The organism is Eubacteriaceae bacterium ES3, from assembly GCA_030586155.1.
Classification (GTDB): domain Bacteria; phylum Bacillota; class Clostridia; order Eubacteriales; family Eubacteriaceae; genus Acetobacterium.
The window spans coordinates 2362624-2420294 of sequence record CP130741.1 but is presented as its reverse complement, the minus strand read 5'-3'; the positions used below and the strand labels follow the sequence as shown (position 1 = coordinate 2420294).

Sequence of the window (57671 nt, the reverse complement as noted above, 5' to 3'; positions counted from 1 at the left end):
CTGGACGGGATTCAAAAATAACGCCAATGACACCGATGGGACAGGTGACTTTGTATAGATCAAGCCCCTTGTCAAGTTCGGTTGCCAGTCGGGTGGCTCCCAGTGGATCTGTCAGTTCAATCAGGCTGTGGATACCGTCAATGACATCATTTATTTTACTTTCATTAAAAACAAGGCGTTTTAAAAGCGGAGCCGCCAGGTTTTCAGCTTCACTGCGTTTAAGATCGGCTTCATTGGCAGCCAGAATCTCATCTTTATGAGCTTCTAAGCCTTTTGCAATTTCCAAAAGCGCATCATTTCTGGTTTTGGTGTCGGTAGCAGCCAGTTTAATACCGGCTTCCCGGGCAATTTTTCCGCGTTCTATCATGGGTCTCTCCTTTAAATTTTAAATTTATTCAAGCAGGTTGTCTCTGATTTTTTCAAAGTCTGTCTGGGTCATATCGGTCTGATCCAGCAGGTAGGCTTCTACATGACCATAGTTACCATTGATATAATCCATTGAGATTTTCAGCCAGTCCGGTTTGACTCCGTAGAATTCCCAGAGATGATGATTATCAACGCCCAACTCTTCAGACATAATATTTCCTAAAACCTGATAGCTTTCGTCAAAGGTCAAGTTGGTCAGGGTATAATCAGAAAGAATCGTTTCATCGTTAACGCCAAGAATCCCCAAAAGCAGATAGGTCATAAAACCGGTTCGGTCTTTACCGTTGGTGCAGTGGTATAATAGTGGGGTTTCGGTAGGAATGGTCAGATATTTTAAGACGTCGGCAAAGCGTTGAGCGCGTTGCTCGGTTTGTTCATGATAGACACCGCGCATAAAACTGTCTACAGCACCGGGTTGAGTAAAATCGATGCTTGAAGTCCTAGCCCCAAGACTGTCAAAAATCGGATTTAGATGATACTGGGTCGAGCTTGGCAGACGATCAACCTGTTTTCGGGCCTTTGATTCGTTTCTGAAATCAAAAACATGTTTTAGTCTTAAGTCATGGAAAAATTCCACATCTTTATCAGATAAGTGGGCCAGTTCTTCACTTCTGATGACTTTGCGCCATTTGACTTTACCACCCTGGTAGCCGGTATAACCACCAATATCACGAATATTGATGGAATTTTCCAGTTGAATCAGGCGTTTAGATAATTGCGTTTCCTCGCAGAAAATTAGATTGTGTTCATCCTTAAAATCGTAAAGAGGTTGGCCGGTCGGTGAAACCGGACCGCTGGTATAGATAGGAGATTCTTTTTCCGGAAGTTCAAAAGGGGTTGTAGCTTGAAAAGCAGTTGAGCCTGGTGTGCTTGTTGCGGTAGGATCTTGTCCACTTGCTTGTTTAGTTTTTCTTTTTTTCATAAACAGAAAAGCCGAAAAACCGGCAAAAGCTCCAGTCATTACTGCCAGCGTGAATTTTTTGTTCATGTAAGGGTTCCTTTCTGGTGATGAATGCTATAATGGATATTATAGCATAAATATTGGGACAATAGTCCTTAAAAAAGTGGAGAAAAAATGCAAGCAAAATGTCAGGAAGAAAAATTAGGAATATACTGTCATATTCCGTTTTGCATAAAAAAATGTGATTACTGCGATTTTAATTCGGAAGCCTGCTTTGATCAGCAGCAGATTGATAATTACTTTAAAGCTTTAACAAAAGAAGTCTGTTTGACAGCAAGCAAAGATAAAAGTGTAGATACCCTTTATATCGGTGGCGGAACTCCGTCTAGTGTAGAAGGTGATAGAATTTATGATTTAATCCAAAGATTAAAAGCGTCATTTTGTTTTACTGAAAAAAATGAGATAACCATCGAAGTCAATCCCGGAACAGTGACAAAAGAAAAGCTTTCCATATATAAGCAAGCAGGAATTAATCGTGTCAGTGTGGGCCTGCAGGCCTGGCAGGATGATCTTTTGCAAAAATTGGGTCGGATTCATGCTCAGAGGCAGTTTGTTGAGACCATGGAGGGACTCAAAATGACTGGATTTAAAAATATCAGCGTGGATTTGATGTATGGATTGCCGGGGCAGACGCTTTCAATGATGTTTGAAACAATCGATGAAGTGCTAAAATTTGAGCCGACCCATTTTTCCTGTTACAGTCTGATTCTTGAAGAGGGGACAATGATGACAGATAGGGTGGAAAAAGGGGAGATTTCTTGTCCCGATGAGGAAACTGAGCGAAAAATGCACTGGATGATCGATGAGACTTTAAAAAAGCATGGCTTTCATCATTATGAGATATCAAGTTATGCAAAGGCCGGATATGAAAGCCGTCACAATTTAAAATACTGGGAATTAAAAGAAACCCTGGGTTTGGGAGCGGGTGCCCACAGTTTTTATGGGGGCGTTCGTTTTGCCAATCTTGCGAAAAGAACTGATTATGTGGAAGCGCTAACAAGGGGTGAGCTGCCAAGAACTGAGATGCATCAGCTCTCTAAAAAAGAGGAGATGGATGAATGGATGTTCCTGGGTTTAAGAAAACTTGACGGTTTGAGCCGTACGAATTTTTATGCTCATTTTGCCTGCGACTATATGACTCTATATAAGGAAGAAATTAAAAAACTGCTCAGTGAAAAGCTACTGGAACAAGAGGGTGATTACCTTAAACTCACGAAAAAAGGACAGGATTTTGCCAATCAGGTATTCATGGCTTTTATATAAGAAGATTAGGTTAAAAAACTTAAACCTTCTTTAAAAATTGATCATGATCTTATAGAATCTTATTGACAAAGTAAGAACCAGGTGCTATATTTATATCAGATGTTAGCACTCAATTCTTGTGAGTGCTAATAACGAGGTGAATCATGGAACTAAGTGAACGAAAAAAGAAAATTCTGGAAGTTATTATTAGGGACTATATTAATTCAGCTGAACCGGTAGGATCAAGAACTTTGTCCAAGCGGTGTAATCTGGGGATTAGCCCGGCAACGATCCGGAATGAAATGGCAGATCTTGAGGAAATGGGTTTTTTAATTCAACCCCATACCTCTTCTGGTCGGATCCCAACGCAACAGGCTTATCGCTTTTATGTGGATGAGATTATGGAGATCAGAAAACTTGAGAAAATAATCAGAACTGATATTCATCGGGGGTTTTTGGATTATAACAATGAGTTGGGAACAACCATTTCACATACGGCACAGGTTTTGTCTAAATTGACCAATTATACTTCGGTGGTTTTAGCACCTCGGATTACAAATTATAATTGTAAACACGTACAGATTATTCCCTTAATCAAAAATCGTGTGCTGATGGTGGCGGTAACCTATGAAGGGATTGCCAAAAATGTGGAGATGTCGCTTTCAGCTGAAGTCAGTGAAATGATGGCGCTTAAACTTTCCAATGTGATCAACGGATTTTTGAAGAATTCATTTTTAAAAGATATGAATGCCAGTTTTTTCGATCAGATTCAGGAGCTGTCGCAACTTGAGAGCAGGCTGGTTCGAGAAATCATTCCCCATCTTAAAAAAGCATTGCTTGAAGATGCCTCGGAAGTCCATTCAACCGGCTTGACCAATCTGTTTAATTATCCGGAATTCAGTGATGTGGAAAAAATTAAACAGGTCGTCAATATTGTTCAGGAAAAACATGTCTTGTCAGAAATCCTTACTGGAAATGAGAGTGGGAAAGTGGTCCATATCAGGATCGGAAATGAGAATGACAATGAAAATTTAAAAGATTTTAGCATTATTACATCAACTTATGAACTGGATGGTGAGATGATGGGGGCTTTTGGTGTAATTGGTCCCACGAGGATGAATTATGACAATGTCTCATCGGTTTTAAATTATATCAGAAATGAGTTGAACTTGCATATCTCAAATTTATTAATGAAATAGGTGGTTAAATGGCTAGCGAAGAACAGAAAAATGAAGAAGTAATGGAAGAAGAAATTGTCAGTGAAAAGTCGGAGGAAGAAATTTCACCGGAAGAAGCGGTAGAAGAAGAAATTGAAACCGTCAAGGAGGTGGCAGAAGAAGCCAAAAAAGAAGATGAAGATGTGATTAATCGTCTCCTTCGCCTTCAGGCTGACTTTGAAAATTACAAAAAAAGAACGCAAAAGGAAAAAACAGAAATATCTCAATTTGCCGCAGAACGGTTTGCGACAAAGCTTCTACCGGTACTTGATAATCTGGAACGGGCCCAGGCCTCGTTTAAGGATTCTACCGATGAAGCTAAAACTTATGCAGACGGTGTTCAGATGGTCTTTAAACAGCTGATGGCGGTTTTAACCGAAGAAGGTTTGGAAGAAGTAGATTGTGACTGTTCTTTTGATCCTAATTGTCATCATGGAGTAGCCACTGAGGATCATCCCGATAGGGAGGATCAGGATATTCTAGAGGTATTCCAGAAGGGATACACCTTTAAAGGAAAACTGATTCGACCGGCAATGGTTAAAATATGCAGCAAATAAAAAATAACAGAAATTTGGATAAAAAAGAAATTAAACCCTTAGGAGGAATTAGATATGAGTAAAGAAAAAATTATCGGTATTGACTTAGGAACAACCAATTCATGTGTGGCCGTACTTGAAGGCGGTGAAGCAGTTGTAATCCCAAATGCGGAAGGAAATCGAACAACTCCATCGGTTGTCGCTTTTTCAAAAGATGGCGAACGACTGGTAGGACAGGTCGCAAAACGTCAGGCAGTAACCAATCCGGACCGTACCATTTCATCTATTAAACGTGAAATGGGAACGGATCATAAAGTATCCGTTGATGATAAAAGTTATACCCCTCAGGAAATTTCAGCAATGGTTTTACAAAAACTAAAAGCAGATGCTGAAGCTTATCTGGGAGAAACTGTCAGCAAAGCGGTTATTACAGTCCCTGCATATTTCAGTGATGCACAGCGTCAGGCAACTAAAGATGCTGGTCGAATTGCCGGTCTTGAAGTCTTGAGAATTATCAATGAGCCAACAGCTGCAGCTTTAGCATATGGCTTGGATAAAGGCGATAATCAAAAAATTATGGTATACGACCTTGGTGGTGGTACATTTGACGTATCGATCCTGGAACTGGGCGATGGCGTGTTTGAAGTAAAATCAACCAATGGGAACAATCATCTGGGTGGAGATGACTTTGACCAGAAGATTATCGATTGGATGGCAGACGAATTTAAAAAATCTCACGGGATTGATTTAAGAAACGATAAAATGGCACTGCAGCGACTTAAAGAAGCAGCTGAAAAAGCAAAAATTGAATTATCAACGGTTATGAAATCAGATATTAACCTGCCTTTCATTACCGCAACAGCAGATGGCCCACAGCATCTGGAACTGTCTTTAACCCGAGCTAAATTTGATGAACTTACGGCTGCTTTAGTAAAAAGTACAGTCGGACCAGTTGAAAAAGCTATGGCAGATGCCGGACTTAAGAAACATGAACTGGACAAGGTTATTCTGGTTGGTGGTTCAACTCGTATTCCTGCTGTTCAGGAAGCCGTTAAAAACTTAACTGGTGAAGAAGCTTACAAAGGTATTAATCCTGATGAATGTGTAGCTATTGGTGCTTCAATTCAGGCTGGGGTACTGGCAGGCGAAGTCAACGATGTCCTGCTTCTGGATGTTACACCGCTGTCATTGGGAATTGAAACTTTGGGTGGTGTGTTCACTCGATTAATTGATAGAAATACAACCATTCCGACCAAGAAAAGTCAGGTATTCTCAACTGCAGCTGACAATCAGACCGCTGTTGATATCCACGTCCTCCAGGGTGAACGTGAAATGTCTAAAGACAATAAAACCCTTGGTCGCTTCCAGTTAACTGGAATTCCTGCAGCTCGACGCGGTATTCCACAAATTGAAGTAACCTTCGATATTGATGCCAATGGGATTGTTAATGTATCTGCTAAAGATATGGGTACAGGAACAACTCAGAATGTGGTTATTAAATCAAGCACTAACATGAATGAAGAAGAAATTGAAAAAGCTGTAAAAGAAGCGGAACTTCATGCTGAAGAAGATAAAAAACAAAAAGCACTGATCGAAGCGAAAAACACAGCCGACTCAACAGCTTACCAGATGGAACAGTCACTGGAAGAAGCCAAAGATAAAATTTCCGATGATGAAAAGGAAAAAGTTCAGGCAGCCATTGAAAAACTTAAAACAACGGCTGAAGGCGATGACGTTGAAGCAATCACTAAAGCAACTGAAGAACTAAATGAAGCTTTCTATCCAATTGCCCAGAAGATGTATGAAGAAGCAGCTGCACAGCAGGGAGCAGAAGCTCAGGGTGCGGAAGGATCTGATGACGATGATGAAGTCATGGATGCTGAATACGAAGAAGTAAATGACTAAGCAATAGGGTAAGACAAAAAAATAATTGGCAGCGAAAGCTGCCTTTATTTTCGTTGAAGGTGTAGAAAACATAATACAGGCATCGTCAACCTTGTGAAACCGACTGCTGAATTGAGGATTAGCTTTAAAATACTTGCGAATCGCAGAGGATTGAAGGTATAATAAAGCGTTGTCTCTGGCAGAGAACGAGTATAAAAGAGGTGAGTTGAATCAATGAGCGAGAAACGTGATTATTATGAGGTGCTGGGCGTTGATAAATCGGCCAGTGCAGATGAAATAAAAAAAGCCTATCGAAAAAAGGCAATGCAGTATCATCCGGATAAAAATCCAGGTGACAAAGAAGCTGAAGAAAAATTTAAAGAAGCAAATGAAGCCTACGAAGTTTTAAGTGATGAAGAAAAGAAGTCTGTTTATGATCAGTATGGTCATGCCGGCATGGATGGAATGGCTGGCGGCGGTGCAGGCTATGGCGGCGGAGGCGGCTTTGGCGGTTTTGAAGATATTTTCAGTGATATTTTTGGTGCTTTTGGCGGCGGAGGCGGAGGCTTTGGTGGCTTTGGCGGAAGCTCTCGGGGACGAAGACGGTCTAATCGCGGCAGCGATATGAAGATCAGTATTAACCTGACCTTTAAGGAAGCCGTTTTTGGAACTGAGAAAAAGATCAAAATCAAACGCAAGGAATCCTGTGAACATTGCGGCGGCAGTGGTGCTCAGGCTGGGTCAGAGTCTAAAACCTGTGATCAGTGCGGCGGCACCGGTCAGGTTGTCATGAGACAGCAGACTCCGTTTGGTACCGTTCAACAGGTTCATACCTGTGAAAAGTGCGGCGGCGAAGGAACCATAATCGAAAAACCATGTACCTATTGTAATGGGTCAGGCGTGGAATTAAAGGAACGTACCATCAGTATTAAGATTCCTGCCGGTGTGGATGATGAATCCGTTCTGCCACTACGTGGAGAAGGAAACACCGGTCCTAAAAACGGACCTAAAGGTGATCTTTACGTTTATATCTCGGTGGAAGAGGATGAACTCTTCAAACGGGAAGGCGATGACGTTCATTATGAACTGCCTCTAACCTTTGTTCAGGCAGCTCTGGGTGACAGTCTTGTAGTTCCAACTCTGGATGGTAAAATCAAATTAAAGATTCCTGAAGGAACTCAAAACGGAAAGGTTTTCCGTCTGAAAAACAAAGGAATTCCTAATGTTAATGGACGAGGACGGGGCGATCTGTTTATTCTGGTCAATATAGAAGTACCTAAAAAGCTTAACAAGGAACAGAAAAAAGTTCTGGAAGAATTTGCCAAATTAACCGGTGAAGAAGTGCATCCGGTCGGAAAGCATTTCTGGAACCGCTTTTCAAAATAAGGAAAGAAAAGCCGATTTGATCGGCTTTTTTTCTTTCTTTAAGGAATTCTTTGGAAAAACGAAAAGGCTTGCAGGGGCGATTTCAAATAGCATATAATTAGAACAATATCTGTCTTATATAAAAACGAGGAAAATATGAAAAAAATGAAATCAATTGTGAGTGTTGCACTGGTTTTTCTAATAATGGCCAGCTGGTTTCCAGTCAACAGTTTTGCAACAGAGCTCACCGTTCAAAGTACAGTAAACAGTGACATAAGTGAAGAACAGACAAATTTGAATGAAACTGCTTCAATAAGTGAAGAAAATAGTGCTGAATCTGGTTTGCAAATTGATTCGCCCGAAGAGTCTTTACTGACAACGCTTGAAGCGCAACCGGAGCCTGAGTATGATGAATCCATAGAAAATCAGATTGTTGTTATTTATAAGAATGCCAATGAATCCGTTGAAACTCTGGACCTGCAATCTGGTGAGGTGGTAGCAGGTGAATCTGTTTCTGATTGGGTAGATGTCATTGAATTGAAAGATGAAGAAACAGCTGAACAGGCAATTGAGTTACTTTCGCAAAACCCCAATGTGTTATCGGTCGAAAAAAATGCAGTGATTCAGGCCAGCTCCTTACCCAATGATCCCTATATTCTGGATGGGTCGGCCTGGCAGTTTGAAAAAATCGGTGCCGATAAAATATGGGAAGATCTTAACAGCGCTGACGAAATTGTCGTAGCTGTCATCGATACTGGTCTTAATACCAGCCATCCAGATCTGGCGGGACGGATTACCAGCGGATATGATTATGTAGAAGGTAGTTCAGCGGTTACAGATCTATCTGGTCACGGAACGATGGTTAGTGGTTGTGTAGCTGCATCTGTCAACAATGGCATAGGTGTGTCAGGGAGTGCTGTTTCGGCCAATGTAAAAATAGCACCATACCGTACAGGTGGCCAGTATGTTGGGGACAAGACACTTTATATTTCCCATATAGTGGCGGCGATTATGGCGGCTGCCGATCGCTCAGATGTTTCAGTCATCAATATGAGCTTTGGAACCGATACATCGTATCCTACAATTCAGTCGAGTGTTGCCTACGCTGTGTCAAAAGGTAAGGTGCTGGTGGCTTCGGCAGGGAATGGAGGAGCTTCAGCCAACGCTGGTTCTTATATTTATCCGGCTTCCTTTGATGGAGTTATTTCTGTAGCAGCAACCGACAGCAGCGACGGCCATCCCAGTTTTTCACAGTATAATGATAAAGTAGATATTTCGGCACCTGGAAGTTCTGTTTACACGACAACCAGAAATGGTTTATATGGAACGGCCACTGGGACTTCTTTTTCTGCTCCTATTGTAGCCGGTGCCGCGGCCCTTCTAATGTCGCTTGATGAGACGATGACGGCGACGGATGTGGAGACTGTTTTAAAAGAGACTGCTCTGGATCTTGGAACGGTCGGTAAAGATAATTATTTCGGATATGGAAGGATTCAATTGGATCAGGCTGTAGCGGCAGTAACCTCAGAGAAACCACTGTCAGGCATCAGTCTTTCACAGACCAGTATGACTTTATTGGCGGGGAATTCAAAAGGCCTTGAGCTTGCTTACAGTCCGGTCAATACGACGGATAATAAGACTGTATCATGGACCAGCTCTGACGAGGCGGTTGCAAGTGTTGATACTGATGGTAAGGTGACGGCTATATCAGCTGGTACGGCAACCATTACCGCAACCGTCGGCAGCTTCTCAGCCTCTTGCATGGTGACAGTGAAACAAGATCTTTTAGAAATTGGGGTAACCTACCAGACCCATGTTCAAAATGAGGGCTGGCAAGACTGGGTAGCAGATGGAGCCCTTTCCGGTACAACTGGAAAGAGTCTGAGGCTGGAAGGAATTCATATCACAGTTGATGATAATGGGGCTGACCTGGGTGTTTCCTATAAAACCCATGTGGAGAATTACGGCTGGATGAACTGGGCAGCAGACGGAGCTTTATCGGGAACGACTGGTCAGTCCTTAAGGCTGGAAGGGATTCAAATAGAATTAACCGGTGCAGATGCGGACCTCTATGATATTTATTATCAGGTTCATGCCCAAAATATTGGCTGGCTGGACTGGGCTAAGAACGGTGAATCTTCAGGAACCGCTGGCTATGGCTATCGCCTTGAGGGGATTAAGATTGTCGTTGTGCCAGTAGGAGATCCGGCACCGGGAGCGACAGCTAGGCCGTTTATTGAAAAATGATTTAAATGAATATAATTATAAAAAAACAGCTCTTTCTGAATCAATCATTCAGATGGAGCTGTTTTTATGTGGCAAGCAATTAGAAAAAGGCGGCTATAAAAGCTATTAATAGCCAAAGTAAGTAAATAGAAAAAATGATAATAATAATTTATTATTACGATGAGATTTATGTTGACATCTAACTATAACCATGTTATTATAACGACACAAGAAAATAGAAGAACGAAATAACAAAGGCGTTATTGATTTTAATCAATGCGCCTTTTATTTTTTTGTCACATACCAAAGCATTTAAAAGGTTTGATTGAAACAATTAGTGAAAAAAGATTGAACCATACTCAGGAGGCATCAATGAAACTGCAAACAAATATAATAAAACCCCTCTTATCCATTGTATTTGCGCTGATATTCGGAGCACTCATCATCGCTCTGATTCAGCAGAATCCGGTGGAAGTTTATCAGGTCATGTGGCAGGGGGCCTTTGGTTCAAAAATGGCCATTGCGGCAACACTGGTCAAAGCAACAACGCTGATTTTTGTCGGTCTGGCCTATGGATTTGCCTATAAGTGCGGCCTGGTCAATATCGGGATCGAAGGCCAGCTTTACATGGGAGCTTTGTTTTCCACATATGTCGCGGTCTATATGGATCTGCCGATGGTGCTGCATGTGCCGCTGGCACTCCTGGCAGGTTTTATCGGAGGCGCCTTCTGGGGAGGAATCGTCGGATTTTTAAAGAACCGTTTTAATGCCAGCGAAATGATCACCACAGTAATGATGAACTATGTGGCAGTGTATATCGTATCAGCCCTGGTCAACGGACCGATGATGGAAGAAAAGGCGACCTATCCCCAGTCGGACATCATCATGGACAGTGCCAAGCTGATTAAGCTGATTCCCAACAGCCAGCTGACGATTGGATTATTCATTGCTCTGGCGGCCCTGGTGGTCTATTATATCTACTGGAAATATACCCCCCAGGGATTCAGAATGGCAACAGTGGGAACCAACAAAGACGCCGCTGAATATGTGGGGATTCCGGTAAAACGGATGGTGCTGATGGCGATGGTTATTTCGGGCGGAATCGGTGGCCTGGCGGGCAGCATGGAAGTGCTGGGCGTTCAGCATAAACTGCTGGAAGGTCTGTCGGCCGGATACGGTTTTGACGGGATTGCGGTAGCTCTTCTGGGCAACAGCAGTGCCATCGGAATTTTCTTCTCCTCGATTCTGTTCGGTGCTCTTAGAAGCGGCGGAAACGCGGTTCAGATGTTCACCCGACTGCCGATTGCCGTCATCTATATCATCCAGGGACTGGTTATCATATTTGTGGTGGTGGATCAGTTCAAGCCATTCAGCTTCAAAAAGCCTGAGGGTTTAAGAAAGCTATTGGAAAGAAAGGAAGTATCCCAGTGAATCTATTAAGTTTCCTGACAACTGTAATAAATACATCAACGCCGATTCTTCTGGCGGCAATGGGGATTCTGATCATGCACCTGGCCGGTGTGATAAATATCGGAGCGGAAGGGATGATGCTGATTGGTGCCTTTTCCGGTGTGGTCGGGTCCTATCTGTTTGGCAATGTGTGGCTGGGAATGCTCTTTGCTCTGGGTGTCAGCGCAGTGGTCGGCCTGCTTTTTGCCTGGCTGACGGTGGGAATCAAAGCCAATCAGGTGGTGGTGGGGATTGCCCTGAATATCATTGCTGAAGGCCTGACGACGACCCTCTACCGGACCCTGTTCGGGATGAAGGAAGGGTCGATGAAGGTGGCAGGATTTACAGAGATTGGCGGCGGTTTTACCCTGCCGGTGTACCTGACGATTCTGGCGGTTATCCTGCTGAGTCTGTTTCTGTACAAGACCAGACCGGGGCTGAGAGTCAGAGCAACCGGTGAATATCCGGCGGCGATTGATTCTGTGGGTCTCAGTGTTGAAAAAATCCGATACCTGAGTACCATTGGCGGCTCGATGTTTATTGGAGCGGGCGGCGCCTATCTGTCACTGGGTCTGTTGTCTTTTTTCACCGAAAATATGGTCAGCGGCCGTGGCTTTATTGCCCTGGCAGCGGTTATTTTCGGCAGATACACCCCTGTGGGTGCTTTGCTGGCGGTCCTGCTCTTTGGTGCGGGAGAGGCCATGCAGTTCAGGATTCAGTCCTTTGGCAGTGACATACCAACCCAGCTGCTTTTAATGATTCCCTATGTGCTGACCATTGTCATGGTTTCGGTCTTTGGCCAGAAATCAGGCGATCCCAGTGCCCTGGGAGTACCATTTACCAAGGGTAAATGACAGCTTTAAAATAAATCACGTCAAGTATAAAAGGAACCCGGGATTCCTTTTATCTATAAATTTAAAAAGAATGTTATAAACAGGAGGAAGAAGAAATGAAAAAAGTACTTGTGTTAATGCTTGCCCTGATGATGACGGTAACCTTATTTGCCGGATGTCAGAGCTCGAGCGATACTGAAGGTGATGCTGCAACAGGTGATACTTTAAAGGTAGCTCTGCTGCTGCCGGGAACAGCTAATGATAAGGGCTGGAACAATGAAGCCTATGACGGATTGATGGAGATTGAGGAACTGGGATGTGAAGTCGCTTATTCTGAAGCGGTAGCTGCTTCTGATTATGAAACTGTATTCCGCGGCTATGCTGATCAGGGTTACAATATCATTTTCGGACATGGTTCTGAATTTGCCGATGCAGCCAAAAATGTTGCCCCAGACTATTTGGATACAATGTTTTTAATCACCAGTTCTGACGTAGTTCAGGAACCCAATGTAGCAGGTGTGCTGAATCTGAATGATCAGCAGGGATTCATTGCCGGTGTAGTAGCGGCATTAGCGACAGAAACAGGAAAAGTTGGAGCTATCGGTGGGATGGAGATTCCATCAATCCAAAGCTATATAACAGGTTTTGAACAGGGTGTTGCCTATGTTGATAATGGAACTGTTGCTCTGACTGCTTTTACTGGCGATTTTGACGATGCAGCCAAGCTTAAAGATCAGGCAGTAGTATTCATCGAAGATGGTGCGGACATTATCGCTCATGATGCGGACCAGGCAGGTCTGGGTGTCTTTGAAGCAGTTAAAGGCCACGAAGGCGTTTACGCTATTGGAGCAGTTAAAGACCAGTATGAAGAAAATCCGGAACAGACACTCACCAGTGCGACCAACCAGATTAGTCTGGGTATGGTAGCGGCTGTTAAAGAAGCCATGAATGGACCATTAGAAGCTAAAGTTTACCACTTCGGTATTGCTGAAGGCGTTATTGGCCTGGCTCCTTACCATGACTGTGAAGATGTGCTGACAGATGATGAAAAACAGTTTGTGACTGATACAATGGATAAAATCGCAGCTGGCGAAATCGAAATCGAAAGCGCACAGGCTAACTAAGAACAGCAGGAAAAGAAGGCTCATCATAACAGATAGCCGTATAAAAGTAGATTATTACCATAACCCCGATGATGGTTTTCCAGGTATATCGGACAATCCGATATACCTGGATTAAATCAATAAAGGGCTGAATTAAGGAAGGAAAATGGCCATGGATGCCTTACTTGAACTCAAAAAAATAACAAAATCATTTAATGATTTAAAAGCAAATGATGAAATAAGCTTTTCTCTGGAGAAAGGTCAGATTCATGCTTTACTGGGGGAAAATGGTGCCGGTAAAAGTACCCTGATGAATATTATCTTCGGGATTATTAAACAGGACTCTGGTGCTATTATCATCAATGGCAGGGAAGTGGAGATCAATTCTCCTAAAGACGCAATTAAAAACGGCATAGGGATGGTCCATCAGCACTTCATGCTGATTTCGACACTGACCGTTGCTGAGAACATTATTTTATCAATGGTTGATCAGAAAGGCTTATTGCTGGACAAGGCAAATGTTATTAAGAGGATTAAAGAAATTTCCGAGAAATATCAGTTGGAAATTGATCCGAACATGCTTGTTGCAGATTTGACAGTTGGCCAGCAGCAGCGCGTTGAAATCATCAAGGCTGTCTATACCGATTGTAATTTGCTGATATTGGATGAGCCGACAGCAGTATTGACACCGAGAGAAACAGAACAGCTGTTTGAAATCATTCATCAACTTAAGTCTGAAGACAAGTCTGTAATCTTTATCAGTCACAAGCTGAATGAGGTTATGAAAATCAGTGAGAAAATTAGTGTTTTGAGAAACGGCCGGTTAGTAGCTGAACGTGATAAAGAAGCAACCAGTCAGAAAGAACTGGCGGCTTTGATGGTGGGTAAAGAGGTGGCCTTTGTGGTCAATGAGCATGATCGGGAGCCGGGGGAAGATCGGCTGGTTGTGAATGACCTGACTGTAAAAGGTAAACGCCATAATTTAGTAGTCAAGAACTTGAACCTGAAAGTCCGAGCCGGCGAGATCTATGGTATTGCTGGAGTTGATGGCAATGGTCAGACGGAACTGATCAAAGCAATCAGTGCTCTGGACAAGGCGGCATCTGGAAGTGTTAAGATTAATGGCCGGGATATGACCAATAAGAAGCCTAACGATATTCTTGAGTGTGGTGTTTCGCATATACCAGAAGATCGTCAGGCAGATGGTGTCCTGATGAGCAAGAGCATACTGGAAAACATGATTCTCCACGATATTGGAAAAAAAGAATACAAAAAAGGACCTTTTATCAACTGGCCTTTGCATCAGCAGCGGACAGAAGAACGAATTGCCAAATATAATGTCAAAACGCCGGATATCTGGGCGCCGATGGAAAGCCTTTCTGGCGGTAACCAGCAAAAGGTGGTCATTGCCAGAGAACTGGAAAAAAATCCGGACCTGCTTTTGGCAGTACACCCGACGCGGGGCGTTGATATTGGAGCGATAGAGTTTATACATAAAGAGATCATCGAGGCTAAAAACAGAGGCTGTGCGGTTTTACTGGTTTCAACAGAATTGGATGAAATCATGGCCCTTAGCGACAGGATTGGCGTCATGTATGATGGTCAGATTCTGGGAGAAATGGATAGAAAGAGCGCGACAATCGAAAGAATCGGATGCCTGATGGCAGGACTTTGTGAGAGTGAAGAGATGGAGGCATAATGTTAGATCAATTACTTATAAATGCGATTATTGTCACAGTAGACAGTGACAGAAAAATCTGGTACAAAGGGGCGATGGCTGTCGCTCAGGGGAAAATTGTCGAAGTTGGACCGTCTGAAATCCTTGAAAAAAAGTATTCAGAAGTTAAAGAGGTCATAGACTGTGATGGCAAAATTATCTTTCCCGGTTTTATCAATACCCATACCCACCTTTTTCAGACGCTTTTAAAGGGGCTCGGCGATGATATGGATCTAAAGGACTGGTTAGCGACGATGACCTTTCCGGCCGCCCGCTTTCTGACACCGGAGGACTGTTACCAGGCTGCTCTTCTGGGAAGTATGGAATCCGTCCGCAGCGGGATTACCACATCCCTTGACTATATGTACCCCCATGCATCAGAAGGTTTGAGTGACGGCGTAATCCAGGCCTTTAAAGATTTAAAAATCCGTGGTGTTTTTGGCAGGGGAACCATGAATGCCGGTTTGGATTTCGGTGTTTGCCAGGAGATTACTCAGGACGTGAAAACGGTCGAAAAAGATCTGGTACGTTTGTTTGATACCTACCATAACACCGAAGATGGCAGAATCAAGGTTTGGACAGCACCGGCTGCCCTTTGGTCAAACTCAGAAGAAATGTTTAAAATGCTCTATGAAGTGACTAATGCCTATAAGTCGGGTTTGACAGTTCATGTGTCTGAGACACCTTTTGATCGGATGGCGACAGAAGCCCTTCACGGTGTTGCGGGGGTGGATTGCCTAGAAAAACTGGGCATTACCGGATCTAATGTACTGATGGTGCACTGTGTTTATCTGACAGAAGAAGATATTCGGAAAGCAGCGGCTTATGATTTCAAGGTTTCTTATAATGCCGTCAGTAATATGTATTTGTCATCTGGGGTGGCACCAGTTCCACAGATGATTCGATCTGGCGTGACGGTTAGTCTGGGCGTTGATGGAGCGGCCAGCAATAACTCCCAGGATATGATTGAATTGATGAAGTCGGCCTCTCTGCTTCAAAAAGTCCATAACCTGGACCCAACGGCGATGACCGCTGAAAAGGTACTTGAAATGGCAACCATTGACGGCGCCAAGGCCCTGGGAATGGAAAATGAAATAGGCTCTCTGGAAGCAGGTAAAAAGGCTGACTATATTATCTTTAATCCGTATTTAAATCCCAAGGCGATACCGGTTCACAACCCTGTTTCAACTCTGGTTTATTCTTCGGGTATGGATAATATCGAAAGTGTTGCGGTTGATGGTCGGTTAATACTGCATAACAGCAAGTTTACCGGTGGTATTGATGAAGAAGCCGCTTACAGAAAAGCACAGGCAACAGCAGACGATTTGGCACTTCGCGCAGGGATTACAAACCGTAGAGAAGGCCATGAATGGAAAACAATTGAGTTAGAGGTGTAACCAATATGAATAAGCATGTTAAATATCTGGAAGAAGCAATTGAAGTTTCGAAAAAAGCCAGGGAATCTGGAAACACACCATTTGGTGCATTGCTGGCAGATAAAGATGGGAATATTCTTTTGCGTCAGGGTAATGTTGAACTGACTGAACACCGTTGCACCGGCCATGCTGAAACAGCATTGGCAGAAAAGGCTTCCCAGCTTTACAGTAAGGAATTTTTGGCAGAGTGTACCCTGTATACGACGGTTGAACCATGCGCCATGTGCACTGGGGCTATTTACTGGGCCAATATCGGTGCTATCGTGTACGGTATGGAAGAATCGGACCTGCTGAAGATGACGGGTAACAATGAAGTCAATCCAACCTTTAATATGCCTTGCCGGACCATTCTGGCTGCCGGCCAAAAAGACATTCAAGTGACTGGGCCGTTCAAGGAACTGGAGGAGTCAATCGCAGAAGTTCATAGAGGCTTTTGGGACTAAGACTATAAAGCAAGAACAGACGTCAGTTTTGCTGGATTTTAAGTGTTTGCTTACTGGCGTTTGATATTAATATTTTATTGCTTTGATAAAATAAATTGACATAATAATTGGAGGACAATTATGAAATTTTATGATGTGAGTGATTACATACCAATGGTAAATTTTCTTGCAAACGTATTGGGACCAAATACTGAAGTCGTACTGCATGATTTGAGAAATTATGAAGAATCGATTATTGCAATTGAAAACGGTCATATCAGCGGAAGAAAAATAGGCGGACCGGTTACGGATTTAGTACTGGGCATTGTTAAGAATAAAAAATATTCAGACAGCGATTATGTAGCCAATTATACCGGCAAAACAAAAGACGGTATTCGTCTTAAATCATCATCTTTTTTTATCAAGGATGAAGCTGGTTCAATTATTGGTATGCTGTGTGTTAATACAAGTATTTCTGTCTATTTAGAACTGCACAAGCAGCTTAGCGATATTATCAACTATGGTATGGATCAGGACCTGATCAGTCAGGTGAGTGAGAGTAACATTGTAGAAGAGAATTTTCGCGAATCGGTGGAAGAGATCACAATGGGTTCTGTTGAGGCCGTTTTGGCAGGCTATGATATTCCGCCGGAAAGAATGTCGTCTGATGAAAAAATGGAAATTGTCAAAAAGCTGTTTGATAAGGGGATCTTTCTTATCAAGGGAGAAGTCAGCAGAGTCGCTGAATATTTAAAAGTGTCCGATGCGACAATGTATCGATATTTAAATAAGATCAAATAGACTGCAGCAGGATATTATTTGCAAAGGAAAAAGGTCTTTCCATATATAAGCGCTAAGATAAGCACCCGTAGAGCAATCATTAGAACAGGGGGCTTTTTAGTCGTGGATTAATGGTTATTTTGTGATTTAGGAAACTAGACGCTAAATAATGAAGACAGGTGTTTCTATCAAATGGGACATATATAAGGAGACAAATGATGGTGAATAAATCGATTATGATAATTAAAAATGGGACATTGGTGGATGGTACCGGCCAGGCAGCTTTTATGGCAGATCTTATGATAAAAGAAGAGCGTATCCAGGCAATAGCGGCAGCAGGGTCTTTTGATAATGAGTCGGAGGCATTAATCATCGATGCTGCTGAAAAAATTGTGTCACCGGGATTTATCGATACCCACAGTCATTCGGACCTGGCAGTACTGATAGAACCGGAATTATTGCCTAAACTCAACCAGGGTATTACCACAGAAGTTCTGGGCCAGGATGGCATATCGATGGCGCCTTTACCCCCAAAGTATATTTCAGCCTGGCGAAAAAATCTGGCCGGTCTAGATGGAGACAGCGACCAGATTGACTGGGCATATGAAAATACCAGTAACTATCTGGCCATGATCGAAGCAGCAAAACCGGCTTTAAATGAAAGCTATCTGCTGCCTCATGGGAATGTCAGAATGGAAGCCATGGGTTTGGACGATCGCAAGCCTACTGCCGAAGAAATTGAGCAGATGTGCAAAATAACCAGACGCGAGATGGAAGCGGGATGCTTGGGCTTTTCATCAGGATTAATTTATACGCCTTGTGCTTATTCCAAAACCAGTGAAATAATTGCGATATGTAAGATTATTGCCGAGTATAATGGTGTTTTTGTGGTGCATCAAAGAAGTGAAGCGGACACGATTATTACTTCGATGAAAGAAATTTTAGAAATTGGGCGAAAAACAGGGGTAAAGATTCATTTTTCCCACTTTAAGGTCTGCGGCAAAAACAACTGGAAGTATATCCCGGAGATGTTTAAATTACTGGATGAGGCAAAAGAAGAGGGAATAGCTGTAACATTTGATCAATATCCATATGCGGCGGGTTCTACTATGCTGGGCGTTATTTTACCCCCCTGGGCCCATGATGGTGGGACGGATCAGCTTATGGATCGCTTAAGGGATCACTCGGTACGGCAAAAAATGAAAGAAGATATCGCAAGCGGCATTCCCGGCTGGGATAATTTTGTGGATTTTGCCGGTCTTGATCAGATATTTATTACCAGTGTCAATACGGAGCATAATCAGGATGTCATCGGTTTGAGTTTGGCGGAGCTGGGGAATAAAAAGGGTAAGGATGCCCTGGAGGCGACATTTGATCTGCTTCTGGCAGAAGAAAATGCAGTTGGGATGGTCGATTTCTATGGACTGGAAGAACATATCATTCAGATTATGAAACGTGATGAGATGAATGCCTGTACCGACGGACTTCTGGCAGGTACACCCCATCCCAGAGTTTACGGATCTTTTCCGCGAATAGCAGGAAAATATGTAAGAGAAGAAAAAGTAATAAGTCTTGAGGCAGCTGTAGCTAAAATGTCTGGAAAATCGGCAACCTCAATGGGAATAAAGGAAAGGGGCTTTCTCAAAGAAGGATATTATGCAGATATAGTAATATGGAATGCTGAAACGATTAGTGATCGGGGAACTTTTGTCGAGCCTAAGAAGAAGCCTGTAGGAATTGACCATGTTATTGTTAATGGTATACCATTGATACTTAACGGTGAATTTACCGGTAATCGAAGCGGAAAAGTTATCAGGAGGTAAAGATGTATACATTTTGGGTCAATGGCATAGAAATTTCAACAGCTTTGGATAAAAATCTTTTGGATTTTATTAGAGATGAGCTGGATATCACTTCCCTTAAGAATGGTTGTAAAGAAGGCTCCTGTGGTGCATGTATGGTGCTTATCGACGGGAAAAAAGGACGTGCCTGCAAAAATACGACGGCAAAAGTTAATGGCAAAAATATCATAACGGTCGAAGGACTATCAGAACGAGAAAAAGAAGTTTATGACTACTGTTTCAAAAAAGCAGGAGGAGTGCAATGCGGTTTCTGCACACCGGGAATGATTATTAGTGCTAAATCCCTTTTAGATACTGAAAAGAACCCCTCATCAAGCGATGTTAAAAAAGCCATCAAAGGCAATATCTGCCGTTGCACAGGCTATAAAAAAATCGAGGAGGCAATCCTACAGGCGGCAGATTTTTTTAGAGTGGATTTGCCTATCCCTGTAGAGAAATTTACCGGAAAAATTGGTGAGCGAACATTTCGGCCGGATGCGATGAGTAAAATTGATGGCTCGGCAAAATATGTTGAAGATATCAAAGTTGAAGGAATGATCTATGGCAGTGCCCTGCGTTCCCGATATCCCAGAGCCCTGGTAAAAGATATTGATATAACGCAAGCGATTAAACATCCCGATGCAGTAGCGATAGTATTGGCAGAAGATGTACCTGGTCAGCGATACATTGGTCACTTAACCCATGATTGGCCAGCCCTTATCGCTAAAGGAGAGATAACACGTTATCTTGGAGACAGTATCGCCCTTGTTGCGGCCAAGAACTCTGAAGCCCTGCAGGAAATTAAAGACCTGATTGATGTCCAGTACCAAGAATTAGAACCGATGTTATCGGCTGAGCAAGCGATAGAAAAAAACGCTGAGGATATTCATGAGGGCGGAAATATCTACCGGACAGAAGTGATTAAAAGAGGTCAAGTAGACAAGGCTTTGCGTGAGTCAGCCCATGTTGTGACCATGTCTTACTCAACACCTCATCAGGAACACGCTTTTCTGGAGCCTGAGACTGCTTTGGCTGTTCCTGAGCAGGAGCGTTTAACTGTCTATACTGGCGGTCAGGGGATTTATGATGAGTATCGTGAAATAAGCATGCTTTTGGGAATTCCCAAAGAAAAGCTGCGGATAAAAAGTGCAGTTGTTGGGGGCGGATTCGGCGGTAAGGAAGATATGAGTGTTCAGCATCATGCTGCTCTGCTGGCATATATTACAAAACTTCCGGTGCGTGTTAGTCTGACAAGAGAAGAAAGTTTTCTTGTTCATCCTAAACGTCATCCAATGGAGATGGAATTAACCACAGCTTGCGATAAAGATGGCAGACTGACCGCGATGAAGCTGCGATTGAACGCTGATACCGGGGCCTATGCTTCATTGGGCGGTCCGGTCCTGCAAAGAGCCTGTACCCACGCAGCTGGACCATATAATTATCAGAATATAGATATAATCGGCAAGGCAGTTTATACCAATAACGTTCCCAGCGGGGCATTTAGGGGCTTTGGAGTAACACAGACGATATTTGCCACAGAATGTAATATTAATTTGCTGGCTGAGAAAGTCGGATTAGACCCCTATGAAATACGGCATTTAAATGCTATCAGACCGGGACAGACTTTGCCCAATGGACAGATTGTCGATGAAGGTACTGGACTTTTGGAGTGTATTGAAGCAGTTAAAGATGCTTATTATGATAACTATAAACGCGCTGGCATAGCCTGTGCCATCAAGAATGCAGGTGTGGGCGTGGGGATTCCAGATACCGGTCGTGTACGTCTGGTAATTATCGATGGCAAGGTATCGTTAAGAACCAGTGCCTCCTGCATGGGCCAGGGAATTGCCGAAACAATGAGAACAATCTTATGTCAAACCACTGGTTTGAAACCAGAAGACGTGATAGTCTCAGATCCGGATACAGATATTACCCCTGATTCAGGAACCAGTACAGCTTCAAGGCAAACGGTTATTAATGGTGAAACGACCAGAAGGGCCAGCCTTAAACTCGCACAGGATCTGAATAATCATAGCCTTTCAGAACTGGAAGGAAAAGTCTACTATGAAGAATTTACTGGTATTACTGATCCGATGGGAAGTGATAAAGCAAACCCGGTCAGTCATCTGGAGTATGGATACGCCTGTCAGGTTGTTATACTGGGGGAAGATGGAAAAGTCGATAAGGTAGTGGCAGCCCATGATGTGGGCCGGGCCATTAATCCGACTAATGTAGAAGGTCAGATAGAAGGTGGTATTGTAATGGGCCTGGGCTATGCGTTGACAGAAGATCTAAAAATTAAAAATGGTTGTCCGACAGCAAGCTTTGGAAAATTGGGGCTTTTACGTTCAACTGATACACCAGATATAGAAACGATTCTGATTGAGAAGAATCATGCTGAGTTAGCTTATGGGGCGAAAGGGGTAGGAGAAATTACCCTGATCCCGACAGCGCCTGCAACACAGGCCGCTTACTATAAATGGGATGGGAACTTTAGAACATCATTGCCGCTTGAAAATACACCGTATTCTAAATAATTGGAGACATGACGATGACGAAATCCGGAAAAATATTGATAGGAAATGGAAGGCTGATTACCAGAGATCCATTAAGACCTTTTTTAAAAAATGGAGCATTAGTGATAGACGCAAATCACATCGAAGAAGTTGGAGAGACCCAGGTCCTTTTGCAGAAATATCCCGGTTCAGATTATATTGATGCACAGGGAATGTTTATAATGCCAGGCTATATCAATGCCCACCATCACATTTACAGTGCTTTTGCCAGAGGGATGAGTATACCGGATAACCATCCTCAAAATTTTCTGGAAATTCTGGAAGGAACCTGGTGGAATTTAGACCGGCATATGACACTGGAAGAAACTTATAACTCTGGAATTGCAGCTTATCTTGAATGTATCAGAAATGGTGTGACAACATTAATTGACCATCATGCAAGCTATAAAGAAGTGACTGGAAGTCTGTATGCGTTGGAAAAAGCGGCCGCGTTAACAGGTGTAAGAACCTGTCTTTCTTATGAAATATCAGATAGAGACGGAAAAGAGAAAATGCTGCAAGCGGTAGAAGAGTCTTTTGACTTCGCAGAAAGTCTTGAAAATAGCACAATGATTGAAACCCTGATCGGTTTACATGCTTCGTTTACGCTGAGTGATGAAACACTCAAAATTTGCAAAGAAAGAAATTCCCGGAAAATTGGTTATCATGTACACGTTGCTGAAGGCCTTTATGACCAGGAACATTCCTTAAAAGAATATGGATGTTCAGTGGTAGAAAGATTGAAGCGTTTTGACATATTGAACGAGAATACTTTGGCAGGCCATTGTGTCCATATTTCTAAAGAGGATATGGATATTCTGAAAGAATCAGGTGTTACCGTTATCCATAATCCCCAGTCCAATATGGCAAATGCTGTGGGCGTACCGGATGTATTGAGAATGATTGACAAAGGGATAACCGTCTGTCTTGGTACTGATGGATATACCTTTGACATGCTCGAATCGGCAAAGGCTGCCCTGGTACTGCAAAAGCACCAAAGCGGGAATCCGGATAGAGGCTTTGCAGAAACGTCAGCGATGTTATTTGAAAATAATGCCAGAATCGCTTCGAAAATATTTGGTGAGACTCTAGGTATAATAAAAGAAGGCGCAGCAGCCGATGTGATTATTGTTGACTATCGACCTTATACACCGCTTAATGAAAGTAACATTGATGGCCATCTTTTCTTTGGTATTACCGGAAATCATACAGACACCACAATTATCAATGGAAAAGTTTTGATGCGGCATAAGAAGATGATGGCTGACACCGAAAACTTATCGGCTAAATGTGTGGAAAGCGCGGCCGAATTATGGAGGAAACTATATGAGTGATGTAATGGTGCCGATTTCGTTTGAAATGCTTTTAGCAGATCTGCTTAAAGGATATAAGGAAAAAAAATGCTTTCTTGATGTCCCGGTAGACAGAAATAAAAACTGTTCAACGGGGCAAAATATAGGTCCTGCTGCTGGCCCGCATACGCAGCTTGCGGGAAATATTGTCGCCGCTTATGGGGCGGGCGCGTCCTGCTTTGAACTGAAAACTGTTCAGATACTGACGGGTGAAGCATTAGGAATTGTCAAACCCTGTATATACGCTGCCACAGAAGTTTTTAATACAGAATGGTCGACTGAGTTGTCTATCGAAGAAGCGAAAGCGGAATATATCAAAGCCTATCTTCTTCTAAAAGTGCTGATAAAGGAATTCGATCTGGGTGATCCCGATGAATTTGAATTCATTATGAGCGTTGGATATGATTTAGCAGGGATACAAAGTGAGCCTGTGGATGGGTTTATCAATCAACTTATGGATGCCTCCCAAGCTGAGGAATGGAAAAAAGATATCGCTTATCTGCTGGAAAATGTGGATTTGTTTGACAATATTTCAAGGGATTATATTAAAAATATCAGTCCTTTTATCAGCAATACCATTGCCCTCTCTACCATGCACGGCTGCAAGAAAGAGGAGATTGAAGTAATTGCCGGACATCTCCTTAAAAATAAGGTTATGAATGTTTATGTCAAGCTAAATCCAACGCTTTTAGGTAAAGAGAGCGTCAGAAGCATTCTTGATAAGCAAGGCTATCAGCATATTCTATTGGACGACCATGTTTTTGAATTGGATATCGATTTGGACAGTGCCGTAGATATGCTCAAAAGACTCATGTCAGAAGCTGAAAAAGATGGAAAAATATTCGGGGTTAAACTTACGAATACACTTCCGGTAAAAAATGCTAATCATGAACTCACCGGTGATAATATGTACTTATCAGGACCAGCCCTTTATCCTATAGCAATTGGCGTAGCCGATATTCTGGCCAGGCAGTTTGATGGTAAACTGCCCATATCTTATTCAGGCGGTGCGGATGAGCATAACATCTCTGATATCCTGGCCTGTGGCATTAAGCCGGTAACCGTTTCATCTTTACTACTGAAGTCAGGTGGTTACAAGAATTTTAATCGCCTGATTACTGCAGCTTCGGGAGTTGATTGTCCGGCGACCATTGATTTGGAAAAACTGGAAAATTTATCTTTAAGTGCTTGTGAAGAAAGCTTGTATCAATACAAGGAAAGAAAAATTTTCAAACAGGCAAAAGCCTATACGTCATTATGTTCAGCCTGTAATAATTGTGTGGATCTATGTCCTAACCGGGCTAATCGTGTGATTGAGCTGGAACAAAAAAAGGTCGTTATTCATATTGATGATCTCTGCAATGAATGTGGCTTATGCAGCTTATACTGTATAAAAGGGCATGAACCCTATCAGGCTAAGTTCACGCTATTTTCGACCAGAGAAGGGTTCGAAAACAGTAGTAATCCTGGCGTTTATAGTGATAGCGAAGATCATTTGCGTAATGATGAGCATGAAGTAAAGATGTTTTTAAAAAACGATAGCTGGTCGAATTGTTTAAGGGAGTTTCTGAAAACAGGTCATCATTAATCAGTCATTCTATTTTAAGTGTAGCAGTGTTATGCCAAAGGATTTTTATTGAAGCGCTTGATTTTTTTGGAGAACAATTATATAATAAGGCAGAATTTGTGTTGAGTTAACCACATTAAATACTCAGATCGAGTAAATAATGTGGTTTTTTTGTGCCCATAACCACTTGCTTGATCAGAAAGGATCGATCATGTCCAGTTTACTGTTGAAAAAAATTAAAACAATTTATACTTTTAATCATGATGATGAAATTTTAGAGGAGACTGATCTCTTTGTGGAAGATGGGGTCATTATGGAAATTGGCAAAAGTTTGGATGAAAAGTACACAAAAGTTAACCAGGTGGTTGACTGCAATGGACTGGTAGCTTTACCAGGCTTTGTAAATACCCACCATCACTTGTATCAGACTTTATTTCGGGGAATAAAAGAGGTTCAGGAATTACCCCTATTTCCCTGGCTCAAAGGATTATATCAATTCTGGCAGCATATGGATGAAGAAGCAATTTATTATGGTGCAATGGTTGGGATGAGTGAATTATTGAGAACCGGCTGTACCTATACGGCAGATCACCACTATGTTTTTCCACAAGGGGCTGGCAGTCAGCTGATCGATACTCAGATTAAAGCAGCAAAAGAGATTGGGATCCGCTTTCATGCAACCAGAGGGTCTATGTCACTAGGGGTAGATGATGGGGGTCTGCCGCCGATGAGTGTTGTGCAAACAGAGACGGAGATTTTAAATGATTCTCAAAGGCTGATTGACAGCTATCACGACACTGGCGATTTTGCGATGACAAGAATTGCCCTGGCACCGTGTTCGCCTTTTTCGGTTACGGATTCACTGATGAAAGAAACAGCTAAAATGGCGAGGCAAAATAAAGTGATGCTTCATACCCATCTGGCAGAAACAAAAGATGAAGAAAAATTTTGTTTAGAGAAATATGGACTTCGCCCCTTTGAATTAATGGAATCCTTAGAATGGGTCGGACAAGATGTTTGGTTTGCCCACAGCATTTACTTGAATGATCAGGAAATATCTCGCTTGAATGGTAGTGGAATTGCCCATTGTCCTTCAAGCAATATGAAATTAAACAGTGGAATCTGTAGAACCAGCGAATTGGTGAAAAGTAAAGCAAAACTCAGTCTGGCTGTTGATGGCAGTGCCAGCAATGATGGATCAAACATGTGGGAAGAAGTAAGGCGGATGTATTTATTGAATCATTTAAAATACGGAACCCAGGGATTAAACGCATATGAGTGTCTAAAAGTTGCAACAAGAGGGGGCGCTGAAGTTCTTGGTAGAAATGATATCGGTTATATTCAAGAGAATATGGGGGCAGATCTGATTCTCTTTGATCTGAACGACATTGCCTATGCGGGATGCCATGATCCATTAGTATCCCTGGTTTCTCTGGGAAATCATTCCTATACAAAGATGACGATTGTAAATGGGAAAATTGTTGCCAAGGATGGAGAATTGACTTCAATAGATACCGATGAGATGGCAAAAAAAGCAAATCAATTGGCAACGGAGATAGTGATGTATCAAAGAGAAAAGAGCTTTTAGAAAAAGTCGTGATAATAAATTATTATTGCGATGAGATTTATGTTGACATCATAGGATAACCATGTTATTATTACGGCACAAAGAAAATATTGTATCGAAATAACAAAGGCGTTATTGATTTTTAATCAATGCGCCTTTATTTTTTGCCAGAGAATATAGAATAAAGATATTGGCTCCATAAGGACTGAAAAGTTTAGAAAAATCAGGGAATTAAGATTGAACCATACTCAGGAGGCATCAATGAAACTGCAAACAAATATAATAAAACCCCTCTTATCCATTGTATTTGCGCTGATATTCGGAGCACTCATCATAGCTCTGATTCAGCAGAATCCGGTGGAAGTTTATCAGGTCATGTGGCAGGGGGCCTTTGGTTCAAAAATGGCCATTGCGGCAACACTGGTCAAAGCGACAACGCTGATTTTTGTCGGTCTGTCCTATGGATTTGCCTATAAGTGCGGCCTGGTCAATATCGGGATCGAAGGCCAGCTTTACATGGGAGCCCTGTTTTCCACATATGTCGCGGTCTATATGGAGCTGCCGATGGTGCTGCATGTGCCGCTGGCACTCCTGGCAGGTTTTATCGGAGGCGCCTTCTGGGGAGGGATTGTCGGATTTTTAAAGAACCGTTTTAATGCCAGCGAAATGATTACCACAGTAATGATGAACTATGTGGCAGTGTATATCGTATCAGCCCTGGTCAACGGACCGATGATGGAAGAAAAGGCGACCTATCCCCAGTCGGACATCATCATGGACAGTGCCAAGCTGATTAAGCTGATTCCCAACAGCCAGCTGACGATTGGATTATTCATTGCTCTGGCGGCCTTGGTGGTCTATTATATCTACTGGAAATATACCCCCCAGGGATTCAGAATGGCAACAGTGGGAACCAACAAAGACGCCGCTGAATATGTAGGGATTCCGGTAAAACGGATGGTGCTGATGGCGATGGTTATTTCGGGCGGAATCGGTGGCCTGGCGGGCAGCATGGAAGTGCTGGGCGTTCAGCATAAACTGCTGGAAGGTCTGTCGGCTGGATACGGTTTTGACGGGATTGCGGTAGCCCTTCTGGGCAACAGCAGTGCCATCGGAATTTTCTTCTCCTCGATTCTGTTCGGTGCTCTTAGAAGCGGCGGAAACGCGGTTCAGATGTTCACCCGACTGCCGATTGCCGTCATCTATATCATCCAGGGACTGGTTATCATATTTGTGGTGGTGGATCAGTTCAAGCCGTTCAGCTTCAAAAAGTCTGAGGGTTTAGGAAAGCTTCTTGAAAGAAAGCGGTTGGAAAGAAAGGAAGTATCCCAGTGAATCTATTAAGTTTCCTGACAACTGTAATAAATACATCAACGCCGATTCTTCTGGCGGCAATGGGGATTCTGATCATGCACCTGGCCGGTGTGATAAATATCGGAGCGGAAGGGATGATGCTGATTGGTGCCTTTTCCGGTGTGGTCGGGTCCTATCTGTTTGGCAATGTGTGGCTGGGAATGCTCTTTGCTCTGGGTGTCAGCGCAGTGGTCGGCCTGCTCTTTGCCTGGCTGACGGTGGGAATCAAAGCCAATCAGGTGGTGGTGGGGATTGCCCTGAATATCATTGCTGAAGGCCTGACGACGACCCTCTACCGGACCCTGTTTGGGATGAAGGAAGGGTCGATGAAGGTGGCAGGATTTACAGAGATTGGCGGCGGTTTTACCCTGCCGGTGTACCTGACGATTCTGGCGGTTATCCTGCTGAGTCTGTTTCTGTACAAGACCAGACCGGGGCTGAGAGTCAGAGCAACCGGTGAATATCCGGCGGCGATTGATTCTGTGGGTCTCAGTGTTGAAAAAATCCGATACCTGAGTACCATTGGCGGCTCGATGTTTATTGGAGCGGGCGGCGCCTATCTGTCACTGGGTCTGTTGTCTTTTTTCACCGAAAATATGGTCAGCGGCCGTGGCTTTATTGCCCTGGCGGCGGTTATTTTCGGCAGATACACCCCTGTGGGTGCTTTGCTGGCGGTCCTGCTCTTTGGTGCGGGAGAGGCCATGCAGTTCAGGATTCAGTCCTTTGGCAGTGACATACCAACCCAGCTGCTTTTAATGATTCCCTATGTGCTGACCATTGTCATGGTTTCGGTCTTTGGCCAGAAATCAGGCGATCCCTGTGCCCTGGGAGTACCATTTAGCAAGGGTAAATAAGCGCTTAAAAAAGAATAGTTAAAGACTAAACAGTTATGATAGACATTATATGATAGACGTCAGTTTGGTAACCTTTTTCAAAGGCCGCTTGCTGGCGTTTTCTATCGTTTTATCGAGATAGTTATTCAAACGTAGAAAGGTCAAGTATGTTAATCAAGAATGCTAGAATCGTTACAGAAGAAAATATTTTTAGTGGTGATCTGAGAATAATTGGAGAGCTTATTACAGAAATTGAATCTGAGCTTAAGCTTTTACCTGAAGAAAAAGTCATTGATGCAGATGGCATGGTTTTGATGCCGGGTGGTGTTGATGTCCATACGCATTTTGATATGCCCTGGTCTGGAGGAACCACCTCAGATGACTTTTATCGCGGTACCAGAGCAGCCCTTGCTGGTGGAACAACGACAGTGATTGATTTTACCGAGCCGAGTCAGGGCCAGTCTCTTCAAGCAGCTCTTGATACCTGGCATCATAAGGCCAGGGGGAAAGCCTGGTGTGATTATGGATTCCATATGACCCTCATCGAATGGCATGAGCGGATGCCAGAAGAAATGGTTAAAATGAAAGAACAAGGCGTCACTTCCTTTAAAATCTATATGACCAACCTGGAAGGCATGGGCGATACCGGGACAATTAGGGAACTCCTGAAGACATCAGGCGAATTAGGGACCCTGGTCAGTTGTCACTGTGAGCGTGGTGAGATAATTGAAGGACTTGAGGACCAGATGGCAGATAAAGGGTTGTTAACACCTGCATATTACCCGGCATCAAGACCGGAAAACGCAGAAGTAGAAGCAATTGACAGCTTTATTTCTTTGGCGGCTCAAGTTCAGGCACCAATCTATATTGTCCACCTGAGCTCGGCTGCCGGACTGGATGCGATTCTTGAAGGGCGAAAAAACTTTTCTGATATTTACGCTGAAACCTGTCCCCAGTATTTACTTTTGGATGAGAAGCGATACCAGTTGGAAGCTCAAGAAGCGGCTAAATTCATGATAAGTCCGCCTCTTCGTAAAAAGGAAGACCAGGAAAAGCTGTGGCAGGGTCTATTTGAAGGAGTAATACAGAATATTGCCACCGATCACTGCTCTTTTAATCTGCATAGTCAGAAGGATGAAGACTTGACGGATTTCAGAAATATTCCCAAAGGGATGCCATCTGTTGAAAACCGAATGGTCTTATCTATCCATCATGGTTTGGAAAGAGGGATGGATCTGATCCAATTGTCCCAGGTTTTATCGGGAAATCCGGCAAAAATCTTTGGCATGTACCCGCAAAAAGGGTGTCTTGCCGTGGGCAGTGATGCTGATCTGATCCTTGTGCGACTGGATAAGGAAACGCTCATTTCAAAGGATAGTCAACATCAGGAGGTCGATTACACACCATATGAAAACTGGAAAACAAATTGCAGCGTTGAGCACGTTTTTTTAAGGGGCAGACAGGTGGTTGAGGATGGCCTGCTATTGGATGAGATGCAGGACAAGCTAGTCATACCCGAGGGTCGGTTTATCAAAAGAAGATCTTTTAAGTGATGGAGGAAGCATAATGCGAATGATAATGGATGCCAAGTGGTTACTGGCCACAGACGGTTTGAAAAAAAATTGGAGCATTTTGATTGAAGACGGGATCATTATGGGTATAGGACCTACAAGAGACTTTGAAAAAGAGCCTTGTGATGAGCGGCTTCAATTCGAAGACAGGATGCTGATGCCAGGATTTGTTAACGGCCACAACCATATGTATGGATTTCTGTCTCATGGCATCCATGTGGCATCGATTGTTGAGGATTTTAGCGATTTTCTTGAAGATTACTGGTGGCCATATATTGAAAATCGTGTGGATCATGCTGAGGTGACTGCTACGACTAAAATGGCCTGTCTTGAGATGATTGAAAGCGGTGTTACTTCATTTGTTGATGTACTGGAAGCACCCATGGCCAAACCGGGGGTTCTGGAACTTGAAAAAAGTATCATTGAAGCCAGTGGATTGCGTGGACGCCTTTCTATTGAAGCCTGTGAAAGAATCAGTGCTGAGAATGGAATTGGCTGGCTGGAAGAAAACCTGCGATTTATTGAAAAGGCCAGTGAAACTCAAGGGCTCGTAGATGGTATTATGAGCATCCATACCCTTTTCACCTGTTCCGACGAATTTGTGATTAGGGCCAAAGAAATGGCCAAAAGTATTGGCACTACGATTCATATGCATTTGAGCGAAAGCGATTATGAACCGGAATGGTGTCTTAAAAACCGAAATGAGAAGCCGGTTGACATTTATGAGGGCCATAATTATCTGGATGAATCGGTTCTGGCCTCCCAGGTGGTACAGGTCTCAGACCAAGAGCTGGATATACTGGCCAAACGACAAGTCAGGGCTGTATCCATGCCGCTTTCCAATTGTGAAGTGGGCGGAGGGTTTGCCCCTTTAACGAAAATGCTGGAACGTGGTATGACCGTCGGTCTGGGAACCGATGGCTACATCAACAACTTCTTTGAAGTGATGCGTGGGGCCTTTCTGATGCACAAAGCCAACCAGAAGAACCCCCAGGTCATGTCTGCTGAGACTGTCTATAAGATGGCGACAGAAATGGGGGCAGAAGCGATTGGAAAACCTCAAGCCGGTAAATTGGCTCCAGGGGCTTATGCAGATATCATCAGTGTTTCACTTGATCTGCCAACGCCAATCACTGATCACAATGTTTATGAGCAGATTGTCCTCTTTATGAATCCCCAAAATGTCATGGACGTTATGGTGGATGGCAAATGGCTTAAACGCAATGGCAAACTGCTGACGATAAATGCGGTGGAAGTAAAAGAAGAAATGCGATCGGCGGCACAGGGCTTCTGGTCTGTAAATACGGAGGAATAGCAAATGTTTGATAAGAACCGATTAGAAGGTGCGGCAATCGATATTGAATTCTGTGGAAAAAGGCTGCAAAGCCCCTTTATCCTTTCATCAGGTCCGCTGTCTTATGCGGCGGAAGGGATTATCAAGGCCCATCAGGCAGGGTTTGGTGCAGTGGTCACAAAGACCATCAGGCTTGAAGCGGCTGAAAACCCGACCAACCATATGAGTCGAATTGGTAATACCAGTCTGATTAACAGCGAGAAATGGGCGGATATTGATCGGCTTCAATGGTATGAGAAGGAGATTCCTGAATCGGTAGCAGCAGGTGCGACTTTAATTGCCAGTGTGGGCCACACGCCGGAAGAAGCCAAAGCCATCGTCAGAGATGCCGAACTGGCAGGAGCCCATATGATTGAGCTGGTTTCCTATACGAAAGACACCATGCTTCCGATGCTGGAGTACACTAAAAATCATGTCGATATTCCGGTTATCTGTAAACTCAGTGGCAACTGGCCGGATGTGGTTGAGATTGGCAGTGAATGCCTTGAACGGGGTGCTGATGGTATCTGTGCCATTGACTCTATCGGCCCGGCCCTGAAGATTGATGTCACTACCGGTCGTCCAGCGATGATGACGCCTGGCGGCTACGGCTATCTCACCGGAGAAGCGATTAGGCCAATCGCACTAAGGATAAATGCTGATATTGCGAAAAAGCATCCAGAGCTAAAAAACTTGTATGCCACCGGCGGTATTATGAAAGTGGATGACGCCATCGAATACCTGATGGCCGGTGCTTACGGCTTGGGTCTTTGTACGGTTGGGATTCTTAAAGGTGTCGAAACAGTGGAACAAATGTGCTATGACCTGTCCAAACGACTAAAATCGCTGGGCTATGACTCTGTTGACAAGGCTCATCGCGTGGCTCTGGAGCACATGGTTTCTGAGGAAATCATGACTCCCTTCACATTTTCTTTCAATGCTTATTGTGAGAATGGCAAAGCCCATTGTGTCGATTGTGGAAAGTGTGTGACAGTCTGTTGCTATGATGCTCGAGAGATTGATTTTCCGGAGATGAAGTTTGACGAGCAAAAGTGTCGACAATGCGGTCTTTGTGTGGATGTGTGTCCCACTGGTGCGCTAACTGGAAAAATTGGGTGACGTTATGAATCGATGGTTTGATCTGCATATGGATACACTCTATGAGCTCAAGAAAAATAAACAGGGTTTAAAAGAGTATTCTCGCCATTTTTCACTGGATAAATGCCAAAATATTGATGAATTGACGGTTTTTTTCGCTGTGTTCGTACCTGAAGATTTGTCAGGGAAAGAAGCCATCAATCATACCTTGTCCCATCTTCCTTATTTGGATTGGCTGAAAGAAACTTACCCTGAATTAGGGGAGAACAGAAAGATTCTGCTTTCCATCGAAAACGGAGCTGCCCTGGGAGGGGAACTCTCTATGGTGGCAGATTATGTCAATCGGGGATTCAAGATGATGACCCTGACCTGGAACAACGGCAATGACATCGCTTCAGGTCATCTTAAGCCCGGCGGTCTGTCTAAGTTTGGTCGTGAAGTAGTGGTTGAAATGGAGACCAAGGGAATGGTCATCGATCTCTCCCATATTAATGAACAGGGCTTTGATGAAGTCTGTCAACTGACCAGTCAGCCTTTTGTTGCTTCCCATTCCAATATGCGGTCAGTATTTGACCATAGCCGAAATCTGACCGATGAGCAGTTTAAGGAAATTGTCCGAAGGGGCGGTCTGGTAGGTTTTAACCTTCATGAGCCTTTTGTCGGTGATGGTCGGTTTGAGCCCAAGGAAGCGATTTTCAGACACATTTATCGGATGCTTGAACTGGGTGGTCAGGATGTCATCGCCTCCGGCAGTGATTTTGACGGAGCAGATGTAAGTAGTGAGCTTGATTGTCCCGATAAGTTAATGTCCTTAAAAGCTTATTTATCCCAGATGGGCTTAACTGATAGGATTATTGAAAAGATTTTTTATGAGAATGCAAGTGCCTTCTTTGAGAGCAGAAATGAGGTGGGGTAATGGAAACAATCAAAATGACGGTGAATGGGGACGCTTATGAACTGGATATCGAGAAAAACTGGACATTACTCCACATCCTGCGAGAAGTCATCGGCCTGACCGGTACCAAATGTGGATGCTCAACTGGCGATTGCGGCGCCTGTATGGTGCTGTTTAACGGTGGTGCACAAAAGTCCTGTTTAATAAAGGGTAAAAAAGCAGATGGTGCACAAATCATGACCATTGAAGGCTTTTCAAGCGGTGAAGTCCTGCATCCCATACAGATGGCCTTTATTGAAGCAGGCGCCGTCCAGTGCGGATACTGCACACCTGGAATGATTATTTCGGCCAAAGCTTTACTTGATAGAAATCCGATTCCCACCGAAGAAGAAATCCGTAAAGCTATTGATGGTAATCTGTGTCGCTGTACAGGTTATGAGAAAATCGTTGAAGCTATTATGCTGGCATCGCGACTTTTACAGGAGGAAGACTGATGGAGGAAAAATTCAACGTTCTGGGAAAAGGAACACCGATTCGTGACGCATCGCTTAAAGTCACGGGACGTAAAGTCTATGTCGATGATATGAAGCTTCCGGGTATGCTTTATGCAAAAGTCCTCTTTAGTCCCCATGCCCATGCAAAGATCATTTCCATCGATACGACTAAAGCCAGTCAATTAAAGGGTGTCAGAGCGATTGCCACCCATATGAACACACCGGACAAGCGTTACAATAGCGCGCTTCGTTTTATCGAACATGATATCCCCAAAACTGAACGGATTTTTGATGACAGGGTTCGCTTTGTCGGTGACCGGGTTGCAGCTGTTGCCGCAGATACAGCGGAGATTGCAGCAAAAGCCATTGGTCTGATTGAAGTGGAATATGAAGAGCTGCCGGCTGTTTTTGATTCTCTTGAAGCGATGGCGGAAGGGGCGGTGCCAATCCACGGTGACAGCAATATTGTTGGAACCAGTGACGTCGAAGCCGGTGACATCGAAGCCGGCTTTAAGGCCGCAGACCATATCTTTGAAGAAACCTTTACTACTCCTGCTATTCATCATGGGGCGATTGAAACCCACGTTGCCATAGCGGATTACCGCCACGACAACAAGCTGACGGTCTTTACACCCTGCCAGAATTCCTTTGGTTTCAGGTGCATTTTCTCGGACCTGTTTGACCTGCCCTATAATAAAGTACGAATTAACAGCCCGGCTATTGGCGGTGGTTTTGGCGGCAAGCTTGAAGTAACACTGGAACCGGTGGCCGCTGTTTTATCGAAAATGTGCCGCAAACCGGTGAAGCTGGTCTACAACCGAAGAGAAACGATGATTTCAACCCGTGTTCGTCACGCCAGCCGTTCGAGAGTCAGAATTGGGGTTACTAATGAAGGCCGGCTGACAGCTGTTGACATGGATATGACCCATAATACCGGAGCCTATGCCTCCAGTGCCTTGAACGTCCTGGGTGCTTCCTCGCATAAAGTTTTTAAACTGTATCAGGTTGAGAACATGCGTTTTCAGGGGCGGACAGTCTACACCAATACACCGGTTGCCGGTGCCATGCGAGGTTATGGTAGTCCCCAGGCCTTCTTTGGGATTGAGCGATTGATGAACAGAATCAGCATGTCCCTGGGAATCGATCCGGTGACTCTTTATCGAAGCAACCTGGTTAAACCGGATAGCCTTGATCCCAAGTTCAAGTCACCAATCGGCAATCCGAGACCTCTGGACTGTCTGGAAAAAGCAATTGCTGATTTTGGTCTGGAAAAAGCGCTGGCTGAAGCAAAAGCGTCAAGTAATGACCGATATAAAATTGGCGTCGGTATGGCGGCCGGTCTTCATGGAAACAGTTGTTTTGGTGCTCATCGGGATGTAACCACCCTAATGGTTAAGATGAACGAAGACGGTTCGGCTATCCTTTATACCGGGGCCCATGATATGGGAAATGACAACGTTGGGGCTCAGATGGCGATTGTCGCCGAAGTGGCAGGCCTTTCCCTTGATAAAATCGATGCAGTGGAAGCGGATACCGATGCCTGCTTGTGGCATCTTGGTGATTATGCCAGCCGCGGGGTCTTTGTTGTTGGTCAGGCAGCTTATAAAGTAGCTTCTAAGTTAAAAGAAGAATTAAAAATTGAAGCGGCGAAACTGCTGCAAACCACTCCCGACAATATCGAAATCAGCAACAATATGGCTTGTCTGATTTCTGAACCGGACAAACAGGTCTCGGTCAAAGAAGTCATGAAGAACTGCCAGAAAAACTCGATGCGGGAAATCTGTGTTTCGGAAACTCATGCCGCAGCTTCCGGTCCGTACAGTTATGGCTTCCATATTGCCATGGTAAGCGTTGATACTCAAACTGGAAAAACGCAAGTTTTAAAATACGCAGCTGTTCATGATGTTGGCAGAGCTTTGAATCCAATGGCTTTGGAAGGGCAGCTGGCAGGTGGTATCCAGATGGGTATCGGATATGGTTTGTATGAAGGAATGAAGGTTGATGAAAAAGGCAAGACTTTGACAAGTACGCTGAAGCGATTTAATATGATGAATGCCAGCCAGATGCCGGAGCTTCTGCTCGGCTTTATAGAAGAAGGCGAAGATGGTGGACCATTTGGTGCCAAAAGTCTGGGGGAATCGCCGGTAGTGCCGGCAGGACCAGCTGTGGTTAATGCGGTTAGTAATGCTATCGGTTATGAGATTAATGATCTGCCGGCCAATGAAGAACGGATTCTGGCAGTGTTCAATAAAAAATAAAGAATAATATGTGATAAAAAGGAGAAATTCAAATGACAAAGATATTAGGAATATGCGCCAGTCCAAGAAAGAAATCATCTTATACGGCACTGGTTGCGGCAATGGAAAGTGCGGCTCAGATTCAGGGGGTTGAAACTGAACTGGTTGAATTAAAGGGAAAGAAAATTGCGCCCTGTATCCACTGTAACAAATGCTTAAAAGATAAGGCGGATCGTTGTACTGTTTATGAAGATGATATGGCACCGCTCTACGATAAATTTTATGAAGCGGATGGGATTCTGATTATCTCACCGGTATATGATATGAACTATACGCCGCAATTGGCTGCATTCTTCAGCCGTTTTCGCTCATCATGGAGTATTGGTATGACCAGGCCTGATTTCTTTATCCGTAAAGCCGGTGCGGCCATGTCTGTTGGCGGCACCAGAAACGGTGGTCAGGAAGCGGTCATTCAGTCCATTCATAATTTCTACCATACCCAGGGAATCACTGTCTGCAACAGCGGTGGTGCAGGTTACGCCGGAACATCACTTTGGAGTCCAGGGGATGGTTCGACAACGATGGATGATCCCTTTGGACTAGATAACGCAAAAGGTTTGGGAACCAGGCTGGCAAAAACGGCGACCTGGTTGAGCCAGGGTAAATCCCTGTAGATAAGGAGCATGAGTATGGAAAGTTACATACTGACAATCAACGGAAAAAAACATCAGATTCTGGCAAAACCAAACTGGACACTGATGTATGTCATCAGAGAAGTAGTCGGACTGACTGGCACCAAATGCGGCTGCAGCACGGGAGATTGTGGTGCCTGTACCGTCATTCTGGATGGGGAAGCGGTCAGATCATGTACAACACTCGTCAAAAATGTTAAAGACAAAACGGTTGAAACCATTGAAGGTCTTTCAAAGGGCACCGATCTGCATCCGATTCAAAAGGCTTTTATCGACAATGGGGCTATTCAGTGCGGTTTCTGTACACCGGGAATTATCATGGTGATTAAGGCATTTCTTGACCGGAATCCTGATCCCACTGAAGATGAAATTCGGCAAGCGATTAATGGCAATCTTTGTCGATGTACAGGTTATGCCAAGGTTGTTAAAGCAATTCAGCAGGCAGCCAGAGTGATGAGACATGAGGACCAGGTCATGGAGGCAGCAGTCACAGCTGCATCGACAAAAGGTACGATTGGTCGTGGGGTAGCGGTTATCGATGCAGACCTTAAAGCAACTGGGAGCCTTAAATATACCGGGGATATTGTACTACCAGGAATGCTTCATGCAAAGGTGCTTTTCAGCCCCCATCCCCATGCAAAAATCATCAGCATTGATACCAGTAAAGCAGAAGCTTTGGAGGGTGTTGAAGCAGTTGTTTGCTACAAAGATTCTCCGGATGTTCGCTTTAACAGTAATGCGGAGGATAAAGATGCCAGTCCCAGCGAATTGGTCTTTGATCAGATTGTTCGTTACGTTGGCGATAAGGTAGCGGCCGTTGCAGCAACATCAATTGAGATTGCTGAAGCGGCGGTCAAGCTGATTGACGTGGAGTATGAAATGCTTCCTTATTATCTAGATCCCAAGGAAGCGATGAAGGAAGATGCTTACCAGATACATGACTTTGGTAATTGTTTGGACCCGGCGGTTATTGAGACTGGTGATGTGGATGGTCAAATGGCCAAAGCGTCCCATGTCTTCGAAGATACTTATTCACTGCAGCCGATTCATCACAGTGCCATGGAACCCCACGTTTCAATTGCTCAATATGATATCAGCGGTAAATTGACGGTCTACACACCAACCCAGGATGTCTTTGGACAGCGTTCCAACCTGTCGCGAATTTTCGGCATGTCAATGAATAAGATCCGAGTGATTCGACCGGCTATTGGCGGCGGCTTCGGCGGCAAAGTGGACCTGGTGACAGAGCCCGTTGCAGCCCTGCTTTCGATGAAAGCGATGAAGCCGGTCAAGCTGGTTTATACTCGTCGGGAAGACATTGCTTCATCACGAATTCGCCATGCGATGGATGTTAAAGTTAAGACTGGAGTGGATGAAGAGGGACGTATTATCGCCCAGGATATCCAGGCCGTTGTTAATGCCGGTGCCCACACCAGCTGTTCCACCAGCGTTGCCTGGGCTATGAGCGGTAAATTTCTAAAAGTTCATAAGAATAAAAATATCCGGATTAATGCTCAGCCGGTCTATACCAACACACCAGTTGCGGCAGCGATGAGAGGGTTTGGCTCGCCCCAGGGATTTTTCGCCCAACAACGGCAACTTAACCGGATTGCCCATGAGCTGAATAAGGATATAACAGATCTCCAGCTGTTAAACCTGGTAGATCCATGGGATCTGGAATCTGATGGGGTGATGAATGTTGGTAATGCCAGAGCAAAGGATTGTGTCATAAAAGGAAAAGAAGATTTTTCATGGGCCGATGAAATGGCGACAATGGCAGCATCCAAGCAGGAAAATGGCCGTTATAGAATCGGTGTTGGAATGGCACTCGGGGCCCACGGCAACGGCTTATTCAATGTTATGGCTGACACAACGGGCATTATGATCAAGCTGAATGAAGATGGTTCGGCGACATTCTTCACCGGTGTATCGGATATGGGTAATGGTTCCAGTACTCTCCAGGCCATGGCTATCTCTGAAGTTTTAGGGATCACAATGGATCGAATCGCCTGTCACGAAGCTGATACGGAAACGACTCTCTTTGATGTTGGCGCTTATGCCAGTCGTGGCACCTATATTTCGGCCCAGGCTGCCCGAGTAACAGCGGTCAAAGTTCGAGAAACTTTGGAAAAATATGCCGCAGAATATCTGGATATACCGGTTAAAGATGTGGACTTCATCAATAACGAAGCAGTTAGTGTTAGAGATTTTAAAACGAAAGCCAGCATCGGTGACCTGGTTATCCATGCTCATGAAAAACATGGCAAAGATATCTGCGAATCAGATACCTTTTCAGCTGAAGCTAATGCCGTTTCATACGGGGCCCATTTTGTAAAAGTTCAAATCGATACTCAGACAGGAGCCATAAAAGTTCTTAAATATGTCGCAATTCATGATGTGGGCAAGCCGCTGAATCCGCTGGGTCTGGAAGGACAGGTAGAAGGCGGCATTCAGATGGGAATGGGTCAGGCCCTTTCAGAGGGAATTATCTATGATAATCAGGGCAAGGTCACTAATCGGAATTTCAAAAATTATACGATTCCGAGAGCAATGGATATGCCTCATATCAAGGCCGGATTTATTAATTCGAATGAAGCTTCCGGTCCCTTTGGCGGCAAGAGTATTGGGGAGTGTGCGGTGGTTCCATCCTTAAGCGCAATCGTTAATGCGGTGGCTAATGGGATGGAAAAAGAATATAATGACCTGCCGGTAACTGCTGATGCGGTTTTGGCAAGTCTTAATAAGAATGACCAGAAATAAATCAGATATCAGCAAAGGAGTAAAGAAATAATGTCTATAGAGATTGTACATCGCAGTGATGAAAAAAATAATAAACCGGGGCTTGACCATGTCAGTATGGAAGTCGCGGAGAAAGTCGTCGGTTATCATCGGACTTTTCCGGCTTATGAGGAGACCCCGTTAAGGGAATTGTCATCCCTTGCCAGTCAGCTTGGTGTGGGAGAAATCCATGTTAAGGATGAATCCTACCGTTTCGGTCTTAATGCTTTTAAGGTGCTTGGCGGATCTTACGCCATCGGCCAGTATATTGCTGAAAAACTGGGTGAGCCAATCGAAAATTTGAGTTTTGAACGAATGATCTCCAGTGAAGTTAAAGACCGTCTGGGCGATCTGACTTTCATTTCGGCTACCGATGGTAACCATGGTAGAGGGGTGGCCTGGACGGCCAACCAGTTGCAGCAAAAATGTGTGATTTACATGCCAAAGGGTAGTGCTCAGGAACGGTTGGACAACATTCGCAGCGAAGGGGCAGATGCTTCAATAACCGATATGAATTATGATGATGCTGTAAGACTAGCTAGTCAAAATGCCAACGACAATGGCTGGGTTATGGTTCAGGACACTTCCTGGCCAGGTTACGAAACCATCCCAACTCACATCATCCAGGGTTATATGACCCTGGCATATGAAATCTATCAGCAGTTAGACGGTAAGAAGCCGTCCCATGTCTTTCTTCAAGCTGGTGTAGGATCTTTTGCCTCAGCGGTAACTGGATTCCTGGCTTCAGTTTATGGTGAAGATAAACCACAAATCATTATTGTGGAACCAACTGAAGCAGCTTGTATCTATAAAACGATGAAAGCCAATGACGGCCAGATTCATGTGGTTGATGGTGATATGGATACGATTATGGCTGGTCTCGCTTGTGGCGAGCCGGTAACGGTAGGTATCGATATTCTTAGAGCTTATGCTGATCATTACCTTGCCTGCGATGACTATGTTGCGGCTCAGGGAATGCGTGTCCTGTCATCACCGGAAGGCGATGATAGCAGGATCGTGTCAGGAGAGAGTGGGGCCGCTGGTTTGGGAGCAGCCTATGAGATTCTGACCAACCCCAAGTTTTTAAGTATTAAGGAAGAGCTTGGTATTAATGAAAACTCTTCACTGCTTTTTATCAGCACTGAAGGGGATACAGACAAAGACAACTATCGCAGTATCGTTTGGGACGGTCTGTATCCAAGACCATAAGGAGGAATACTATGTTAAATGAAGAACAGAAATCACAGGTGATCGGACTTTGTCAGGACCTGATTAGGCAGGAGTCTTATTCAGGCAATGAAAGCGGTGTGGCTGGTGTCCTGGAGAACTTTTTTAATGATAACGGATTTGATAATGCTGTCGTCGATGCCTATGGCAACATTTATGGTGTTATAAAAGGAAACGCACCAGGGAAAAAAATCCTTTTCGATGGACATATGGATACGGTGCCTGTTGGAGATCTGGCTGATTGGAGCAAGGACCCTTTTGCTGGCGAAATAGTGGAAGATCGTCTGTATGGAAGAGGAACTTCGGACATGAAAGGGGCTATTGCTGCTATGGCCAGTGCGGCAGCTCAGTTTGCTAAAAAGACTCAGAAGCAATTTCCTGGTGAAATATATGTGGCAGGGATTGTTCATGAAGAGTGCTTTGAAGGAATCGCAGCCAGAAAGATGAGTGAGTCGGTTCAGCCGGACCTGGTGGTAATTGGCGAAGCTTCCAACTTAAATCTAAAGATTGGACAGCGGGGACGAGGCGAAGTGGTTGTGGAAACATTTGGTGTACCGGCCCATTCGGCCAGTCCAGAGGCTGGTAAAAACGCGGTCTATGCAATGGCTAAGGTGATTGGGGCAATCCGAGAAATCGAAGCACCGGTCCATCCGATTCTGGGCAAAGGGATTCTGGAACTGACTGATATCAAATCAAGTCCTTATCCAGGTGCATCGGTTGTACCGTCTTACTGCAAGGCAACTTATGACCGACGACTACTGGTTGGGGATACCAAAGAAAGCGTGCTGGCACCCATTCAGGCTGTGATTGATGCCCTGTCCGCGGAAGACAAAGAGGTTGATGCCAAAGTTTCTTTTGCTGTTGGCGAAGAAGATTGCTATACTGGTGAAAAGATAAAAGGCGAGCGTTTCTTTCCTGGATGGCTGATGGATGAAAATTCAGAAACTGTTCAGACTGTTAAAAAGCATCTTGAAGACAAAGGTTTCAAACCGCAAGTGACCTATTACAACTTCTGCACTAACGGCAGCCATTATGCGGGAGAAGCGGGAATTGAGACAATTGGTTTGGGGCCGTCTGATGAGAAACTGGCTCATACCATCGATGAGTACATCGAACTTGGTCAGTTGACCGGTGCCGTTGAGTCTTACATGGGTATTATGGAAGCATATCTCGTTTAACGGAAGGTGGATTGAAGTGGTCAGGAGGGATCATGAAGCTAAAAGATGTTTTAATAGTTGTTAGAGGCGGAGGTGATATCGCTACTGGTACGATTCACAGACTGCATTCCAGCGGTTTTAAAGTGGTTGTGCTGGAGGTGGAAGAACCTTCTGCTATCAGGCGGCAGGTATCATTCTCTGAAGCTGTTTACGATGGACAGGCGACTATTGAAGGAGTAAAGGCGATTCATGTTGATACTGCATCTGAAATCGAAAGAACCTTGTCTGAGAGAAATATTCCGGTTCTTATTGATCCTCAGGGATTGTGGATTAGCAGACTAAAACCTCAAGTTGTCGTCGACGCAATTCTGGCGAAAAAAAATCTGGGGACAGATTATGAGATGGCACCCTTGACAATTGCTTTGGGACCGGGTTTTACCGCAGGTGTAGATGTAGATGTGGTGATTGAAACTATGCGAGGACATAACCTTGGTCGTATCATTCGAAAGGGAACAGCAATCGCCAATACCGGTATTCCAGGCAGCATTGCAGGCCATACCAGCGATCGAGTGATTCATGCTTCACATCAGGGGTTAATCAGAAATGTTAAGAGCATCGGTGATGCAGTAACAAAAGGCCAGGAAATCGCGATTATTGAAAACAGTGATGGAGCTCATCCGGTGGAAGCCTCAATTTCGGGCATTATCCGTGGCTTAATTCGTGACGGATATAATGTAACACAAGGTTTTAAAATTGCTGATATCGATCCACGAACTGAGGAATTGAAAAATTGCTTCACCATATCTGATAAAGCCAGGTGTATAGCAGGCAGTGTCTTAGAAGCGGTTTTGTATGGCGTCTGTAATTAAAAAGAACTTAAAAGTTTATAGATAACATCATTTTGAATAATTATAACTACGCTTAAGGTCAAAGGACTTGCCTATTATGTGGATTGATGCTAAGATTTTATTGTTATGATAAAATAATTTGACATAATAATTGGAGGAGCGTTATGAAAAATTATGATGTGAAAGATTACATACCAATGGTGAATTTTCTAGCTAAAGTATTAGGTCCAAATACTGAAATTGTCCTGCATGATCTTAGAAACTACGAAGAATCGATTATTGCAATAGAGAATGGTCATATTAGTGGAAGAAAAGTTGGCGGACCGGTGACCGATCTGGTATTAGGTATTGTCAAAAACCGGGAATATGATGACAGTGATTATGTTGCCAACTATACAGGTAAAACAAAAAGCGGCAATCTGCTTAAATCATCTTCTTTCTTTATAAAAGATGCTCAAGGTTCTATTATTGGAATGCTGTGTATCAATACCAACATTTCCGTTTATATGGAACTTCAGAAACAACTGGGTGAATTAATCAATTATGGCATGGATCAGAAGTTAGTAAGTGGAGATAATAACGAAAATGCGGTTGCAGCAATAGAAGAAAATTTCAGTGAATCAGTGGAAGATATTACACTAGGTTCGATTGAAGCTGTCCTGGCTGATTATGATATTCCACCAGAAAGAATGTCATCAGATGAAAAGATGGAAATTGTTAAGAAGCTATTTGATAAAGGCATCTTTCTTATAAAAGGGGAAGTAAGTAGAGTGGCTGAATACCTGAAAGTATCAGATGCAACATTGTACAGATATTTACATAAAATTAAATAGACTGCGGGTTTAAAAATTATGAGAAGTTATTTATAGGATAGCTATTATTGCTCTTTAGCATGCTTAAGAGCAGCAAAAAACATTGATAATAAATTATTGCGATGATAAAATAATTGTACGGCTAGCAATAAGGATTATCAGACGGTGTTTAAACAAGATCTACACCTTAACTATTTGATGGATTATTATTTAAATTATATACTTATTAATGATATTAAAGGAGAACAACTATGAATTCTGACGTAACAGTAAACAAAGAAATAATTGAAACAAAAGAAGCACCTTCAGCTATAGGAGCCTATTCTCAGGCAGTTGTTGTAGGGAATATGCTTTTTACATCCGGTCAATTGCCAATTGATCCGCAAACTGGTGAAATGGTCAGTGACTGCATTAAAAAGGCAACAAAACAAAGCATTGAAAATATCAAGGGGATTTTAGCCGCAAAAGGAGCAACTCTTGATAACGTGGTGAAAACAACCGTGTTCTTAAAAAATATGTCAGATTTTGCAGATATGAATGAAGTCTATTCAGAATATTTTACTTCTACCCCTCCGGCAAGGTCGGCAGTAGAAGTTGCTCAATTACCTAAAGACGGTTTGATTGAAATTGAGGCGATTGCCTTAGTTTAAAGCTTTATAGTATACTATATACCAATATGTATTAAACTATTCAGACAAAATTAGATGATATAAGTGGCAGAAACGGTCGGGCATTTATTTGTCGGACTGTTTTTTAATATTAAAAGAAGTGTTTGCTGGGAGAAAAAGTTACTGATTAATCCTAAAAATTTATGGTTTTAAACAGCTGTTGTGAGTGAACCGCATCAATTTAGAAAGACGTGTATTAAAAATGAAAGAACAAATTTATTTTGATAATGCAGCCACTTCCTGGCCCAAAGCCGATGGTGTGGGTAAGGCGATGTATCACTATATAGAAGATATTGGTGTCAACACTGGCAGAGGTGTTTATCATAAGGCAATGGAAGTCTCACGAGTTGTGTTTGAAACCCGTGAAATGTTACGAGAGCTTTTTAACGGAGAAAGCAATCAGAACGTCATCTTCACGCAAAATGTAACCCTTGCTCTAAATATGGTCCTTAATGGTTATTTAAAACCTGGCGATCATGTCTTAACCAGTGGGCTGGAGCATAATGCAGTAATTCGACCGCTGTATCAGCTCGGGAAAAAGGGTGTGGAATATGAAATTATTCCTGGGAAAGACACTTCTAAAAAGCAAAATCAAGATTTTCCAGATTATGAAATGGATATTACAGCCCTGGAAAAAATGATAAAGCCTAATACAAAAGCGATTGTTATGACGCACGGATCAAATGTTAGTGGTGCCATTCTGCCGCTCAAAGAGGTAGGGGAGATTTGTGAAAAGCATAGTATCCGATTGATTATTGATACTGCTCAGACGGCTGGCACGCATGGTATCGATATGAAGGCCAGTAAGATTGATGTTCTTTGTTTTACCGGACACAAGGGACTGAGAGGCCCCCAGGGAATTGGCGGCTTTCTGATTAATACTGAAATGGCTGAAGAATTGGATGTGCTTTTATCAGGAGGAACCGGTTCCTCATCTGATTCTCTGGAAATGCCGGATTTTTTACCTGACAGGTTTGAAGCCGGGACACTTAATATTCCTGGGATTTATGGTTTGCACGCAGCACTCAAAGCGTTAAAGAAACGTGGGGTGAATAATAGCCGGGAAAGACAGTTAACGAACAGTTTTTTAAACGGACTGGCAGCTATTAAAGGAATTGACGTAATTAACAGACACTTCGATAAAGAACGGTGTGCGTTGGTTTCGATCACATCTTCCGTGAAAGATCTCTCGGAAGCTGCATTCGAACTGGAACAGGGTTTTGGAATTATGACCCGGGTGGGCCTACATTGTGCACCAATTGCTCATCAGACTTTAGGGACTTATCCCAAAGGCACTTTACGATTCTCGTTTAATAGCCAGAATACTGAAGATGAAATTAAAACTTGTCTTCAAGCCCTTGAAGAAATCTTTGGAAGGAAACAATAGTGATGAAAAAACGACTGACAGAAATGGTTAGAAATTGCGGTTGTGCTGCTAAACTTGGCCCGGGAACCCTGTCTGAGGTGCTGGGCAATATAAGCCAGATGAAATGTGATGAACTCTTAATCGGGTTTGAACATTCGGATGATGCGGCAGCTTATCGGATCGATGATGAGCGGATTCTTCTTCAGACCCTTGATTTCTTTCCGCCAATCGTGGATGACCCTTATATGTTTGGACAAATTGCAGCAACCAATGCCCTGAGTGATATCTATGCAATGGGTGGAAAGCCCTTGACTGCCATGAATATCGTCTGTTTTCCGGAAAATGAAGATAAAAAAATTCTGGCTGAGATTCTAAGAGGCGGTGCTGACAAGGTTTTAGAGGCCGGGGCAGTGATTGTCGGCGGACACTCTGTTGAAGATCTTGAACCCAAGTACGGTCTTTCAGTCACCGGCATAACCGATAACGAACATTTGCGCGGCAATTGCAGTGCTGAAGAAGGTGATCTTGTTATTTTGACCAAACCCATTGGGACTGGCATTATTATTTCGGGAATTAAAGGGGGAATAGCCAGTGACGAAGCTGAGCAGGCAGCGGTTCGTTCCATGTCAACTCTGAATAAGACTGCCTGCGAAATCATGAACCGGTTTCCTGGGGTTCATGGCTGTACTGATGTGACCGGTTTTTCACTGGCTGGCCATGCCATTGAGATGGCAAAAGCCAGTGGTCTGACGATGATTATCAATACTGATGGTATCCCGGTTATGCCGCAAGCGATTGAGCTGGCAGAAATGGGTGTCATTCCCGGAGGTACATACCGGAATAGAGATCATTTTTCTCCTGATTATCAGTCGGAAGTGGAAATACTCTGGGAGGATATTATCTTTGATCCCCAAACTTCAGGTGGTCTACTGATTTCAGTAGCACCTGACGATGCCCCGAAACTGATCGCAGAATTTGATAAGAATTTAGAAACAGATTATGGTATTGTTGGCCGAATGGTCAAAAAAGAAGATAAATATTTAAAAATAAGTGAAGGAGATCAAAATGATTATTGATGCTGTAGGGAAAGCCTGTCCAATGCCGGTCGTTTTGGCAAAAAAAGAAATTGATGAAAATCACGGCAATTTTATCATTCGTGTTGATAATCAGATTGCAATAGAAAATCTCAAGAAATTGGCCAGAAAAATGAATTATACGACGCAGGTTGCAGAAAAAGATGGGATTTTTGAAGTCTCTTTTATAAGCGGAGACGATCAGGTTGTGGCAGTTCAGAAAGTCCAAACGCCGAAAATGGAAAAAAGAATTATCGAAAATGCTCAATATGTCGTTTTTATGGGAAAAGAAATGATTGGTGATGGTGATTTGAAACTGGGGAGTCTCCTGACTGAAATGTTTTTTTACACCTTATCAGAATCAGATGACCTGCCGGAAAGTATCCTGTTTATGAACGGCGGTGTTAAAATCGTTGCGGCCGAAAATCGTACCGTTGGACACCTTAAAACCCTAAGGGAGCGGGGCGTCAATATTCTGGTCTGTGGAACCTGTCTTGACTTCTATCAGCTGACAGACAGTCTGGCCATTGGTGAAGTCAGTAATATGTATGATATCACTGAGAAAATGCTAAACGCCCACAAGGTAGTAACCTTATAGGATGGATACATACTCTTTGCTTACATTTGACGGAACCCATCGTTTTATGATGGCGGAATCAATTTTAAAAGATGAATTTGAAATCATCGTTATCCCGACGCTTCGGGAGATTTCAGCTGGTTGCGGAATCTCGATTAAAATTGACGAAAGTCTTGCTGAAGCGGCTTATCAAAAACTGAGGAGCAACGGTTTTTCGCAAAAGATGGTGCAGCTTTGGTTGATTCAGAAAAATGATGGGGTAATTAAACCGCAAAAAATTTATTGATCGCCATTGTTCAAAGCTTCAGTTGATTTGATTTTTTAAATGAAATAGGAGATTGATATGATCACAGGAATTATTTTAGCTTCCGGTTTTTCGAATCGGATGAACAGAAAAACCAATAATAAGCTGGAATTAAAAATTTCTGGAATTCCGATGGTTGAGCGGGTGATCCAGGCGGCTGTTTCATCAGACCTGGATGATGTTCTGCTGATCTATAGAGATCCCAAAATTAAAGATTTGGCAGATCGATATCCGATTAAAACCTGTGAAAATCGGAATGCAGTTGTTGGACAAAGCGAATCGATTAAAATTGGAATTAAAAATTCCGACAATTTAACAGAAGCTTTTGTTTTTCTTGTCGGAGATCAGCCTTTTATTAGCAGTCAGCTGCTCAACCAGCTGATCCGGCGGTTTAAAATGGAAGAGGATGCGATTATTATCCCGCAGTATAATGGTAAGAATGGGACGCCGGTTGTCTTTCCCGTTCAATATAAAAAACAGTTAATGGCGCTCACCGGTAATAAGGGGGGACGGGAAATCATAAAAAAAGGCCAAGGTAAAATCTGTTATGAAATGATTTCGGATGTTCGGGCCGGTGTAGATATTGATACCTGGGATGCGTATCAAAACTTTGGCGATTCAGTAGAAAATAACAAGCAGATCAACTCTGCAAATGATGAAAACTTAAAAAAGGTGAAAAATGAAACTTATTAATACAACAGAAGCAGTTGGACATATTTTATGTCATGATATAACCCAGATTATAAAAGGCTCAAAAAAGGAAGCAGTGCTTAAAAAAGGAACTGTTATTAAAGAAGAAGATATTGAAATGCTCTTATCAATTGGTAAAGAACATTTATATGTATGGGAGAATCAGGAAGGTTTTCTGCATGAAAATGAAGCTGCGGAAATTCTCTGCAACTGTTGTATTAATGAAAATATGAGCAGATCAGATGTAAAAGAAGGAAAAATTGAAATCTTTTCGGAGCTTAAAGGTTTGCTGAAAGTTGACAGCGATCGGATCAATGCGATTAATGCAATGGGCGATATTATTATTGCAACCCGACATAATAATACACCTGTTAACGCTGGTGAATTGCTGGCAGGCACCAGAGTAACCCCGCTGGTGATTGCAAAAGAAATAATGGACCAGGTTTCAAATCAGGCAGGCAGTATGCCCTTGCTGGTGATCAAACCCTATCAGAAGAAAAAAGTTGGGATTCTGGTAACCGGCAGTGAAGTTTTTAAGGGGCGGATTAAGGATGATTTTGGACCGGTTATTTTAGAAAAACTTGCTGAATATGATATTCAACTGCTGAGAAAAGAGATTTTAGATGACAATCCGGAAATGATTGAAAAATCGATCAAAAATTTAATAAACGATGGCGCTGAACTGGTTATCTGTACTGGTGGAATGAGTGTCGATCCTGATGATCGGACTCCTTTGGCAATAAAGAACACCGGTGCTGAAATTGTTTCTTATGGAGCGCCAGTTTTACCAGGAGCTCTGTTTTTGCTGGCCTACTATAAAAATCAGATTCCGGTAATCGGATTGCCTGGATGTGTCATGTATTCAAAGCGGACAATTTTTGATCTGGTTCTGCCAAGAATTATGGCGGATGACCGGATTACAAAAGATGATCTGGTGAAAATGGGAACAGGCGGTATCTGTTTGTCCTGTGACATTTGTACCTTTCCCAATTGTGGATTTGGTAAATAGCAGTTTTGAGAGTATGAAATGAAGCTGATTAAAAATTTTAAAATCAAGAACAATGAGCTGATTACAATTACCGGTGGTGGCGGAAAAACATCGCTGATGGTTGCTCTGTCCCGAGAATTAACAGCTGCTGGAATGGCAAATATCCTTACAACAACAGCAAAGATATCTATAGCAAATATTGATAAAAGACGGGTTTTAATTAATCAGAACATCGAAGCAATTAAGCATGAGCTGCTAAAGACAAAAGAAGCGGGGATGATTATCGGTAAATGTTTACTGGAAGATGAGAAAATTTCGGGATTTTCAGATCATGAACTGGAAAAAATCCAAAATGATTTGGCACCAGTGGTGATTCTTAACGAGGGTGATGGTTCGAAAGGAAAACCTTATAAGTTTTATCAGGAATATGAACCAATTATTCCGAAGAAGACAACCAAGTTAATTCATGTGATTGGGGCTGAAGTCTTATATAAACCGATGAACGATGATTATATTCATCGTTCAAAGCTTTATAAAGGGGAGAAGTTGCTGCTAGATGAAAAAGTGCTGGAAGATTCACTGAGAAGCTTTTACCAGACAAGACTTTTGCCATATCAGCTCGATAATCTATCTCTGATTCTTTTTGTCAATAAGGCCGAGGGTTTAAATGAGCAAAAAGCTGAAAAAATCTGTAAAGTTGGGAGCTCGTTTTTTTCTCAGTGTTTTTGGGGATCTTTGAATGAACATTGGATCAGAGAGTATAATAATTGATTTTTGATGTAGCCTGAAGTTAGAGGATTTTGGTAAGTCTGCTCAGGTGATGTGGATATAGCAAAGTAAACATTATATTTAGAGGCTAAAAAGAGTCTCTTTTTTTTGCAAAATTTCCAGCTAATTTCAATAAATTGAAATATGAATACTAAGATAGAGTAAGAGTGGTTTTAATGGCATATCAGCCTTACGTATATCAAAAAAGTATAATAATCGAACAGATGATATCTAGAGAAAGGTTACGACCATAATTAGACTTGTTCAAGGCATTGACACCGATTTGTTAAGTGTTATTATAAATATAAGATTATGATTGTTGACGGCGAAAGGGGGCGACAAAGCTCGTTAACAACTGTTTGAGATAATGAAGTAAACAAGAAAGTAGAAATGAATAATAAGGAGACTAGTAAATGTTAGGTATAATAATTATGATTGTTCTGCTTGTGGCGCTGGTATTTGGAATTTTGTTATTGAGCTATGTTAAGGCACCACCAGATATGGCTTATGTAATTTCAGGCATCCGTAAAAGGGTTATTATTGGTCGGGCAGGGATTAGGATACCGTTTCTGGAGCGGGTTGATAAACTCAATCTGCAGATGATGTCGGTTGACGTCAAGACTGGTGAGACGGTACCAACCAACAACTATATTGACGTTATGGTCGATGGAGCAGTTAAGATTAAAATAAGCTCTGATCCGGAGTCTATCGCTCTTGCATCGGAAAACTTTCTAAATATGGGAAGTGACTACATTGTCAATACGGTTAAAGATGTGCTGGAAGGTAATGTTCGCGAGATTATTGGCTCACTCGATTTAAAAGATATGCTGACTGATCGAAAAAGCTTTTCCGAAAAAGTACAGGAAAACGCCGTACCAGATCTAAAAAGAATGGGACTTGATATTATTTCTTTTAATATTCAATCGATCAGAGATCAGGCCGGTGTGATTGAAGATCTGGGGATTGAAAATAAGGAGCAAATTAAGAAGACCGCTTCAATCTCAAGAGCGATTGCTCAAAAAGAAGTTAAAATAGCTGAAGCGCAGGCAGAAAAAGAAGCTAATGATGAAAAAATTAAGGCTGATCTTGAAATCGCTCAGAAAAACAATGATCTGGAAATCAAAAAAGCGCAACTAAAACGCCAGGCTGATCAACAAAAAGCGCAGGCGGATGCTGCCTATGAAATAGAGACAGAAGAACAGCGAAAAGAGATTGAATTAAAACGGCAGGAAGCTAATATCGTCAAACAGGAGAAAGAAGTTGATTTAGCGGTGCAGGAAGCAGAAGTTGAAGAACAGCGGCTAAAGGCACAGGTTAATAAAAAAGCGGATGCTGAACGGTATGAACGAATGCAAAAAGCGGATGCCGATTTATATGAGCGCCAGAAGGAAGCGGACGCTGCCCGTTATGTAGAGGAACAGAGGGCAGCGGCGGAAAGAGTAAAGGCCGAAGCTGACCGCTATCGACGTGAGCAGGAAGCTGAAGCAGTTCGAATCAATGGTTTGGCTGAGGCCGAAGCCATTAAAGCTAAAGGTTTGGCTGAAGCCGCGGGAATTGATGCAAAGGCCGAAGCGATGAACAAATATAATGAAGCGGCTGTATTGGAAATGTACTTTAAGGCTCTGCCGAGCATTGCTGAAAAAGTGGCATCCCCACTTCAAAACGTGGATCGCATTACCATGTATGGTGATGGCAATTCGACTAAGATGGTTAAAGATATTGTTAACTCAGTATCTCAGGTGTCAGATGGGATATCAGAAAGCACTGGTATCGATCTGCAGTCTCTGATTGGCGGATTCCTAGGTGGCAAAATGGCTGTCCCTAAAGATAAGGGCATATCTGAACAAAATCCGGAACAATAACACCAGGGGTTAACCCTGGCAATTCAGTATTCTATGCAAGGTGCCTTCTAAGGGCGCCTTTTTTGTGGTAATATATGAAAAAGCCTATTTATTCTAAAAATTGTGTGCTATAAAGGGACAAAGCTTATAAAGAAGAAAGGGAGTGGTAAAATTGATGTTAGTGTTAATTGCCATAGGTCTGGCGGCATTAATAATAGTAGTGCTGCTTAATAGAAGTAATAATGTTCAAAACAGACTAGATACCGTAACTAAAGAGGTGTCAGTCAGTAAACAGGCTTTGCCGGAAATCGATGATCTGCAAAACTTAATCAGTCTAGTGCGTTCGTCAGGAATAAAGGACTCGCTTTTTGACCAATGGCAAAGCTTGCATCAGTTAGAAGATATCTTAAAACAAATAAGAGATTATCTGGACAAGAAGCCAGATTTGCTTCTAAGACAACCTTTTAAAGAATACTATATTAAAACAACGGCTCAGCTTTTGGAAACCTATCAAAGTCTGGATCGAATTACGAAACAATCCTCTGAGCAGATTCAAAATGCGGAAAAAAGCAAAGCGGAAATCATATCAGTTTTGCCTTCTGTCATTGATTATTTTAGCAACTATCTTAATCGCTTGTTTGAAAGTCAGTATTATGATATTGCCAGTGAAACAGAGGTTATTGAGGCGATTTCCAATCCTGAAAATAGAATAAAATCATAAAGGATATGTTGAAATTTTGAACGAGAAAGCTAATGTTAAAGATTTTTGGAGACAGCCTGGTAAACGGTAAAAATTTCACTTAATATTAATGAGCCTTTTATTTGACATCTTCTAAAAAAGGGTTTATACTTAAAACAAGAAAAACATATAGAGTTAATATGAATTAAGGAAAGTGAGTGATAGATATGGCTAATATTAAAAAAAGTCTGACGGAGCTGATTGGGCATACACCTTTATTGGAAACAGTAAATTACGAAAAAAAACATCACTTAGAGGCGTCTCTAATTGCGAAATTGGAATACTTTAATCCTCTATCATCAGTTAAAGATCGGGTTGCTTTTGAAATGATCGAAGCAGGTGAAAAAAGTGGACAAATAAAAGCAGGAACAGTCATTATTGAGCCCACCAGTGGCAATACTGGCGTTGGTTTGGCTTTTGTAGGGGCAGCTAAAGGTTATCGTGTAATTCTGACAATGCCGGAAACCATGAGTATTGAACGGCGAAATTTATTGGCTGCTCTAGGTGCTGAACTGGTGCTGACACCAGGTGCAAAAGGAATGAAAGGGGCGATTGAAAAAGCAGAGGAACTGCTAAGTTCTATGCCTTCTGCATATATGCCTCAGCAGTTTGAAAATCAGGCGAATCCCGAAGCACATAAAAAAACAACAGCCCTTGAAATCTGGGAAGACACTGATGGTGAGGTGGATATTTTTGTTGCCGGAATCGGAACAGGCGGGACCATTACAGGTGTTGGTGAAGTGCTCAAAGAAAAAAATCCTGCTGTTAAAATTGTTGGAGTAGAGCCGGAAGACTCTCAAATATTGTCGGGTGGACAGCCGGGGCCTCACAAGTTACAGGGAATTGGTGCTGGTTTTGTTCCAGGGGTATTGAATCAGGGTGTCTATGATGAAATTATAACCGTCGGTAATGAAGAGGCCATGGAGACTTCTCGGGAACTGGCAGGGCTGGAAGGTCTGCTGGTTGGAATTTCTTCGGGAGCTGCATTTTTTGCTGCAACACAACTGGCTAAACGTCCCGAGAATAAGGGTAAAAAGATTGTTGTGCTTTTGCCTGATACGGGCGAGCGATACTTATCAACGGGGTTATATCAGTTATGAAAATCTCAACTAAAGGAAGATATGCTTTGCGTTTGATGTTGGATTTGGCAATTAATGATACTGGTGAGTATATTTCGATTAAAAAAATTGCCAATCGACAGGAAATTTCGGAAAAATACCTTGAACAAATTATTACCCAGTTATCCCGCGCCGGTTTTGTCGTAAGTGTACGTGGTGCACAAGGTGGTTATAAGCTCGCTAATCCACCGGAAACATATACGGTAGGAATGATCCTAAGGCTTCTAGAAGGCGATTTGGCGCCAGTTGCCTGTGTGGGTGAAGCAGGCGAATGTAATCGTGCAGATCGTTGTGTGACAGTAGATGTTTACCGACAAATTAAAGAAGCCGTGGATCAGGTGGTGGATCAGACCACTCTGGCCGATCTGGTTTTACGTTATCGGGAAAAAGGCGAATGTGAATACTGCATTTAAAATATTTGATTATAAGAAAAGCGCTATTCTTAATCCAAGTAATAAGAATAACGCTTTTCTATTGCCTTAAAATATTAACAATGCTCCAGATGTTTGACCTGAAAAGCTTTCAAGTATTCAATGAATTGGTCTATGGACTGGTAGTTTCGATTGTGTTTAAGTACTTCGTGTGAGACTTCCATACCGAGACTGGCAGGACATAGCTGGTCTTTTTCAGGCAGTCTTGCAATATCATAGCAGAGGCCGCGGATAGCCAGTCGTGAAAGGGCATTGACTCCAGTATAACCCAGTGCATTTTGCATCTGATCGATTAAATAACTTTCGACATCCAGGTTTTTTAGAGTATATGAGTCATCTTTAAATTTGGCAACCAGGGCTTTAAATTCAGTTTGGAAGCTTTCGTACAGCTCTCTAATCGTACCCAAGAGGTAATTCTGGAAGTCCGTTTTTTCTGTAGCGGTTCTGGAAGAGTCACCGAACCAGCAGAGGTAGTTTAGAACCAGACTCCCGGTAAGACGGCCAAAATCCTGGGCGATTGGACCAAATCCGGCAAATTCTCCGTCGATAATGCGAACATCATCATGGTTAATCATGATGTTTGAACTGTGCAGATCAGTATGAATCAGACATTCTTTGTCGTCGATAAATTTTTGGTGCAAACGCTTGAACTCTCTTTGGATGTCTGAATCATTGATAATGTTTCCACGAATTACTTCAAGCCCAGGCAGACTTGGACGATCCCAGGAAACACCAGCCCCTTCTTCGAATAAAAAATGTTCCAGCGCTGTATATTCAGGATTATCAAAAAAACGTTCAACTTCTGACTTTTTATAGTTGGTCAAATGTAGATTAGAAGAATAGAAGAGGTTGTGAGCAAAAAAATGACCGATCTTTTTAGCGAAGTGGGTATATTTTATCATTCGGCACAAATCAAAACGTAGAAGACTTAGATCCATCAAATCTTCCATCACGATGATCCGATTTTCTTCATCGAAAAGATAAATATCCGGACAGATTCCTTTATAGACGGAATTCCAGAAGATTAAGGTTGCGATTTCTGAACGCATCCGTCCTAAATCCAGAGTCCATTCGTTTAATTGACCATGGGGATCTTCACTTTGCTCGTCTTCGATTCGCATACGTGGTAAATTTAACATCTGCTTGAGGATGACCGAATTTCCTTTTTCATCATAAACATGATAAATAAGATTCACAAAACCTTCAATGCTTTCTTTAACAGCGTGAAGATCGACGACAGTTAAGTTGGCGTCAGCGTCAAAGAGTTGCTTAGCCTTTACATAGGATTCAACCCCTTTTACAGTAAGATTTCCATAGTTGTCTACAGTCATAGGACACTTCCTTTATTGTTATTTTCGGTATTTTTGCATATAGTGATGAATGATACCTTCAAGTTCTTCGATCCCCTCTCCGGTGTAGGAGCTGACTTGGTAAATGCGTGATTTTTGAATACCTGCATAAGAAAGATGGTTGCGGCTGCGTTTGATATTTCCGTTTTCCTGATCGATTTTTGTGATCACGCCAATTGTCGGGATGTTATAGGTGAAAACAAAATTCGGCGAATAGGAATTTTGCGGATCAATACAGGAAGAAACTAGAATAACAAGACCGGCATCCATAGTAATATTTACTGCTTGCCGCGAAAAAAAGGGGAGCTCAAGAAATTCCCCTGGGGTATCAATAAAATCATCGTAGTAGGTTATCATCTGGGTTTTTTCGTATTTTAGTTCATCTTTTGACAGTCGTTGTTTAAGGGTGGTCTTTCCACTGCCTATTTTTCCGATTAGGGCCACTCTTTTTCGATTGTTGGCCATATTAAGAATAAGTAATTTTAGGAATATCGAATCCTAAAATCAGATTGAGGGTGTTAAGAATTTCCGAAACTGCCGCTTTAACATCGCTGACGCGTCCGGTTAAAACAAGTGAACCGCTGAAGCGATCCAAAAATCCGATTTCAACAGCCGATGCCTTAGTTGCAGCATCGGCAGCAATAATGGCAGCTTCGCTGGGAGTAATTGTTAAAATACCAATAGCATCGCTGGCTTCATCATCAAGCCCCAGTTTGATGTAGACTTCATCTTTTGGCTTTGCTATGATATGGGCAAGTGTGACCTGTTTCCCTGGTACATATTCCTGTATGGAACGGTTCTTTTTTTCGGTTTCCATATATTTCACCTTTTCATCTTATTAGAATAATTATCGCTATTATAGCATTTATCAGAAATGCTTTACATGACTTAGCGATTTTTTACTTCGATTTGTCAAAATTGTTTCTTAAAAGATTGAATGAATTTCTGTTTATTTTCTTGACAAAATAAGATATAATAAAAAATCTGGTTTTAAAACTTTAGAAATTCTTGTTAAAATGTAAAAAGTCGATAAGAATGGGCTTTGAATCAATTATTTTTAAATTAAGTGGTATAATAATAAAATCAAGTTATGGAGGTAATGGGAATGCTTTGGAAGGAAGTTCAAATCACGACAACACTGGAGGCCGAAGAAGCGGTGGTTAACGCTTTTTACGAGAGTGGGGCACAAGGTGTTGTGATTCAGACACTTCAGGATGTGCTTCTTTTACAAGACGATCCGAAAGTAAATTTTATCGATGAGTCGTTGCTGGAGATTGATCCAAATGCCTCCATTGTGAGGGGCTATTTCAGTGAAGTTGAAGATACTGAGGAAGCATTGCATCAACTCATTACAGCAGTAAAAAATTTGCCTTCCTGCGGACTTAATCCCGGAAATTGCGAAATGGTGATAACCGAGGTTGAAGAAGACGACTGGGCAAATTCCTGGAAGAAATTTTATAAACCGACCAAGGTTGGCAAGAGCATCGTTATTAAGCCGACCTGGGAGGAATATGAGACTGAAGAAGACGAGATTGTTATCAATATCGATCCGGGGATGGCATTCGGAACGGGTACCCACGAAACAACTCAACTTTGCGCCATGCATCTGGAAAATTACATCAAGCCTGGGGATGTGGTTTTAGATATTGGCTGTGGCACGGGAGTTTTATCCTTAATAGCCGGAAAGTTAAAAGCTAAAAAAGTTGTTGCGGTAGATTTTGATACGCTGGCTGTGCAAATTGCCAAAGAAAATGCCCAGCTCAACGATCTGGGTGCGATGATCGAAATTCGTGAGGGTAATTTAACCGACGTGATCGATGAGGTGGCAGATGTGATTGTTGCTAATATTTTAGCTGCTGCCATTGTGGAATTGTCTTCACTGATTCGGCCTTATCTTAAAAAGGATGGGATTTTCATCTCCTCAGGTATTATCATCGACCGTCTTACAGATG

The 57671-nt window shown here is 42.9% G+C and carries 50 protein-coding genes (2 of these 50 only partly in view); 45 read left to right on the top strand and 5 right to left on the bottom strand.

What is annotated here, in order from left to right; genetic code table 11:
- Together Q5O24_11100 and Q5O24_11095 are read right to left on the bottom strand one after the other, a co-directional pair.
- On the bottom strand, positions 1–367 hold the 5' end (the start) of the coding sequence (locus Q5O24_11100) for a glutamate-5-semialdehyde dehydrogenase (protein WKY46900.1). 923 nt of this gene lie to the left of the window's left edge; only the first 367 of its 1290 coding nucleotides appear in the window; the start codon lies at positions 365–367; its stop codon lies beyond the left edge, outside the window.
- A 24-nt stretch (positions 368–391) separates the two neighbouring features.
- Positions 392–1414, bottom strand: coding sequence for a tyrosine-protein phosphatase (locus Q5O24_11095; GenBank protein WKY46899.1), 1023 nt, complete (start codon positions 1412–1414; stop codon positions 392–394).
- Positions 1415–1501: 87 nt separating this feature from the next.
- Between Q5O24_11095 and hemW the strand changes: the two genes are divergently transcribed.
- The 44 genes from hemW to Q5O24_10875 all read left to right on the top strand — a co-directional run bounded on the left by hemW (position 1502) and on the right by Q5O24_10875 (position 54352).
- Entirely contained in the window at positions 1502–2650 is a 1149-nt protein-coding gene (hemW, locus tag Q5O24_11090; protein WKY46898.1) for a radical SAM family heme chaperone HemW, read from the top strand.
- Between the two features lie 143 nt (positions 2651–2793).
- Entirely contained in the window at positions 2794–3828 is a 1035-nt protein-coding gene (gene hrcA / locus Q5O24_11085; protein ID WKY46897.1) for a heat-inducible transcriptional repressor HrcA, read from the top strand.
- Positions 3829–3836: 8 nt separating this feature from the next.
- The gene (gene grpE / locus Q5O24_11080) at positions 3837–4403 is read left to right on the top strand and encodes a nucleotide exchange factor GrpE (GenBank protein WKY46896.1); all 567 of its coding nucleotides are present in this window, start codon (positions 3837–3839) and stop codon (positions 4401–4403) included.
- 54 nt (positions 4404–4457) lie between these two features.
- A complete protein-coding gene (gene dnaK, locus Q5O24_11075; GenBank protein ID WKY46895.1) occupies positions 4458–6287 on the top strand; it encodes a molecular chaperone DnaK in 1830 nt (609 codons plus the stop codon).
- Between the two features lie 213 nt (positions 6288–6500).
- On the top strand, positions 6501–7652 hold the full coding sequence (gene dnaJ, locus Q5O24_11070) for a molecular chaperone DnaJ (GenBank protein WKY46894.1): 1152 nt from the start codon (positions 6501–6503) through the stop codon (positions 7650–7652).
- Between the two features lie 135 nt (positions 7653–7787).
- Positions 7788–9878, top strand: coding sequence for a S8 family serine peptidase (locus Q5O24_11065; GenBank protein WKY46893.1), 2091 nt, complete (start codon positions 7788–7790; stop codon positions 9876–9878).
- 351 nt (positions 9879–10229) lie between these two features.
- The gene (locus Q5O24_11060) at positions 10230–11288 is read left to right on the top strand and encodes an ABC transporter permease (protein WKY46892.1); all 1059 of its coding nucleotides are present in this window, start codon (positions 10230–10232) and stop codon (positions 11286–11288) included.
- Positions 11285–12160 (top strand): ABC transporter permease, encoded by an 876-nt coding sequence (locus Q5O24_11055; protein ID WKY46891.1) that lies wholly within the window; start codon positions 11285–11287, stop codon positions 12158–12160. Before Q5O24_11060 ends, Q5O24_11055 begins: the two co-directional genes overlap by 4 nt.
- A 95-nt stretch (positions 12161–12255) precedes the next feature.
- Positions 12256–13263, top strand: coding sequence for a BMP family protein (locus tag Q5O24_11050; protein ID WKY46890.1), 1008 nt, complete (start codon positions 12256–12258; stop codon positions 13261–13263).
- 145 nt (positions 13264–13408) lie between these two features.
- A complete protein-coding gene (locus tag Q5O24_11045) occupies positions 13409–14941 on the top strand; it encodes an ABC transporter ATP-binding protein (GenBank protein WKY46889.1) in 1533 nt (510 codons plus the stop codon).
- Complete coding sequence (locus Q5O24_11040) at positions 14941–16356, top strand: amidohydrolase (protein ID WKY46888.1); 1416 nt, start codon at positions 14941–14943, stop codon at positions 16354–16356. Before Q5O24_11045 ends, Q5O24_11040 begins: the two co-directional genes overlap by 1 nt.
- Before the next feature lie 5 nt (positions 16357–16361).
- On the top strand, positions 16362–16838 hold the full coding sequence (locus Q5O24_11035) for a nucleoside deaminase (protein WKY46887.1): 477 nt from the start codon (positions 16362–16364) through the stop codon (positions 16836–16838).
- Positions 16839–16958: 120 nt separating this feature from the next.
- Positions 16959–17618 carry a PAS domain-containing protein gene (locus tag Q5O24_11030; GenBank protein ID WKY46886.1) on the top strand — a complete coding sequence of 220 codons (660 nt, stop codon included), beginning with the start codon at positions 16959–16961 and terminating at the stop codon, positions 17616–17618.
- 194 nt (positions 17619–17812) lie between these two features.
- Entirely contained in the window at positions 17813–19420 is a 1608-nt protein-coding gene (locus Q5O24_11025) for a D-aminoacylase (GenBank protein ID WKY46885.1), read from the top strand.
- Between the two features lie 2 nt (positions 19421–19422).
- On the top strand, positions 19423–21975 hold the full coding sequence (xdh, locus tag Q5O24_11020) for a selenium-dependent xanthine dehydrogenase (protein WKY46884.1): 2553 nt from the start codon (positions 19423–19425) through the stop codon (positions 21973–21975).
- Positions 21976–21989: 14 nt separating this feature from the next.
- Positions 21990–23327 carry a putative aminohydrolase SsnA gene (gene ssnA, locus Q5O24_11015; GenBank protein WKY46883.1) on the top strand — a complete coding sequence of 446 codons (1338 nt, stop codon included), beginning with the start codon at positions 21990–21992 and terminating at the stop codon, positions 23325–23327.
- Complete coding sequence (locus Q5O24_11010) at positions 23320–24933, top strand: selenate reductase (protein WKY46882.1); 1614 nt, start codon at positions 23320–23322, stop codon at positions 24931–24933. The genes ssnA and Q5O24_11010 overlap by 8 nt, the downstream gene beginning before the upstream one ends.
- Positions 24934–25123: 190 nt before the next feature.
- Positions 25124–26500: an 8-oxoguanine deaminase gene (locus tag Q5O24_11005; GenBank protein WKY46881.1), complete on the top strand. Its 1377-nt coding sequence runs from the start codon at positions 25124–25126 to the stop codon at positions 26498–26500.
- A 240-nt stretch (positions 26501–26740) separates the two neighbouring features.
- Positions 26741–27814 carry an ABC transporter permease gene (locus tag Q5O24_11000; protein WKY46880.1) on the top strand — a complete coding sequence of 358 codons (1074 nt, stop codon included), beginning with the start codon at positions 26741–26743 and terminating at the stop codon, positions 27812–27814.
- Entirely contained in the window at positions 27811–28686 is an 876-nt protein-coding gene (locus tag Q5O24_10995) for an ABC transporter permease (GenBank protein ID WKY46879.1), read from the top strand. Before Q5O24_11000 ends, Q5O24_10995 begins: the two co-directional genes overlap by 4 nt.
- Before the next feature lie 146 nt (positions 28687–28832).
- The gene (gene hydA, locus Q5O24_10990) at positions 28833–30218 is read left to right on the top strand and encodes a dihydropyrimidinase (GenBank protein WKY46878.1); all 1386 of its coding nucleotides are present in this window, start codon (positions 28833–28835) and stop codon (positions 30216–30218) included.
- Positions 30219–30231: 13 nt separating this feature from the next.
- Positions 30232–31551: an amidohydrolase family protein gene (locus tag Q5O24_10985; GenBank protein WKY46877.1), complete on the top strand. Its 1320-nt coding sequence runs from the start codon at positions 30232–30234 to the stop codon at positions 31549–31551.
- 3 nt (positions 31552–31554) lie between these two features.
- The gene (locus Q5O24_10980; GenBank protein WKY46876.1) at positions 31555–32688 is read left to right on the top strand and encodes a 4Fe-4S binding protein; all 1134 of its coding nucleotides are present in this window, start codon (positions 31555–31557) and stop codon (positions 32686–32688) included.
- Between the two features lie 4 nt (positions 32689–32692).
- On the top strand, positions 32693–33583 hold the full coding sequence (locus Q5O24_10975; protein ID WKY46875.1) for a membrane dipeptidase: 891 nt from the start codon (positions 32693–32695) through the stop codon (positions 33581–33583).
- A complete protein-coding gene (locus tag Q5O24_10970) occupies positions 33583–34056 on the top strand; it encodes a (2Fe-2S)-binding protein (GenBank protein ID WKY46874.1) in 474 nt (157 codons plus the stop codon). The genes Q5O24_10975 and Q5O24_10970 overlap by 1 nt, the downstream gene beginning before the upstream one ends.
- A complete protein-coding gene (locus Q5O24_10965) occupies positions 34056–36314 on the top strand; it encodes a molybdopterin-dependent oxidoreductase (protein ID WKY46873.1) in 2259 nt (752 codons plus the stop codon). Before Q5O24_10970 ends, Q5O24_10965 begins: the two co-directional genes overlap by 1 nt.
- A gap of 32 nt (positions 36315–36346) precedes the next feature.
- A complete protein-coding gene (locus tag Q5O24_10960) occupies positions 36347–36967 on the top strand; it encodes a flavodoxin family protein (GenBank protein WKY46872.1) in 621 nt (206 codons plus the stop codon).
- A gap of 15 nt (positions 36968–36982) precedes the next feature.
- Positions 36983–39745, top strand: coding sequence for a molybdopterin-dependent oxidoreductase (locus Q5O24_10955; GenBank protein WKY46871.1), 2763 nt, complete (start codon positions 36983–36985; stop codon positions 39743–39745).
- 30 nt (positions 39746–39775) lie between these two features.
- Positions 39776–40972, top strand: coding sequence for a diaminopropionate ammonia-lyase (gene dpaL / locus Q5O24_10950; protein ID WKY46870.1), 1197 nt, complete (start codon positions 39776–39778; stop codon positions 40970–40972).
- An 11-nt stretch (positions 40973–40983) separates the two neighbouring features.
- Entirely contained in the window at positions 40984–42168 is a 1185-nt protein-coding gene (locus Q5O24_10945) for a YgeY family selenium metabolism-linked hydrolase (protein ID WKY46869.1), read from the top strand.
- A gap of 32 nt (positions 42169–42200) precedes the next feature.
- On the top strand, positions 42201–43016 hold the full coding sequence (gene yqeB, locus Q5O24_10940) for a selenium-dependent molybdenum cofactor biosynthesis protein YqeB (GenBank protein ID WKY46868.1): 816 nt from the start codon (positions 42201–42203) through the stop codon (positions 43014–43016).
- 143 nt (positions 43017–43159) lie between these two features.
- Positions 43160–43828 (top strand): PAS domain-containing protein, encoded by a 669-nt coding sequence (locus tag Q5O24_10935; GenBank protein WKY46867.1) that lies wholly within the window; start codon positions 43160–43162, stop codon positions 43826–43828.
- Positions 43829–44058: 230 nt separating this feature from the next.
- Positions 44059–44457 carry a RidA family protein gene (locus Q5O24_10930; protein WKY46866.1) on the top strand — a complete coding sequence of 133 codons (399 nt, stop codon included), beginning with the start codon at positions 44059–44061 and terminating at the stop codon, positions 44455–44457.
- Between the two features lie 220 nt (positions 44458–44677).
- Positions 44678–45862: an aminotransferase class V-fold PLP-dependent enzyme gene (locus Q5O24_10925; protein ID WKY46865.1), complete on the top strand. Its 1185-nt coding sequence runs from the start codon at positions 44678–44680 to the stop codon at positions 45860–45862.
- Entirely contained in the window at positions 45862–46917 is a 1056-nt protein-coding gene (selD, locus tag Q5O24_10920; protein ID WKY46864.1) for a selenide, water dikinase SelD, read from the top strand. Before Q5O24_10925 ends, selD begins: the two co-directional genes overlap by 1 nt.
- Entirely contained in the window at positions 46907–47512 is a 606-nt protein-coding gene (gene yedF / locus Q5O24_10915; protein WKY46863.1) for a sulfurtransferase-like selenium metabolism protein YedF, read from the top strand. Before selD ends, yedF begins: the two co-directional genes overlap by 11 nt.
- A gap of 1 nt (position 47513) precedes the next feature.
- On the top strand, positions 47514–47777 hold the full coding sequence (locus Q5O24_10910) for a DUF3343 domain-containing protein (protein WKY46862.1): 264 nt from the start codon (positions 47514–47516) through the stop codon (positions 47775–47777).
- 57 nt (positions 47778–47834) lie between these two features.
- Entirely contained in the window at positions 47835–48488 is a 654-nt protein-coding gene (locus Q5O24_10905; protein ID WKY46861.1) for an NTP transferase domain-containing protein, read from the top strand.
- Complete coding sequence (locus Q5O24_10900) at positions 48475–49494, top strand: molybdopterin-binding protein (protein WKY46860.1); 1020 nt, start codon at positions 48475–48477, stop codon at positions 49492–49494. Before Q5O24_10905 ends, Q5O24_10900 begins: the two co-directional genes overlap by 14 nt.
- An 18-nt stretch (positions 49495–49512) precedes the next feature.
- The gene (gene yqeC, locus Q5O24_10895; protein WKY46859.1) at positions 49513–50244 is read left to right on the top strand and encodes a selenium cofactor biosynthesis protein YqeC; all 732 of its coding nucleotides are present in this window, start codon (positions 49513–49515) and stop codon (positions 50242–50244) included.
- 410 nt (positions 50245–50654) lie between these two features.
- Positions 50655–52103 carry a flotillin domain-containing protein gene (locus Q5O24_10890; GenBank protein WKY46858.1) on the top strand — a complete coding sequence of 483 codons (1449 nt, stop codon included), beginning with the start codon at positions 50655–50657 and terminating at the stop codon, positions 52101–52103.
- 151 nt (positions 52104–52254) lie between these two features.
- On the top strand, positions 52255–52803 hold the full coding sequence (locus tag Q5O24_10885; protein WKY46857.1) for a hypothetical protein: 549 nt from the start codon (positions 52255–52257) through the stop codon (positions 52801–52803).
- A gap of 185 nt (positions 52804–52988) precedes the next feature.
- Positions 52989–53921, top strand: coding sequence for a cysteine synthase A (gene cysK, locus Q5O24_10880; GenBank protein WKY46856.1), 933 nt, complete (start codon positions 52989–52991; stop codon positions 53919–53921).
- On the top strand, positions 53918–54352 hold the full coding sequence (locus Q5O24_10875) for an Rrf2 family transcriptional regulator (protein WKY46855.1): 435 nt from the start codon (positions 53918–53920) through the stop codon (positions 54350–54352). The genes cysK and Q5O24_10875 overlap by 4 nt, the downstream gene beginning before the upstream one ends.
- Positions 54353–54426: 74 nt before the next feature.
- Here Q5O24_10875 and Q5O24_10870 read toward each other — a convergent pair whose 3' ends face one another.
- Genes Q5O24_10870 through Q5O24_10860 form a run of 3 tightly spaced genes read right to left on the bottom strand, consistent with a single transcriptional unit; the run spans position 54427 to position 56536 of the window.
- Positions 54427–55701 carry a phosphotransferase gene (locus tag Q5O24_10870; protein ID WKY46854.1) on the bottom strand — a complete coding sequence of 425 codons (1275 nt, stop codon included), beginning with the start codon at positions 55699–55701 and terminating at the stop codon, positions 54427–54429.
- Between the two features lie 18 nt (positions 55702–55719).
- Positions 55720–56184, bottom strand: a complete 465-nt coding sequence (locus Q5O24_10865) for a EutP/PduV family microcompartment system protein (protein ID WKY46853.1) — start codon at positions 56182–56184, stop codon at positions 55720–55722.
- Between the two features lies 1 nt (position 56185).
- Positions 56186–56536, bottom strand: a complete 351-nt coding sequence (locus Q5O24_10860) for a BMC domain-containing protein (protein ID WKY46852.1) — start codon at positions 56534–56536, stop codon at positions 56186–56188.
- 288 nt (positions 56537–56824) lie between these two features.
- On the opposite strand from Q5O24_10860, the gene prmA reads away from it, so the two are divergent.
- Positions 56825–57671: the 5' portion of a 50S ribosomal protein L11 methyltransferase gene (gene prmA, locus Q5O24_10855; GenBank protein WKY46851.1), read on the top strand. It continues 92 nt past the right edge of the window; the window shows 847 of its 939 coding nt (coding positions 1–847); its start codon is at positions 56825–56827; its stop codon lies off the right edge, out of view.

Excerpts from the sequence above, each read along its gene's own strand:
- dnaJ (WKY46894.1), top strand. The coding sequence starts at position 6,501 with ATGAGCGAGAAACGTGATTATTATGAGGTGCTGGGCGTTGATAAATCG.
- Q5O24_11050 (WKY46890.1), top strand. The coding sequence starts at position 12,256 with ATGAAAAAAGTACTTGTGTTAATGCTTGCCCTGATGATGACGGTAACC.
- hemW (WKY46898.1), top strand. The coding sequence starts at position 1,502 with ATGCAAGCAAAATGTCAGGAAGAAAAATTAGGAATATACTGTCATATT.
- Q5O24_10935 (WKY46867.1), top strand. The coding sequence starts at position 43,160 with ATGAAAAATTATGATGTGAAAGATTACATACCAATGGTGAATTTTCTA.
- Q5O24_10925 (WKY46865.1), top strand. The coding sequence starts at position 44,678 with ATGAAAGAACAAATTTATTTTGATAATGCAGCCACTTCCTGGCCCAAA.
- Q5O24_11035 (WKY46887.1), top strand. The coding sequence starts at position 16,362 with ATGAATAAGCATGTTAAATATCTGGAAGAAGCAATTGAAGTTTCGAAA.
- Q5O24_10985 (WKY46877.1), top strand. The coding sequence starts at position 30,232 with ATGCGAATGATAATGGATGCCAAGTGGTTACTGGCCACAGACGGTTTG.
- Q5O24_11030 (WKY46886.1), top strand. The coding sequence starts at position 16,959 with ATGAAATTTTATGATGTGAGTGATTACATACCAATGGTAAATTTTCTT.
- Q5O24_10865 (WKY46853.1), bottom strand. The coding sequence starts at position 56,184 with ATGGCCAACAATCGAAAAAGAGTGGCCCTAATCGGAAAAATAGGCAGT.
- Q5O24_10955 (WKY46871.1), top strand. The coding sequence starts at position 36,983 with ATGGAAAGTTACATACTGACAATCAACGGAAAAAAACATCAGATTCTG.
- Q5O24_10875 (WKY46855.1), top strand. The coding sequence starts at position 53,918 with ATGAAAATCTCAACTAAAGGAAGATATGCTTTGCGTTTGATGTTGGAT.
- cysK (WKY46856.1), top strand. The coding sequence starts at position 52,989 with ATGGCTAATATTAAAAAAAGTCTGACGGAGCTGATTGGGCATACACCT.
- hydA (WKY46878.1), top strand. The coding sequence starts at position 28,833 with ATGTTAATCAAGAATGCTAGAATCGTTACAGAAGAAAATATTTTTAGT.
- Q5O24_10945 (WKY46869.1), top strand. The coding sequence starts at position 40,984 with ATGTTAAATGAAGAACAGAAATCACAGGTGATCGGACTTTGTCAGGAC.
- Q5O24_10930 (WKY46866.1), top strand. The coding sequence starts at position 44,059 with ATGAATTCTGACGTAACAGTAAACAAAGAAATAATTGAAACAAAAGAA.
- dpaL (WKY46870.1), top strand. The coding sequence starts at position 39,776 with ATGTCTATAGAGATTGTACATCGCAGTGATGAAAAAAATAATAAACCG.
- Q5O24_10980 (WKY46876.1), top strand. The coding sequence starts at position 31,555 with ATGTTTGATAAGAACCGATTAGAAGGTGCGGCAATCGATATTGAATTC.
- hrcA (WKY46897.1), top strand. The coding sequence starts at position 2,794 with ATGGAACTAAGTGAACGAAAAAAGAAAATTCTGGAAGTTATTATTAGG.
- Q5O24_11060 (WKY46892.1), top strand. The coding sequence starts at position 10,230 with ATGAAACTGCAAACAAATATAATAAAACCCCTCTTATCCATTGTATTT.
- Q5O24_11025 (WKY46885.1), top strand. The coding sequence starts at position 17,813 with ATGATGGTGAATAAATCGATTATGATAATTAAAAATGGGACATTGGTG.
- xdh (WKY46884.1), top strand. The coding sequence starts at position 19,423 with ATGTATACATTTTGGGTCAATGGCATAGAAATTTCAACAGCTTTGGAT.
- Q5O24_10960 (WKY46872.1), top strand. The coding sequence starts at position 36,347 with ATGACAAAGATATTAGGAATATGCGCCAGTCCAAGAAAGAAATCATCT.
- yqeB (WKY46868.1), top strand. The coding sequence starts at position 42,201 with ATGAAGCTAAAAGATGTTTTAATAGTTGTTAGAGGCGGAGGTGATATC.
- grpE (WKY46896.1), top strand. The coding sequence starts at position 3,837 with ATGGCTAGCGAAGAACAGAAAAATGAAGAAGTAATGGAAGAAGAAATT.
- Q5O24_11000 (WKY46880.1), top strand. The coding sequence starts at position 26,741 with ATGAAACTGCAAACAAATATAATAAAACCCCTCTTATCCATTGTATTT.
- Q5O24_11095 (WKY46899.1), bottom strand. The coding sequence starts at position 1,414 with ATGAACAAAAAATTCACGCTGGCAGTAATGACTGGAGCTTTTGCCGGT.
- yedF (WKY46863.1), top strand. The coding sequence starts at position 46,907 with ATGATTATTGATGCTGTAGGGAAAGCCTGTCCAATGCCGGTCGTTTTG.
- Q5O24_10965 (WKY46873.1), top strand. The coding sequence starts at position 34,056 with ATGGAGGAAAAATTCAACGTTCTGGGAAAAGGAACACCGATTCGTGAC.
- Q5O24_11065 (WKY46893.1), top strand. The coding sequence starts at position 7,788 with ATGAAAAAAATGAAATCAATTGTGAGTGTTGCACTGGTTTTTCTAATA.
- Q5O24_10905 (WKY46861.1), top strand. The coding sequence starts at position 47,835 with ATGATCACAGGAATTATTTTAGCTTCCGGTTTTTCGAATCGGATGAAC.
- Q5O24_11010 (WKY46882.1), top strand. The coding sequence starts at position 23,320 with ATGAGTGATGTAATGGTGCCGATTTCGTTTGAAATGCTTTTAGCAGAT.
- dnaK (WKY46895.1), top strand. The coding sequence starts at position 4,458 with ATGAGTAAAGAAAAAATTATCGGTATTGACTTAGGAACAACCAATTCA.
- Q5O24_10860 (WKY46852.1), bottom strand. The coding sequence starts at position 56,536 with ATGGAAACCGAAAAAAAGAACCGTTCCATACAGGAATATGTACCAGGG.
- yqeC (WKY46859.1), top strand. The coding sequence starts at position 49,513 with ATGAAGCTGATTAAAAATTTTAAAATCAAGAACAATGAGCTGATTACA.
- Q5O24_10890 (WKY46858.1), top strand. The coding sequence starts at position 50,655 with ATGTTAGGTATAATAATTATGATTGTTCTGCTTGTGGCGCTGGTATTT.
- Q5O24_11040 (WKY46888.1), top strand. The coding sequence starts at position 14,941 with ATGTTAGATCAATTACTTATAAATGCGATTATTGTCACAGTAGACAGT.
- Q5O24_11005 (WKY46881.1), top strand. The coding sequence starts at position 25,124 with ATGTCCAGTTTACTGTTGAAAAAAATTAAAACAATTTATACTTTTAAT.
- Q5O24_10975 (WKY46875.1), top strand. The coding sequence starts at position 32,693 with ATGAATCGATGGTTTGATCTGCATATGGATACACTCTATGAGCTCAAG.
- ssnA (WKY46883.1), top strand. The coding sequence starts at position 21,990 with ATGACGAAATCCGGAAAAATATTGATAGGAAATGGAAGGCTGATTACC.
- Q5O24_10870 (WKY46854.1), bottom strand. The coding sequence starts at position 55,701 with ATGACTGTAGACAACTATGGAAATCTTACTGTAAAAGGGGTTGAATCC.
- Q5O24_10970 (WKY46874.1), top strand. The coding sequence starts at position 33,583 with ATGGAAACAATCAAAATGACGGTGAATGGGGACGCTTATGAACTGGAT.
- Q5O24_10910 (WKY46862.1), top strand. The coding sequence starts at position 47,514 with ATGGATACATACTCTTTGCTTACATTTGACGGAACCCATCGTTTTATG.
- Q5O24_10900 (WKY46860.1), top strand. The coding sequence starts at position 48,475 with ATGAAACTTATTAATACAACAGAAGCAGTTGGACATATTTTATGTCAT.
- Q5O24_11045 (WKY46889.1), top strand. The coding sequence starts at position 13,409 with ATGGCCATGGATGCCTTACTTGAACTCAAAAAAATAACAAAATCATTT.